We start from the raw sequence: 41850 nt of genomic DNA on the forward strand, positions 1-41850 counted from the left end.
CCAACAGCCACTGCTCGGACGCGAACGTCACGCTCGTGTTCCCCCCGATCGCCTCCTGATCGCGCCGGGACGGAGGGGAATCCAGCTCATGGACACGACCGAAGACATGCCCGCACGCATGCCCGAACACATCGCCACCGCCGTGGATCTGGTCAAGACCTACCAGCAGGGGCAGGCGCAGGTCAGGGCCCTGGACTCGGTGACGGTCGGTTTCGCCCGCGCCCGGTTCACGGCCATCGCGGGCCCCTCGGGCTCGGGCAAGTCGACGCTGCTGCACTGCCTGGCCGGCCTCGACTCGGCGACATCGGGCCAAGTAACCCTGGGAGACACGGAGCTGACCGGGCTGTCCGACCGGGAGCTGACCCGCGTACGGCGGGACAAGGTCGGCTTCGTCTTCCAGTCGTTCAACCTGCTGCCCCAGCTGACGGCCCTGGAGAACATCGTGCTGCCCGTCACCCTGACCGGCCGCCACCTGAACGGGGACCTGCTCGACCATCTCGTCGGTGTGCTCGGCATCGGCGACCGCCTGTCCCACCGGCCCGCCGAACTCTCCGGCGGCCAGCAGCAGCGCGTGGCGCTCGCCCGCGCCCTGCTGGCCCGGCCCGTCGTGGTCTTCGCCGACGAGCCCACCGGCAACCTCGACTCGCAGTCCGGCGCGGAGGTCCTCGACCTGCTGCGCCGCTCCGTGCGCGACCTCGGCCAGAGTGTGGTGATGGTGACGCACGACCCGCGGGCCGCCGCGTACGCCGACCGTGTGGTCGTCCTCGCGGACGGACGCGTCGTCGACGACGTGGACGGGGCGGACGGCGGCGATGTCACGCGCGCCCTGCAACCGGCGGGGAGGGCCCGATGAACACCCCCTGGCGTGCCGGCGTCCTGGGTTCCCAGCTCGCCGAACTCCTGCGCCGGCCCGGCCGGTTGGTGACGACCGGGATGTCGGTCCTGGTGGCCGCCTTCGTGGTCTTCGCCACCGTCATGGCCCAGCAGATCACCACGAACACCACCCTCGACCGCTTCCGCGGCACCCCCGAGGCCGTGAGCCTGGTCGCGACCGCCGGCGACTCCAACATCGGCAGTGCCGCACTCGAGCGGATCCGCGCGCTGCCCGGTGTCGCCGAGGCCGTCGGCCGCGTGAACTCCGGCGCACCGATCGCCGGCCCCTCCGAACACTGGCTGGAGCTGCACTCCGACCCCGGCACCGGCCCGCTGTCCCAGGTCCGGCTCGTCGAGGGCGGCTACCCCGACCGCGCCGGCCAGATCGCCGTCAACCGCCGGGCCGCCGAGGAACTGGCGCTCTCCCCCGGCACCCGCACCACCCTGCGGGTCCCCGACCCCGGGAACCCGGACGACGGGGACAAGACCGTCAAGGTCACCGTCACCGTCACCGGCGTGGTGAAGAGCACCGCGACCGCCGAGCAGCAGTCCGGCGCCTACACCACCGACGCCCTCATCGCTCCCCTCGCGGACCTGCCGGGCTACGAGCACATCGACATCCGCGCCAAGGACGGCGTCCCGCAGGGCGAGTTGAGCGAGCAGGTGCACACCGCGCTCGGCAAGACGTCCGCCGGAGTCTCGGTCGAGTCCGGCAGCGCCGTGCGTGCCCAGGAGGAGCGGGAGGCGGTGGGCGGAGACCTGAAGGAGATCTTCCAGCTGATCTCCGTGTTCCTGGCCGTGGCGGTGGGGGCCGCGGCCCTGGTCGCCACCTCGGCCTTCCGGATCGTCTTCGCCCAGCGGATACGGCAGTTGGCCCTCCTGCGCGCCGTCGGCGCCCCGCAGGGCCGGCTGGTGACCGCGCTCGCCGCCGAGGGCGCCCTGGTGGGCACGGTCGCGGGCTCGCTCGGGGTGCTGCTCGCGCTGGGCGCCGGGCACCTCGCCCCCGTGGTCGCCGCAAGCGCCGCCGAGGAGCTGTCCGCGCCGGGCTTCCCCGTGACGTACGGCGTGCTGGTCGTCGTGGGAACCATGCTGGTGACCGTCGGGGCGGTCCTCGCCCCCGCCCTGTCGGCGGCCCGGGTGTCCCCGCTGCACGCACTGCGCACGGCGGACACCGTGACGGGCGAGCGCGGCGTCCGGGCCGCCCGGCTCGTCACCGGACTCCTGCTCGCCGCCGCGGCCGCGGGCCTCGCCGCCCTGCTGCTCAACCAGAACAAGGGTGACGACCGCGACCTCGGCATGATGGTCGTCGTCGCCTCGGCGGGCCTCGCCTTCCTGGCGCTCATCGCGCTGGGCCCGCTCCTGGTCGGCCCCGTCCTGACGGTCGCCGGATGGCCGCTGCGCCGACTCGGCGCCACCGGCAGGCTGGCCGTCAGCGGTGTCGGCGGCGCCCCGCGCCGTGCCGCGGCCGTCTCCGTCGTCGTGGCGCTCGGCGCCGCGCTGGTCTCCGGCGCCCTGGTCTGCCTCGCCTGTCTCACCGGCTACATGGAACGCAGCGACGCGCTCGACGCCCCCGCCGACTTCCGGATCGCGGCCACCGGCAAGGGTTTCGACTCCGCGGTTGTACGGCAGTTCGCCGCGTCCCCGCAGTTGACTCATGTCACGGCCTACCGAACCCGCGAAGTGAAGCTCGCCGACCGGGAGTTCGAGGTCTCCGACCTGGCCCCGGACGCCCTGCCCACCGGCAAGGACATCGACACCGCCACCGGTTCCCTCGCCGATCTGGTTCCGGGCCACGCGGTGATCGGCTCCGACCTGGCCGCCGCACTGGGCCTGGCCACGGGCGACACCCTCACGCTCCCTCCCCCACTCTCGGCTTCGCTCGAGCGGGGGGACCCCCATCGCGGCGGCCGTGTCGAGCTGACCGTCGCCGCCACGCTGCCCGGCCCGGGCCCGCTCCTCGCGGACGTGCTCGTCGCTCCCGCCGATCTCGACCGGCTGGGCGCCACCGCGAACGCGAGCGGCATCCTCGCCGACGCGGCGGTGGACGGCCTCGCCGCCCGTGGCAAGGCCCAGCGCGCGCTGGAGAGCACCATCCGCGCCCACGTCCCCGACCCCGACGACGTCACGCTCACCGTCCTCGCGGAATCCCGGGACAGCAGCCGGGACACGGTCCGCACGACGGGCATCACCGCGCTCGGGCTGGTCGCCCTGACCGTCCTGGTCGCCGTCGTCGGCGTCACCGCCACCACCAGCCTGACCGCGATCGAACGCACCCGTGAGTTCGGGCTGCTCCGCGCGCTGGGCCTCGGCGGGAACGCACTGCGCCGCATCATCAGCCTCGAAGCCGCTCTGTACGGCGTCCTCGGCGGCATCCTCGGCCTGGCACTCGGCATCCCGTACGCCTGGCTCCTCATCCGCACCGCCGTCACCGCGGCACCCCTGCGCCTGCCGACGGCCCAACTGCTGCTGGTATTCGCCGGCTTGGCGGCCCTCACCGCACTCGCCGGGCTCCTGCCCGCCCGCCGCGCCACCCGCATCACGCCGATGACCGCGCTGGGCGACAGCGAATGAGCAGCCTCCGCGGACCAGATGCCAACGACGCGGCCGTGACATCCCGCATCCTCCTCTGGGACGCGGACCCCGGCACGACGGCCACCGGCCGCTACCGCCTCCCCGAACTCCCCCGCGACGTCGTCCTGACCACCCAGACCCCGTCCTCCCGCCAACTCCGCCACGCGACCCTGGCCCGCGAGCTGGCGACCCGCGCGGATGCCGACCCGGCGAGGCTGGCCCGGCATCTGCGGGCGGCGGGGCCGATGGCTCCGGCGGCGGCCCCCGCCCGGAGCGACCGTTCCGCTCTCGGACGGGGGTGAGCCCCGGTCCTCGCGGGCAGCAGCAGCGGACGTATCAGCGATCTCATGGATCTCGTGGGGGTCATGGGTCTCATACGGCGCAGTGAACATGCGCATCCTCGCCCCGGCCAAGGGGAGTTGGAGAGGTCTTGACCGATTCCGGTCCGTTCACCGACCGAGGGGCAATGCGCCCGTGACGCAGCGATAGCGCTCGCTGGTGGTCCGGAGTTCGTCGTGGGTGCCGGTGGCGACGATCCGGCCGTCGTCCAGGACCAGGACCAGGTCGGCCGCGCGGATCGTCGAGTAGCGGTGGGCGATGACCAGGAGGGCGCATTCGGTGGTGATACGGCGGATCGAGCGGCGCAGGGCGGCCTCGTTGGCCGCGTCCAGGTGGGCCGTCGGCTCGTCGAGGAGGAGCAGCGTCGGGTGGGTGAGCAGGGAGCGGGCCAGGGCGATGCGCTGGCGTTCGCCGCCGGAGAGGGCGGTGCCGTGCTCGCCGGCCGGGGTGTCCAGGCCGTGCGGGGAGCGGGCGACCAGGTCGGTGAGCTGGGCGAGGGCGATCACGCGGTCCAGTTCGGCGGGGAGCGCGTCGGGGGCGGCGTAGAGGAGGTTCTCGCGCAGGGTGCCGTACAGGACGGGTGCGTGTTGCTCCACCAGGCCGATGCGTGCGCGGTGGCGGGCCCGGTCAAGGGTGCGGATGTCGTGGCCCTCGAAGAGGATGCGGCCCGCGTCGGGGTCGTAGAAGCGTTCCGCGAGGGCGAAGACGGTGGACTTGCCGACGCCGGAGTTGCCGATCAGGGCGATGTGGCCGTGGGGCGGGATCTTGAAGGAGACGCCGTGGAGGACGGGGCGGTGCGGGTCGTAGCCGAACCGGACGTCCTGGAACTCCAGCACCGGGGCGGCGAGTTGGGGGCGGGCGCGGGTCGTGTGGTCCGGCTCCGGTTCCGGTGGCAGGTCCAGGACCTCCGTGATGCGGCGCAGTGCGCCCAGGCCCTGGCGGGTGGTGCTCAGTGCCTGGAAGACGGCGGCGACCGGGGACATCAGATAGAGCATGTAGAGGAGGAACGCGGCGAGTTCGGCGACCGAGCCGTCGTGCCCGGCCACCCGTATGCCGCCGATCAGGAGGACGAGCAGGAAGGAGCCGTTGATGGTGAGGGTGACCGCCGGGGCGATCACCGCGTCGAGGGCGCCGACCCGCACGCTCTGGTCGTAGGCGCGGCGGGCCTGCCGTCCGATGCGCAGGGTCTCGCGCTCCTCCGCGCGGGAGGCGCGCACCGTGCGGATGGCGCCGAGCGCGCGCTCCAGTTCGGCGGTCATCGCGCCGGTGGCCTGCTGAGCGTGCAGCGAGGCCCGTTCGATGCCCTTGAGCACCGACGCCACCGCCAGCGAGCCGAGCACGATCACGGCCAGGACCAGCAGGAACAGCACCCAGTCGAGCCACAGCATGAGTACGACGACGCCGACGAGGCCGATGCTGCCCGTGACCGCGTCGGTGAAGCCCTCCGAGACCAGCAGGCGCAGCGCGGTGCTGTCGGCGGCCGTGCGGGAGATCAGGTCGCCGGTGCGGTGGCGGTCGTAGGTGCGCATGGGGAGTCGTAGGAGGTGGGCGATGAGGTCGAGGCGCAGGCCCAGTACGACGCCCTCGCCGGTGCGGGCCATCACGTACCGGGCGACCGCCTGGACGGCGGCCTGGGCGAGGAACAGCGCGACCAGCAGTCCGACCGCGCCGCCCACGGCAGTGCCCGCACCCGCCGCCTCGATGACCCGCTTGACCACCAGGGGCTGGGCGAGAGCGAGCGCGGAGCCGGCCAGGGCGAGCGCCGCGGCCAGGCAGATCCTGCGGCCGTGGCCGCGCAGGACCCGGCGGATCTCCTGCGCCGCGGTGCGCTGTCGGCCGCCGGCCGCCGGGTCCCGCTCGCTCACCCGGCTCGCCCCACGTGTGCGGACCCGAAGCGCTGGAGCACCGTGAAGCCGGTCCTGACCCCGGGGATGTCGGCGAGCACCTCCTCATACAGCTCGGCCCAGGCGTGGAAGGCGAAGCGGCCGCCGATGGACGAGCGCTGCCGGGCGACGACGACCTCGGCGGGCAGGCCGAGCGTGGTGAGGTAGGTGACGAGGGCGTACGAGCGGGGCAGGCACAGCGCGTCGGGGTCGGCGAGGCGGAGTGCGGTGAGGCAGGGCAGCACCTCGCGGCGGGCGAGCGCGATCGCCTCGCACGGGGCCAGCTCGCTTTCGGTCGCGGGCCGGAGGGACCGCAGCCTCTGCCGGGCCTCGGGCCAGCCGCGTCGCCGCAGGAGGCGTGCGGCGCGGACCGTGCGGGCGGCGGCCAACAGCCGTGCCCGCCCGGGCGGTCGAGCCGCGTGCCCGGGGTCCCAGAGCAGGAACTCCCAGTCGGCGGTGGGGTCTTTCATGGCGCCGGCTCGGCCAGGTGGTTCTCGGCGAGGCTGCCGGTGAGCGCGTCGAGGCCCTCGCGCAGGGTGTCCTCGCCTGCGTCGATGCGCTTGCCGAGGTGCCGTACCGCCTCGTCGGCGGTGTCGTACTCGAGGGCGGCCTGCAGCATGAGCGTGGCGACGGGGTTCAGCTCGTAGTAGGCGCCCTCCGCGCCGTCGAGCAGTACACCCGCGCCGTCCGCGGGGTCGAAGACGGTCTGTTCGGTGAGCTTGAGCAGGGGCATCGGACGTCACCTCGGGACGGGTCGGGCAAGGTGGGTCTCCAGGTCGCGCAGATAGAGCTCGACCATGGCGGAGCAGAGCAGGTTCTCTGCGTTGCGGCGCAGCGCCCGGGGGTCGGCGAGCACCTCGTCGAGGCGGTGCGGGTCGACGACCCCGAGCCCGGTGAGCCGGGCGTCGGGGTCGCCGAGGATGCGGGCGAGCGCGTCGGGGTGGCGCAGGCACCAGGTCTCGTCGGGCGAGCCCAGCCAGGTCCGCCCGTAGTGCCGCCAGACGTCGGGCGGCAGCCGGTGGGAGGCGGCCAGCCGCAGCACGGGCTTGTCGATGGTGCGGCCCGCGTGCGGGATCAGCCGGTACGCGTCGGGCAGCCGGGCCGCGAGCCGGCGCAGCGTCCGGCCGCCGAGGGGGTCGGCGAGATGGATGCCGCGCGGCCGCCACAGGGCGAGGTTCAGGGTCTGCTGCTGGGGGAAGAAGTCCAGGTCGTACGTCTCGGGGGCGGCGTCCGGCACGGGTACCAGGAAGTCACTGCCGAGCTCCACCTCGGCCCACGCCTGCGGGTCGCCGTAGAGGGAGTAGGAGGGCCGGATGCTGCGCAGCAGGCGGCTCGACTCCCAGCGGGTGCCCAGCAGTCCGCGCAGCATCCGCCATTTCTCGTACGGTGGCACGTCACCGGCGAGGATGTCGTACACCCCGTAGCGCATCGGCCCGAACATGACGTCGCCCGACAGCCCGGACAGCAGGACTCGCACCCCGTCGGCCGCGATCCGGTCGGCGACCCGTTCCAGGGTGCGTGGCCAGACATGGTTGTAGGGGTGGGGGAAGTCGCAGGTGGTGGAGAGGTAGTCGGCGTCGTCGGCGCGGGGGACGGTCACCAGCGGCACGCGGAGGTGCCGGCACACCTGGCGGGCGTACGCGGACTCGTCGGCGGACGGGTCGTCGGTGCCCATGTGGTACGCCGTGACGTCGGCGCCGTGGTCGGTGAGCGCCGCCAGCACGGTGGCCGAGTCGACGCCGCCGGAGAGCAGGATGCCGATGCGGCCGCCGGTACAGGGCCGCGTCTCCTCCAGCAGCAACTCGTAGGTGAGGCGGGTGAACTCGCGCAGCGTGGTGCGGCGCGGCAGGTCCAGGGGGGTGGCCACCTCGTAGGTCTCGGTGCGGGTGGAGCGGGTCCCCAGGACGGTGAACTGGCCGCGGCGCAACCGCCCGAGGTGCGGATAGAGGAAGACGTCCTCGCCCCGGCAGCTGCGCCAGAGCCGCTCCCGGTCGAACTCCGGGAAGCCGTCGTCGAGCAGGTCCCTCGGGTCGGAGGACCAGCGCACCTCCGATCCGGCCCTGCGGTGGAAGATCTGGTCGGGGCTGGACAGCCCGCGGAAGAAGAGGACCCGCTGCGGTGTGACGACGCAGCCGGAGAGCTCCGCGGGGAGCGCGGTGAGCAATCCGGTAAGTTCGTCGTATTCCTCGGCGGCCACCGCGGAGGAAAGTCGCTGGATGAATTCCAGGGATGGACGGAATGTGAGCGGTCCGACGAAAAGGACGCGCGAGCCGTCTCGCGGTTGCGGCGGCCTCTCGGGAATTCCGGAGCCGGGGTTTGCGGGGCTGAGCCATTGCCGCGAAAAGCAGGCGCCGGGATCGTCCGGCGTATCGGGTGCGGCTCCGAGTACGGCCCGCCCCGAGCACCCGACGCAGTCCACGAACAGGTGCGACGGGCCGGGCCGACGGTGTGTCACAGGATGTTGCCGTGTGAGAGGAGGTCAGGAACGCCGCGCCTGAGCAGGCCGGTCAGTTCCTCGATCCGCCCGAGGCGGACGAGGGTCGGGACTGTGTACTTCAGCATTGTTCTCTCACCTACTTTCCCTCCCTTTTAACGTATTACGGCCCGTCTTGGACTTCTCGGTGGGACGGGAAAGAAAAGACAAAATGAGGTTGACCGCTCAATCTGCCCGGTTGCCGCGGCGCAGGGCACGGGCGCACCAGGTGATGATCGCCGCGTTGACCAGCGCGCCGAGGGCGATGGAGACGACGAGCATCGCGGTGCCGTCCGGGAGGACGAGCAGGACGAGGCTCGCGGGGGCCGTGGCGAGCAGAGGGATGACGCCTGCCATGGACTCGTCCGAGCCTGCGCTCACCACCAGCGCCCAGACGAGCAGGGCGGCGCAGATCGCGACGTAGACGAGAGCGATGGTGCTGCCGACGGAAAGGCGCATGCGGCGAGGGGCTGTTCGGCCGGGATCGGTGCCGGTCACGGATCGGACTCCTGGGTCGGTGGTCGTCAGAGGTGGGCGCCCGGTGGATTGGGGCGGGCGAGGCCGAGGTCGTACGCGAGGATCGTCGCCTGGACGCGGTCGCGCAGGCCGAGTTTCCGCAGCAGCGCGTTGACGTGGGACTTCACCGTGCCGACGGTGATGCCGAGTTGCTCGGCGATCTCGGCGTTGGTGAGCCCGGTGGCGACCAGGGTGAGGACGCCCCGCTGGCTGGCGGTGAGGCTCTCCAGTTCGGCGGGGCCGCTGCCGTCCCGGGTCTCGGGGATCCGTCCGGAGGCGTAGTGGCCGATGAGGCGGCGGGTCGCGGACGGGGCGAGCACGCTCTCGCCGGCGGCCACCACCCGGATGCCGTGCAGCAGTTCGGAGGGGTGCACGTCCTTGAGGAGGAACCCGGAGGCGCCCGCACGCAGCGCGTCCAAGACGTACGCGTCGAGGTCGAAGGTGGTCAGGACGAGCACGCGGGGCGCGTCCTCGCGGCCCGTGATGATGCGGGTGGCGGCGATGCCGTCCAACTCCGGCATGCGTACGTCCATCACGACCACGTCGGGTGCCAACTCCTCGGCGAGACGCACCGCTTCGGCGCCGTCGGCGGCCTCGCCGACCACCGTCATGTCCTCTTCGGCGTCGATCACGGCGGCGAATCCCGCCCGGACGATGCCCTGGTCGTCGACGACCAGCACGCGGAGGCTCATCGTGCCCCTGCCCCTTCCTGATCCTGCTGTTCCTGGCCGAGCGGCAGCCGGAGGCCGACCGTGCCCGGCGGGCCGGTGGTCACAGTGCCGTCGAGTGCGGCGACCCGCGCCGCCAGCCGCTCCCGCACAGCGGCATGGGCGGCGTCCGGCACCCCGGTGACGGTGAGTGTCAACGTACCGTCGACCACGTCGAGTTCGAGCACCACGGGCTCCTCACCGCAGGCCGCGAGCAGCGTCTCGGCGGCGTGGTAGGCGGCCAGGTCGACGGCGGTGGGCAGGCGTTCCGGCACGCGGTCGGTCAACCGGATCTCCAACTCACGCCCGGTCGCGCGCAGTTGCTGGGCAAGCAGGTCGAGGGCCTGGAGGGTGGGCTGCGGCCGCAGTTCGCCCGCTGCCCCGCCCTCTCCGTCCCGCACCGCGTCGAGCAGGGCGCGCATCGCGGCCAGTGCCTCGCGGGCGCGCTCGGCGGTCACGTCGAGCCGGCCCGCCTCCGCCTCCGCGACCATGTCGGCGGCGCGCGCCAGCACGGTGGTCTCGAGCCCGGCGGCGATCCGCCGCCGCTCGGCCCACGCGTCCCGCACAGCCTCCTCGGTCCAGGCGGCAAGCCGCTCGTCCCGTTCGCCCCGGTCGGCCCGCTCACGCCGACCCCACCGGGCCCCGCCCCACCGGGCCGCGTCGGCCGCCACCTCCGCCCCGGCGGCCGCCCATGCGACGACCTCCCAGGTGGGGACGGTCGTGCCCCGGTCGAGGACGGCGAGGATCACGGCGGTCGCGTGCACGACCACAGCCGCCGCCTTGCGCCACGCAGCCCCAGCCTTACGACACGCTCCGTCCGCTGTGCGAGCCGCCTCAACGGCCAGCGCCGCGCACGTGGCGAGCATGCTCAGCACGGGCGGCAGGACCACCGGCCCCGAGTAGTCACCCACCGCCATCGCCGCCGGCCACAGCGGAGCCAGCCCGAGCAGAGCCGCGTATGCCGTGCGGGGCGCCCGGCGCAGCCACAGCAGCGCCACCGCCTGGGCCGCCGCCAGCAGCGCGAAGAGCACGCCCGCCGAGACGTGCGCACCGCTCGACGTCGTGTCCGGGTGGATCACCAGCGCCGGGAGCAGCGGCTGCACGACCAGCCCCACGGCGGCGGTCACCTGAGCCAGGCGGTAGCTGCGCGGGACGGTCCGCTCCACCGGGGCGGCGGTACGGCCGGGCAGGGCCGCCCGTACCTCCCAACCGCCGTCCGCCGTAGGGCCGGTGTGCAGGGTGCCGCCCGCCTCCCGTGCCCGGGAGCGCAGGAAGCCCTGGCCGCGTCCGCCGCCGAGGCCCGCACCGTGCGCCACCGAACCGGCGGGCGGTGCCGCGCTGGTGACGACGACGTCCGTGCGGGTGTCCCCGTAGCGGACCAGCACCGTCGTCTGCGCACCCGGCGCGTAGCGTGCCACGTTGGTCAGCCCCTCGCGCACGATGCCGAAGGCCGCGTCCGCGACGGCGCCGTCCGGCAGCGCGTCGATCTCGCAGTCCACCTGCTGGTCGAGGCGGCGGAAGCCGGCGACCAGGTCCAGCAACCGCTCCTGCGGCGAGGGCAGTTCCTCCCGCGAGGGCGCCGGGGCCCGCACCGCACCGAGTGCCCGGGTGACCTCACGACCGGTCTCGACGGCGAACTCCAGGGCCTCGTCGGCGAGTTCGGGACGCCGCTCGCGAAGACCGAGCGCCGCACCGGCAGTGACGACGACAGCCGTCAGATGGTGGGCGCTGACGTCGTGCAACTCCCTTTCCATACGGCGCCGTTCGACCGCCGGAAGCCGGTGCCGCTCGGCCTCGGCCCGCCTGAGCATCTCCTCGGCGGCCCGCCGGGCGCGCCGGGTCCGCCGCATCAGAAGACCGGCGCCGCACGCGACGACGTACAGCACAGCCGTGAGGACGAGGTCGAGGCCGTTCCTGTCGCTGAGGCCGTGCAGGGTGATGTTCTGCAGCAGCTGCCAGAGCGCGAGGGCCACCACGCTCAACAGGGCGGTGAAGGTGTCGCGTTCGGTCGCCACGGTGAACAGCGCCAGCGCGACACCCGCGGTGCCGAGGACCGCCATCGCTCCCGTCGGCAGCGGTCCGGCGCCCAGCGCACAGGCGGCGGCGACCACCACGAGCGTGACGAGCGGGCGGGCACGGCGCAGAGCGAGTGCGGCCGTCACCACTCCACCGACGAGGACCGCCACGAGCACGGCACCCGCGGCCGGAACGTCCCCGCGCACCAGCGCGGCCCCCGGCCACACCAGGGCCTGGACGCAGAGCAGCAGGACCGGAAGAAGCCGGTCGTCGGTGGCTGTTCGGTTCATGAGCGAAAGGCTAGGTCCGCAGGCGAGCGGCCCGACTCCCGCTGGAGACGGAACCCCTTCTCTTACCTGGGTTAGAGACCCCCCGGATGCTCTGCCTGCGGTTGGACGCGGCAATCGTCCCTCGGCCCGAGGACGACCCCGTGCCCCCGCCCATAGGCTCGATCACATCGAGAACGCGGTCGGCCACCGCTTCTCAGGCGCTCTGTCGAAGTCGCCCATCCAACCAACGAATTCAGGGGGATTCCCATGTCCAAGCGCACTCTCGTCCCGTTCCTCGTCGGCGTCGTCACCCTCGGCGGCATCACCGCCGGCGGCATCGCCGTGGCCTCGGCGAACGGCCGGCCGACCCTGGACAACAGCTCGGCCCACTACGTCGCCCCGTCCGACGGCAAGGCCGGCTCCCTCACGTTCACCGCGGACGTGAGCGACGACTCGGGCATCCTCGGCCTCAAGGTCCTTGCCTGGCCCGCGAGTTCGAATCTCGACCCGACCGCGGCGGAGCTCCGGCACGCGGAGAGCGCACAGTGCGAAAGCCTCTCGGACGAGAAGGCCCGCTGCACCTACACCCTCAAGGTCACCCGGACCCAGGCCGCCGACCTGGCCAAGGGCACCTGGTACATCTCGACCCTGGCGACGGCGGAGGACGGCGACGCGTCGTTCGAGTCCCGCGCGGCGACCTTCGAGATCAGCCGCTGACCCCCGGAGGGAACGGTTCAGCCGTAAATGCGGCCGTGGGCTCAGCCGTAGAGGGCAACCCTCGGCTGGACCGTGCCCTTGGCCTGCGGGTCGACGACGGTGAGGCGGTAGACCTCGGTGAGGGTCTCGCCCGCGTGCAGCGTGCGCTGTGCGGTCGGGAGCTCGGTGAACAGCGTGCCCGTCTGGGTGCCGACCTGTACGGCCTCCCAGCACCCGTCCGCCTTGCGACGCTCCAGCCCGATGTCCGACGGGGCGAGGAACGGGCCCTCGTCCGGCGACGTCACGAGGAGCTGCGGGGCCACCGTCCGGTCGGCCGAGGTGTCGTTGCGGTAAGTGACCGTGATCTCGTGCCGCGCGCTGTCGGACGGGAGGGCACTTGCGGGCAGATCCACGAAACCGGACAGTGTGGCGGGCGCCTGCACCTGCGAAGCGGTGGACACCGCAGCGGCCGGCTGCCGGGTGGCCGCCATGGCGGGGCTCGCCGCGGTCAGACCGGAGAGCGCCACGACGAGGGCCACGGAAGCAAGCCTGACGCGGCTGTTCTTCAACGACACGTTCGCTGTTCCTTCGGGTTCGCTCGGGTGAACCGGCCTGCCACGGAAGGCTGTCGGCCACGAATGCCTCAAGGTTACGCAGCGCAGCCTAGAGGCCGATGAACACCCGGCGGATCGGCCGAATGGCCGAGGCGGGCGGGTCAAGAGCCCGCCCGCCCCCACGCGTTGCCGCGACCTACTTCAGCCCGATGGCAGCGCAGTCCGACGCATACTTCGAGGTGCAGATCTGCTTGACGGTGTAGACGCCGTCCTTGATGACGGTGTCCTTGATGTTGGCCCTGGTGAGGGCGACCACGGGCACGAGCATCGACGGGATGTCCTTCTGCGTCGGACTGTCGACCGAGTCCTCGGTCAGCGCGTCGAACTCGATCGAGTGGCCCTGGACCTTCAGCACCGCCATCTTCGCGGCGTTCGTCGCCTCCAGCAGGAACGACTTGTACACGGTCATCAGCTGCTCGCCCGCGACGATCCGCTGCACCGCGTCCAGGTTGGCGTCCTGCCCGGTGATCGGCGGGAGCTTCGTGGCACCGGCGTCCTTCAGCGCGTCGATGACGGCACCCGCCATGCCGTCGTTCGCCGAGTAGACGGCGGCGATGTTGCTCAACCCGACGGAATCGATGGCGTCCTTCATATGGGCCTTGGCGACCGAGGGCAGCCACTCCTTGGTGTAGTACGACTTGGCGATGACGACCCGGCCCTTCAGCTCGCTGAGGGCGCCCTCCTTGAACCGTGCCGTGTTCGGGTCGGCGACGGATCCGTTGATCATGACGATTTTGCTGCTCGCGGCCTTGCCGCCGAGCGCGTCGGTGATGGCACGGCCCTGCACCTCGCCGACGAGCTCGTTGTCGTGGGAGATGTACGCGTCGATCGGCCCCTCGGCGAGCCGGTCGTAGGCGATGACAGGAATTCCCGCGTCCTTGGCCTTCTTGACGTCCGGCCCGATGGCCTTGGCGTCCACGGCGTCCACGAGGAGTACGTCGACCTTGGCGTCGATCATCTCGTCGAACTGCTTGCTCTGCTTGTCCGCGCTCGCCCCGGCGTTGGCGTAGCGGACCTTGCCCTTGTTGTGGGTGAGGGAGGCGACCGTCTCCTTGATGAGCGGGTAGTCGAACTTCTCGAAGCGCGCCGTGTCCTTGTCGGGCAGCAGCAGCCCCACCGTGATGTCGTCGCCCTTCTTCGGACTCTCGGAGCTACTGCTCCCGCCGACACCGTCGATCACGCCGCAGCCGGCGAGCACGAGGGCCGACGCGGAAACGGCACAAACTATGCCGAAGCGACGGGCGCCGGTTCTACGGGGGGTCTGAACGTTCACTAGCAGGTGCCTTCCGAGCGATCGAGCAGCAGGGTCACCGGGTGATTGAGAAGCCAACGATGCCGTGGAGACCACGTCAAGACATCCGGTTGTCCTTCTCACAGTTCCGTACGGAATCTCCTCATCCGGCGAGGGTCAGGCCCACCACCGACGCCGCAGGCGAGCGGCACCCTCCGGCCACACCACGTCCACAACCAGGCCCGCCGCCTGAGCTTCCAGAACGGTGTCCGCGGTGCCGCCGCCCCTGCCGGTGGGCGGTTCGCCGTTCCATACGGCGACGAGCCGGTCGGCGCGTTCGACGAGTACGGCGTTGGCGGCCTCGTACGCCTGCCGGCCGGCGGTCTCGTGAGAGAGGACGAGCACTTCCTCGGCGGACGCGACGAGGCGATCGAAGAGGGCGGCGTGATCGGGCTCGACGATGTTCTGCCGGTAGTCCCGAGAGGGAATGACGACGATCAGCCGCCCACCGGCGGCGAGGACGGCTTCCGCGAAGACGGTGTCGGCGCCCATGGCGATACAGGAGACGCCCACGAGCTCGCCGTTGCCGGCGTACTGCTTGAGCAGTTCGTCCAGGGCGCCGCGGACCAGGGGGATGCTGTCCTCGGTCAGGTCGATGTGCCCGGTCACCGCGATGGTCGTCACGCTCGCGTGCCCCTTTCAGGTCGACAGTAGGTCTCAATTCAGGGCTTGGCCCCGAGCCCCGGTCTCGAAATGCCAGGTCAGCGGCGTGACGCGGTTGGGCCCTTCCGGATCTGTGCCGACGACCACAGCGAACGGGACACGCGTAGGCTCATACTGAGCCATGACAAAGCCTGCGGCACCGAAGCGTCACTTGCCTACCAGCCCCTTCAAGGCCCCGGTCACACCGGCTCCCAAGCACTTCGCCATGGGCGACCAGGTCACACATGACGTGTACGGCCTCGGCCGGGTGATCGGCATCGAGGATGGAATCGCGGCCCTCGTGGATTTCGGCTCGGCGCAAGAGCGGATCTTGAGCCCGTACGCCAAGATGACCAAGCTGTAGAACCGCTGTGCCCGGTCACGGCACGCCAGGCCCCGTCAGGGGCCTGTAACGAAAGGCAGACCCCTCATCGACCCGACGTCGCTGTTCTCCGCCCTGGAAGGGCAACCCCGCCGTTCCGCTGCAGTATCGCCGCCTCCGACGACAAAACCCTTCCAGGCCCCGGACTTCGGAGAAGAAGACGAGATCTTCCCGTCCGAGGATGCGCAGGAGCCTGCCCCGGGCACGCGTGCGGAGCGGCCCAAGGCCGCCTGACGGTGAGCGTGCAGCGCCGAGTCGGCCGCTGATCTGCTGCTCCCCTCCTGTTTGCCACCGCTCTGCACCGGCGGGCGGTGGCCCGGATGCCGCCCGCCCTCTTTCCCCGTACAACGCACCCTTCGGTCAGGTAACTGTAAAGAACCTTGACAGACAATTGGTCTAGTCCAAAGATGGTCGCTGCTCGCCCCCACCCCCCTCCCCTCCATTCCATGGGAGCGTCAGTGAGAAGACCTCGTTCTCTTCGTGCGTTGCTGTCCTGTATCACCGTGACCGGGCTGTCGGCCGGACTGGTCGCCCTCGGAGGAGGTGGGGCGGAGGCCTCGGGGTACCTGCCCGTGGCTCCCATGCCCGCCCATGTCGCCGCGCCGTACTTCGAGGCGTGGACCGGGGAGAGTCCGGCCGCGCTTGCCGCCGAGTCCGGGAACAAGTACCTGACCATGGCGTTCCTGCAGACGGACGCGGCCGGGTCGTGCACCGCCTACTGGAACGGCGACACCACCCAGCCCGTCTCCAAGGCGACCTTCGGCGCCGACATCGCCGCCATCCAGGCCCGCGGCGGCAACGTCATCCCGTCCTTCGGCGGTTACGGCGCCGACACCACCGGTACCGAGCTGGCCGACAGCTGTAACGACGTCGACGCCATCGCCAAGGTGTACGAGGGCCTGGTGACGACGTACGGAATCTCGCGGATCGATCTCGACATCGAGGCCGACTCCATCAACAACACCGCCGGGATCGACCGGCGCAACAAGGCCATCGCCAAGGTGCAGCGGTGGGCCGAACGGACCGGGCGGCGCGTGCAGTTCTCGTACACCCTGCCCACGACCAACACCGGCCTCGCGGCGAACGGTGTGGCGCTGCTCCAGAACGCCGTCGACAACCACGCGCGCGTGGACGTCGTGAACGTCATGACCTTCGACTACTGGGACGGGGCCACCCATGACATGGCCGCCGACACCGTGACCGCCGCCGACGGACTGGTCGGCCAACTCGCCGCGCTGTACCCGAAGAAGAGCCGTGCGCAGCTCTGGCACATGGTCGGTGTCACCGAGATGCCGGGCATCGACGACTACGGGCCCGAGGAGACGTTCACCACGGACGATGCGGTCAAGGTCGAGAAGTGGGCCGAGGCCAAGGGCATCAACACCCTTTCCTTCTGGGCGCTTCAGCGCGACAACGGCGGGTGCGTGGGTACCGCCGGCGCCAACTCCTGCTCCGGGATCGCCCAGGACACCTGGTACTTCAGCCACACCTTCGCGCCGTTCACCCGTCGCTGAGCCCAGTCCCCTCCCAGAACCCCCCACCTTCAACACCGGCCCCGGCACACCTCTCCCTTTCGCCGCCTCCCCCGCGCGAAGGTGCCGGGGCCGGTCAGCGTCCACGCAGCCCTCTAGTACTTTCGGCCAGGCGTCGGCAGCAGCGCCCGTACCTCCCAGCCGTCCCCTGCCTTCCTGGGACCCGTACACAGGTCGCCGCCCAACGCCGTGACCCGTGAAGGTCCATGTGTCCTGCCCGCGCGCTCTGAAGGCGGTCGCCGGCGCCGGCCTCGTCTGTACGGGGCAGAAGAACGACGGCACGACCGTGGACATCCCGGTCACCGTGATCAACGCCACGGACACCCACATCACCTGGAAGTTCCGGCGCTGAGCTGGGAGTTCGCACGGCAAGCACGCGGTGTGCAGAGAATCCGCGCAGGAGGGCCACACAGCGCCCACACAGTCTTTCGAAACCACCGTTACCGTTGGCGCCCGTTCGGATCCCCCCTGCACACCACCAGTGCGAACCGTCAGGAAGACAGCGGATGGACTACTGCTCCTCGTGCCGCCGGCACCTCAACGGCGCCCTGGTGTGCCCCGGTTGCGGTGCCTACGCCCCGGACATCGCACCGGTGACCGCACACGGCCGCACCACCGCGGCCCCCGCCGCCACGGCGCTCTGGCCGCAGGCGGCCGGGATACCCGACGCCTACGACGGCTTCGACGACTTTCAGGAGCCCGACGGTGACGTCGAGACTCCCGCGTCCGCGGCGCCGGGGGTGGGCCGGGCGGCCCGCCGTCGGCAGCGGGCCCGCTGGAAGAAGAACCAGCGCCGGGCCGTCGTCGCGACCGCCGTCGCCCTCGTCGGCGGCGGACTGACCGTCGCCTCGATGGACCGCGGCTCGGGCCACGGCAACCAGGCGTCGGCGGCCACGGACCTGTCGAGCATGGGTGCCGGGGAGCAGTCGGTGGACACGTCGGCGGATCTCCCGTCGACCACTCCGGGCACGGGCAAGCACCGCAAGCCTCAGGCCGACGAGACGTCCACGACGGGTACGTCCGGCACCTCGCACCGGAGCTCCACCACCGCCACCGCGCCGCACACCGACTCGGCGAAGACCCGGCGGTACACGGTCCCCACCCCGGCGTCGACGCCGACGGCGGCGGAGCAGGCGACCAAGACCGTCGAGGACACCACGTCGACGGCCTCCGACACCGCCACGACGGCGACGCAGTCCCCGTCCTCGACGTCCAACGGCAACTCGGGCTCCGGCTCGTCGAGCACATCGACCTCGTCCGGATCGTCCTCGGGCTCGTCCGGCAGTTCGGACACGTCCCAGTCGGGCTCCGGCTCGGCGTCGACCTCCCCGTCGGGGATCTGCGTGCTCAACCTGCTGTGCGTGAGCTGACCTGACCTACTGGGTCAACTCCCCTCCCCCTCAAGGGAGTTCGCGTTCACAGGCGACCCGCCGTACCGCACGTCCCCGTCCAGGTGACGCTGCTGTACGGCGGTGATCGCGCGGACGACGAGAATGCCGGCCACGGCGGCACCGATGACGGCCGCGTCCGAGGCGAGCAGCATCCACAGGTCCGTGTAGGCGCGTTCGATGATCTTGTCCGAGTCGTCCTCGTACATGAGGCCGACGCCGCTGAGCATCCCGACCAGCCACAGGCCCCACCACACGTTCACGGAGCGCGGCAGCCGCTCGCCCGGGGCGCTGTCCTGATGGGCGTCCGCGACGAGGCGGCGCGGGATCCACAGGTTGGCGAGGGGGATCAGCCAGCCGAAGTAGAGCCAGAAACCGGAGTAGCGCGGCTCGTGCCCGGACAGTGCGCGGGCGTTGTCCCGCACCCTGTCCAGCCACAGCAGGAACAGGGCCGCGCAGACCAGCGCCGTGAACCCGCCCGCCGTGCTGACCAGGTGGTACGCGTCCTCCAGCGAGGTCAGCGGACGGTGCGTGCCGCCGCCCTGGTCCGGCGGCCCGGAGGCGGGCTCCCCCTTCACGGCCAGCCGGATCTCCCAGACGGCCCGAGCGGCCCAGGCGACCCCGGACAGGGCGAGAAGGGCGACGGCGAGCTGGGCGGCGCGGCGCACGGGGCGCAGGGCTGGAGCGGGTGCGGGGGACTGTATGTGATCGTTCACCGGGGCATCTTCGCCGACGGCGGGCCACGGCCGCCAGGCCCGACATGCGCGGACGTCGGCCCTTCACTCGTCTTTCACGCCCCGGACCGGCCCCCTTCTGCGGGGGCCGGCCGAACTGCCGGTACTGCTCGGCTAGTTGGAGAAGTAGATGTACTTCCACCCCGTGTACGTCGACGTGTTGACCGTGTCACCCGACGAACCGTTGATGTACGCCGCCCGCACCCGGGCCTTGATGCCGGACTCGCCCGCGGCGCCCAGGTTCACGGCCGACTTGCCGCTCGTGCCGAGGGCGAAGTACGCGGGGCTGCCGTCGACCTCGTACCACTGGCCGGCGTAGTAGACCTCCAGCTCCAGGCGCTGCTTGCGGCCCGGGTAGTAGGTCATGGTCGTGGTGACGATCGGGTCCGTGTTCTTGTGGAACCAGTAGTACGTGTGCGAGCCGATCTTGGCCGTCTTGTAGTGCTTGGTGATGGCCGTGGAAACCTTCACCTTGGCGTAGGCCGTGGACTTGACCGTCTTCGGCTTGTAGCGGGCGTCGCCCTTGAAGACCGCCGTGACGTCGGTGTCCCGGGTCATGTCCACCCACGCGGAGATGTTGCCGCTCGAGTTGACCGTGCCGCTCTTGATCAGCTTGTTGGGCTTGTCCGAGCCGAAGGGGTTGGCCCAGATCTCGACCTTGCGGTTCTTGTACGTCGTACCGAGGTGGGCCGTGAACTTCACGTCGGCGCTGTACGAGTACACCTTGCCGTTGTTGTTCAGGCTCAGCGTGGTCGCGTTGCGGGAGACCTCGACCGAGTCGGAGCCGGAGGCGGCCGTGTGCGTCGCGTCGCCCGCGAAGGAGACCTTGTAGGTGACCTTGCCGCCGGCCGGCGGGGTGTCCGTGAAGGAGAAGCTGCCGTCCGCCTTCGTCTTGACGGCCGCCAGCGCCTTGCCGTTCGGCGAGTCGAGGTCGGTGCGGGTGACCGTCAGGCTCGTACCCGCCGCCAGGAGCGTCCTCGAGGTCAGCTTGCCGGTGACGGTGAGCTTCTTGGCCCGGTCCGCCGTCGTGGGCGCCGACACCTTGAGGGTGGGCAGCTCCTTGGTCGGGTCGGTCAGCGCGCGCAGCGTGAACACGCCGCCGTTGTTCTCGGAGACGGCGAACACGCGGCTCTCGTCCGGAGCCCAGGCCAGCGCACCGGGCACGAGGGTGTCGGAGCCGCTGCTGGTGCCGGTGTTGGGGAAGTCGTACTCGCGCACCGGCTTCTGGTCACCGGGCTTGTAGACGTGGACGTCCGGGTCGTACCAGGAGTCGCTGCCGCCCGCGACGGTCCCGTCCGGCGCGACCCGCACGGCGTTCGGGTACGCGTCGATCGGGTAGCCCGTCTCCTTGCTCAGGTCGGTGGTCGAGTACTCGCCGATCCCGTAGCCGGTGGCCGGGGCGCCCCACGAGGTGAGGACGTGCTTGCCGTCGGGCGTCAGGTCCAGCTGCTGCACGGAGGTGTCCATGCTGCCCTTGGTCCGCAGCGTGGCCCCGTCGGCCGTGACGTCGTACACGGCGAGGTCGCCGCCGTTGCCGGCCACCAGGACGCCCGGGACGGCCGGGTCGGAGGCCAGGAACGTCCCGTAGGAGCCGGAGAAGTCGACGTCCCCGCGCTGGGCGAGGTGGATGACGGGCTCGGCGCCGGAGATGTCCAGGGAGCCGAAGTCGGTGGCGGTGGAGAACCAGATCCGGCCGTCCACGATCTCCAGGTCGCTCGGAGCGGTCGTGCCCAGCGGGTAGCTCGTGGTCGGCGTGGCCGTCTGCGTGTCGATCGCGACGATCCGCTCGTCGTTCTTGACGGCCGCGTACAGGGTGCTGGAGTCCGCCGAGAGCGCCAGGCCGGTCACCCCGGGCTCGTTCGCGAGGGTCGCCCGGAGGGTGCCCGAGTAGTCGGTGACGAGGATCTTGCCGCTGGTCGGGTCGGAGATGTACACCCGCTGGTGGACGCCGTCGACGACCATGTCGCCGACCGACTTCACGGACAGGATCCTGGCGGAGTCGGCCGCGGCCGGTCCCGCCGTGCCGACGGCGAGCGCCGCCGAGCCGAAGAGGACCGCGAGCGCCGTCGCGGTCGAGATGCTGCGCCTGCGCACAGTACTGATACCCCCACAAGGAAACCCGGTGCGTGACCGGGGAGTTGAGAGCGCCGCGCAACACCCGGACGTGACCGCTGGATCGCGGTGACGCGCGGGGCGCGGCTGCCGTCAGCAGCGTATGTCATGCCTGTGACAGTTGAGGAGGGGGTTTTACGAGTGGGGAGTTTCCGTGACGGCGGGCGGGCGTCAGCTCTCGCCGTCCTCGTGCCGCGGCAGCACCGTCACCCGGTGGTGGTTGCACACCGCCGCCAGGGGACCGTCGGCCCCGGCCGGGGACTGGTGGGCCTTGAGGGCGACGCTGACCAGGCTGAGCAGCAGGTCGACGTCGGCGTCGCAGTCGAGGTGCACGGTGACCCAGCGCGAGCCCGGCACCAGGCGGATGGCGGTCGACTCCGCGAAGTCGTGGTGCAGCCGCTGGAGCGCCCGGGCGGTGAGATGCAGGTCCACGTCGCGCTCGGAGTGGAAGTGCACGATCTCGTCACCCGCGGACCTCAGCGCCCGGCCCGTACCGCAGCCTGCCGCACACGGGGTGAGGTCGGGCCACGCCGCCAGCTGGTCCATGGCTCTCTGGGCCGGTGTCATGAGGCCATGGTGCGGTGCTCACCGCCCGGCCACCAGGGATTGCGGCATCCGTAACCCGTAGGAGATGTACCTCACTTCTCCCATACGGGCACAGAAGGCATCCCCAGTTCGGCGCGGGCGCGGTCGGTGAGCTCCTGGACGAGCGCCGTCTTCGCGCTCGCGTAGTCGCGCGGGTGTGTGCCGGCCGCCACGACGGCCCGCTTGAGCTCCGCGTATCGCGCGGCCTCCGCGGGGTGGGCGCGCAGGTAGTCGCGGAGGATGCGCTGGTTGCGGGTGGGCCAGCTGTCGTACGTCACCACGTGCAGGATGTGGCTGCGGGCGCCGGCGTCGGTGCGGGCGTACAGGAGCCGGTCGGTCATGCCGTTGTCGTGCGGAAGGAAGCCGAGGGCGGCGAGCGCCGGCTCGTGGGGGTACACCTCGGGCAGGGTGTGGACGGCGGCCATGAGGTCGATGACCGGCTTGGCGGCGAGGCCCGGGACGGCCGTGGAACCGATGTGTTCCAGGTCGACGAAGAGGCCGGGGGCCGCCGACCGGAGGGCGGTGATCGCGGATGCGGCCCGGTGGGGCCAGGCGGGGTCGTAGTCGACGATGCGCAGGGGCGGTGGCTCTGAGCTGGGCAAATTCCGAGGACTCCCTAATTCCGTGCTTTCGGCGATAATCGGTACATGAGTACTGCGACGTTTGTGATCGCGGCCACGTCGAGTGAGGTACTCAACGTGATCGCCGCCTTTGTCGGTGGCCTGATCATCGCTGGTGCACTGATCTGGGCCGTGCAGTTCGGCATGAGGGTCCGGGACCGCGAACTGCCGCGGCCCCTCCCTGGCGAACAGCCCCACCTTCCCGAGGGCGGAGCGGTCCGGGAGTCCCGCGAGATGCGGGAACCGGACGAGGTACCGCACGCCGAGGGCAAGGAACGGCTGATGCCCTACGAGCTCCACTCATCGGGATCCAAGACACGGAAGGATCAGCACCGCCGGCGCTGGATGCCCGGCTCGAGCGGCTCCTTCGGCAGCGGCGGCCTCGGTCGCCTCTGACCACGTTCCTGGAGACGTCATGACCGCTCACTCCGTGAGCCGGTGCATGGGTACGGCGCTGGCGTTCGTGCTGTCCGCAGGGCTGAGCGCCGGGCTGACCGGCTGCTCCGGCGACGACAGCCCGTCGACGACGGTCAGCAAGGTCGCGTCGGCGGCCCGGTCGGCGGCCTCGGAGGCCACGGCGGCCACGGCGGCCGCCGGGCGCCAACTGGACGAGATCAAGGGCGGTATCGACGCCAAGGGTGCCGTCGAGCTCGGCACCCCGGCCACCGACAGCGGCGGCCGGGCCGCGGTCGAGGTCACCGTGCACAACACCGCCGGCTCGGCCAAGTCCTTCGCCGTGCAGGTCGACTTCACAGACGCGAGCGGCAACACGCTGGACGCGGTGGTCGTCACCGTCTCCGACGTCGCGGCCGGCAAGTCCGGCACGGGCACCGCCCGCAGCAACCGCAAGCTGTCCGGCGAGGTGAAGGCGGAGGTGGCGCGGGCGGTGCGGTACTGAGCGCCGGAATCAGGCCATCCAGAAGAAGACGGCCGTCATCCGCTTCTCCTCCAGCGTCCTGCCGGAGTAGTTCGTCGCGCTGTGCACCAGGTTGGCGTTGTAGAGGAGCAGGCGGTTGTACTTGTGCGGGACGCGTACGTCCTCCTCGAAGTGGTCCGCCGGGACGAACCGCGTGCCGAGGGCCTCGACGAGGTTGTTGTGCGGGGCCTGGACGATGTTGCCGCCGAGCCGGCCGCCGGGCAGCGACTGGCGGTAGAAGGCGGTGCCGCAGTCCTTGGGCACGTCGGGGTTGAGGTACAGGACGGCGGCGTACCGGCACAGCGCGCGCGAGTCGGTGTGCGGACGCGGCTCGCTCTCGCCCTCGCCGACGACCTGGATGCAGTTGTGGTTGAGGGTGCCGCCGCCGGGGGCCTGCTGCACCCAGAGTTCCTTCGCGCCGGTCGACTGCTTCACCAGCCGTTCCACGCGGGCGAGTTCGGCGGGCTCCAGACCCGGCATGGTGCGCAGGCCCGGCCAGGTCTCCGAGGTGTACGGGTAGCCCTCGACCCAGTCGTCCTTTTCAAGACACCGCTTCCGTACGGCGTCCACGTCGGGCAGGACGTCGTCGATGACCCAGTAGTCACGGCCCTTGGTGGGCTTGCGGTAGGGGAGGACGGGCAGGGCTGCCGGAGCTCTCCCGGGCTGCGGAGGCATGGGCCGTCGGGGCTGTGGGGGCATGGGTCGAACCTAGGTCGGGGGTTCGTCTCGTCTCTCCCGTGAAATGGTCAACACTCCCGAAGGATGGTCAACATTCCGTCAACCGGTCCGGGCTCATGGGCCGTCAGCAGGCGTTGCCTGCCTCACATCCGCGGCTTTTTACCAAATCAAAAGGTTCGGTGCCCGGGCCCGATCCGTACTCCCCTCCGTCCGACCCCCGTCGACCTCTGGCGGGACCCCCGACCGGGCAGGAGGCACGGTGCGTTTTTCGCGGAATGCGACGGGAACTCTCTTTGTGGGCGGTGCCCTCAGTCTGACTCTCGCCGCACTCGCCTATCCCTCGATGCTCGGGATCAACACCGTGTCCAGCTCGGGCGACAGAGTCATCGCGCAGACCCAGTGGGGACCGCTGACGGAGGCGGACCGGGACTTCGTGGTCAAGGTGCGCGCGGCCGGACTGTGGGAGTACCCCGTCGGGCAGATGGGTCTGAAGAAGGGGCAGAGCCAGGCGGTCAAGATCGCGAGCAAGCACCTGATCGACGGTCACGCGGCGCTGGACGCCAGCTGCCGCAAGATCTCGACGATGCTCAACATCACGATCCCGAACGTGGCCAGCCCCCAGCAGGTCGGCTTCGTGAACACGCTCGCCGCGGACCAGGGCAAGCAGTTCGACACGGACTTCGCCAACATCCTGCGCGTGACGCACGGTTCGATCTTCAACACGATCGCGAAGATCCGCTCGACGACCAAGAACACCGTGGTGCGCACCCTGGCCGACCAGGCCAACGCGACGGTCCTCGACCACATCACGGTCATGGAGCAGACCGGGCTGGTCAACTTCGACCAGGTGCTCTTCCAGGAGACGACCCCGCCGAAGCTGCCCGCCAAGGACCTGACCCCGCCGCCGCCGGCCGCGGGCCAGCCCGAGATCGTGCTCACCCCGCCGGTGGACAGCACCACCCGGCCGCCGGTCCTGCCCGGTGAGTCGTCGTCCGGCACGAGCGCGAGCCCGAGCCCGACGGTGGGGTGACGCGGGGCGGCTCCGCGGTTGTGGAGCCGCCTGTTCCTGCTGTGGCGAAATTGTGATGGACGATTGAACTATCCCTGCGTCACCGCAGGTTGACAGCGTTCGATCACGGGCTTCACGATGTGAGCGCACTGAGGCGCATGTGACCAATGAGCCCGGTGTTTCTCAGACCATCACCCCCGGTACGGCCGGGCGCCGCGCCCTGCCCTGCGCCGCCGTCACCGGGTGACGCGCATGCCGAAGTGGGGATCCCGCATGTCCATAGCCAGCCGTGTCACCGCGCGCCGTCTGCTGGGAACGGGCGCCGCGTCGCTCGCCCTGTGCGCCGCCACCCTCGCCTCCGCCTCCGGCGCCTGGGCCCACGGCGGTACGCCGGGCGGCGACGGCTGGAAGTCCGGCGGCAGCTACAAGCCGGGCGCGGGCGCAGGCACCAAGACGGAGACCGACCGCTGCCAGTTCTCCCTCGACGGCAGCAACTTCTACGACTCGGTGAAGGTAGACGACCAGAACCTGAAGCCCACCGACGACGGCAAGGTCCACATCAAGGTCCGCACCGCCGGTGACGCCTCCACCTGCACCGCCTCCCTCGCCTCGTACCTGGCCCACGGCGCGACCTTCGCGACCTCCGGCGAGCAGGTCTTCGTCGACTTCGACACCGTGACTGTGAAGCCCGGTCAGACCGACTCCCTCGACATCGCGGTGCCGGACGCGGGCTGCTTCGGGCAGGTCGACCTGTACCGCGGCGCGGTGAAGTTCGACGGCAAGCTCGACGCGAAGGACGGCTTCGAGCACGGCGATCTGCCCAAGGGCCCGGACCACCCGGTCATCAAGGACAAGCTGATCGCGGCCTGGAACGGCGGCACGAAGGACTGCACGACCACCGAGTCGCAGCCCCCGTCGACCCCGCCCGCCTCCACCCCGCCCTCCGCGACGCCCTCGACGCCGGCCGAGGAGAGCGCCACCCCGACGCCGAGCGCCTCCGAGTCGACGTCGACCGAGTCCCCCACCCCGTCCGCCTCCGAGTCGACCACCGCCCCGGCCACCACGCCGAACGGCGGCGGTGACCTCGCGGAGACCGGCGGCGGCAGCAACTCCGGCGTCATCGTCGGCGGCGCGGCGGCGCTGCTGGCCGCCGGTGCGGCGATCGTGGTGGCGGCGAAGCGCCGTCGTACGGCCCGTTCCTGAGCCACATCCCTGAGGACGAGCGCCCCGGAGATCCCCCGCTCCGGGGCGTTCGTCATGCGGGCTAAGGTGATCGAATGACCCTGCCCGAGCCCCAGGCTGCCCTTTTCCGCTGGCGGCGTGAGGACACCGTCAAGACGGCGGGGCTGATGGCGGTGATAGCCGCCCTGCACGTCGTCGCGTTCGGCATCCTCTTCCTCCTGGTCGTGCCCGGGCACTACGAGGTCGGTTCCAAGGCGTTCGGCATCGGGCTCGGCGTCACCGCGTACACGCTCGGCATGCGGCACGCCTTCGACGCGGACCACATCGCCGCGATCGACAACACCACGCGCAAGCTGATGGCCGACGGCAAGCGGCCGGTGTCTGTGGGGTTCTGGTTCGCGCTCGGGCACTCCAGCGTGGTGGTCGTGCTGGCCGCGCTGATCGCGGGCGGCACGCGGCTCGCCGACCGGGTGATGAACGAGCACTCCCGGACCCACCAGGTGCTCGGTTTCATGGGTACGACGATCTCGGCCACGTTCCTCTATCTCGTCGCCGCGCTCAACCTGGTCGCCCTCGTCGGCATCCTGCGCGTCCTCAGGGCGATGCGTGCGGGGTCGTACGACGAGAAGGAGCTCGAACAGCACCTCGACTCACGTGGCTTCCTGAACCGCGTGCTCGGCCGCCTGACCAGGTCCATCAGTCGCCCCGGCCAGATGTTCCCGCTCGGCTTCCTCTTCGGCCTGGGCTTCGACACGGCCACCGAGGTCACGCTCATGGTGATGGCGGGCTCCGGTGCGGCGGCCGGCCTGCCCTGGTACGCGATCCTCTGCCTTCCCCTCCTCTTCGCGGCCGGCATGAGCCTGTTCGACACGCTCGACGGCACGTTCATGAACTTCGCGTACCAGTGGGCCTTTTCCAACCCGGTGCGCAAGGTCTTCTACAACCTCGCCATCACCGGCCTGTCCATCGCCGTCGCCTTCGTCATCGCCACGATGGAACTCTTCGGCCTCGACCTGGACAACGTCGGCTACATCATCGTCGGCCTGTTCGTGGTCGTGTGGGCGGCGGCGGTGCTGTATTGGCGGCTCGCGAAGGTGGAGCAGCGCTGGGGGGTTCCGGTCGCCGAGGCGGACTAGGGCCTGATCCGCCGGACAGACCTGAGTGGGGGAGTCGGCGAGTGACGACAACGCGGCTGGGGGTCCCCCCACGCCTTTAGGGCAGTGGGGGAGTGCGTGCCAGGGCCCGCGACGCCGGCATGATCCGCCTGCCAGGCCTAGCGCTCGACCGTCTCCAGATACAGCTTCACGAAGCGGTCCACGTCCACGTCCAACGCCACGTCCACCAGCTGCTGTTCGCGGGTGCCCTCGTGGATCTCGGACTCGCCGGGGCGGGGGCGGCGGTCGACGATCGTCTGGCCGCGGGTGGGGCCGGGGGCGAGGGAGACCTCGACCGGGAGGAGGCGGGTGGTGATGCCCGCCGGGTCGACGACCGTGCACACCGCGCCCGCGTCGCCGAGGCCGCCGGCCTCCTCGGCCTCGGGGGCCTCGCCCGGGTGGGCCGGCCGGTGGGCGAGGAGTTCGCCGGCCAGCCGGGTGCCGGGCTCGCTGCTGGTGCGCAGGCGGTGCACATCGGCGCTGGGGACGACGACCTGCGTGAAGACGTCCAGGCCGTACATCGTGATCGGCACCCCGGCGGTGAGCAGCACCGCGGCCGCCTCCGGGTCGTGCCAGACGTTGAACTCGGCGACCGGCGTGGCGTTCCCGGTGGCCACCGCGCCGCCCATGAACACGATCCGCTCGATGTTGCGGGTGACCTCGGGGTGCGTACGCAGCAGCAGGGCGATGTTCGTCAGGGGTGCGGTGGGGATGAGGGTGACCGGGCGCGGGGACGCGAGGATCTCGCGGTGGAGCAGGGTCACCGCGTCGACGTCGGCCGGGGTGCGGGTGGGCGCGGGCAGGCCGAGGTCGCCCATGCCGTCCGAGCCGTGCACGTGCCGTGCCGACCGCGCGGGCTCGATCAACGGCCGCTCGGCGCCCCGGGCGACGGGGATGTCCGGGGCACCGGCCTGCTCCAGCACGGTGAGCGTGTTGCGGACGACACCGTCCACGTCCGTGTTCCCGGCGACACAGGTGACCGCGCGCAGGTCGAGCCCCGGGTGGCGTGCGGCGAACAGCAGGGCCAGGGCGTCGTCGACACCCGTGTCGCAGTCGATGATCACGGGGATGGGCTGACCGGTCGTCATGGCGGGCTCCTCTCAACCGGGGCCCGAACAGGCCCTACGACAGTGACCTTACGACGTCACACCTCCGCCCAGAGCTCGCTGCCGCGGGCCTCGACCCGCTCACCGATCCGCCGCAACAGCTCGGCACCCGAGACCGCTCCCGGCCTCCGCCCGTCCCGCAGCCGCAGCGCCACCAGGTCGCTCTCAGGGCCTGGCCGGGCCTCCCGCTCACCGATCACCGCCTGGTACGGCACCAGCCGTGCGCCCCGGATCCGCGCGCCGAGGCTGCCGTGCTCGGGCCCGACGAGTTCCGCCCGTACCCCTGCCCCGGCCGCCCGCCGCACCAACTCCTCGGCCTGCGGCAGCTGTTCCTCGGCAACCGGCAGCACCGCCAGCTGCACGGGCGCCAGCCACACCGGAAACGCACCCCCGTGCTGTTCGACGAGGTGCGCGACCGCGCGCTCCACGCTGCCGATGACGCTGCGGTGGACCATGACCGGGCGGTGTTTCGCGCCGTCGGCGCCGATGTAGTGCAGGTCGAAGCGTTCGGGCTGGTGGAAGTCGATCTGGACGGTGGAGAGGGTGGACTCGCGGCCGGCCGAGTCGGCGATCTGCACGTCGATCTTCGGGCCGTAGAAGGCGGCTTCGCCCTCCGCGGCCTCGTACGCGATGCAGGCGCCGTCGAGGACTTCGCGCAGAAGGGCGGTGGCCCGTTCCCAAAGGGCGGGATCGGCAACGTACTTGCCGCCCTCGCCGGGCAGGGACAGGCGGTGGCGGGCCGCCTTGATGCCGAGGTCGGCGTAGGCGCGGGCGATCAGCTCCAGGGCGCCCCGGGCCTCGTCGACGGCCTGTTCCAGGGTGCAGAAGATATGGGCGTCGTTGAGCTGGATGGACCTGACTCTGGTCAGCCCGCCCAGCACTCCGGACAGCTCGGAGCGGTACATGCCGCCCAACTCGGCCATCCGGAAGGGAAGTTCGCGGTAACTGTGCGAGCGGGAGCGGTAGATGAGGGCGTGGTGGGGACAGAGGCTGGGCCGCAGCAGAACCTCCTCGCTCCCCAGCTTCATCGGCGGGAACATGTCGTCGCTGTAGTGGGACCAGTGGCCGGAGATCTCGTACAGCTCGCGCTTGCCGAGGACGGGCGAGTACACATGCCGGTAGCCGGCGGCGCGCTCGGCGTCCCGGACGTACTCCTCCAGCACATGCCGTACGACGGCGCCGTCGGGCAGCCAGTACGGCAGGCCCGCGCCCATCAGGGGGCCGGTGTCGAACAGGTCCAGTTCACGGCCGAGGCGTCGGTGGTCGTACATGGTCGTTCTCCTCACTGCGGAAGGCGGGAGGGCGAGCGGCCACGACGAAGCCCCGGGGCACTCGCCCCGGGGCTTCGGACCTGCGGTCCATGGTTCAGCGCGCCGGGACACTCTCCGGCGTCGTCGTGAGATGCAGGCTGGCGCGCTTCATGGGGGCACGGTAGCGCGGGATGTGAGGTGCGCGCGACAGATTTTTCGGTGCGGGCGGAGCGCCGCAGCGGGTAACCCGGACGGACCGGCGCGCTGGTGGGCGGTCCTGCGGGGTGGTCCCTTGGAGATCTTGGACGTCGACCTCGACCAGGAGGCCCCCCGATGACCCGCACCCGTTCCCGCGTCCTCGTCGCCTCCCTGCTCGCCGCCGGGGTTCTGACCGGCGCGGTCGGCTGTACGGCGGGCGAGCCGCCCCTGGAGGCGCAGGCGCCCGCCTCCCCCGCCGCCAAGGCCTCCGCCGGCGCCGTGCCCGCGCCCCGCGCCCTCACCCAGGAGCAGGCCCGGGCCGCCCTGATCACCCCGGGCGACCTGGGCGAGCCCTGGGGGGCGACGCAGGGGGCCGCGACCTGGCGGGACGGGGTGCTCAAGGCGAACACCGACGCGCCCGACTGCCGGCGGCTGCTCGAGGCGCTCTACACGGACGACCTGTTCGGCAAGGAGGCGCGGACCAGTGCCGTCACCGGCCTAGACGACCCCCTGGACCAGGCCCAGCTGCGGTACCAGGTCCTCGCGCTGGACCCGGGGGACGTGGACCGGACGCTGGCCTGGATGAAGACGCTGCCGAAGAAGTGCGGCACCTTCACGGCCGTGACCGAGCACGGTGCCGTCCGCAGCGGCCAGGTCACCGAAACCGCGCTGCCGGCGATCGGGGACGCCCGCCAGGGTCTGCGGGTCACACTGGCTGGCGAGGCCGCCGGCGGCGAGCCGACCGTGCTCACCCTGGACGTCGTCGCGGTCCGCCTCGGCGACGACACGATCACCTTCACGCACGGCGGCCTGGGCGAGATCTCGGCCGACGCCACGAGCGCCGTCGCACAGGTGGGCCTGTCACGGCTGGACGGCATCAAGAAGCAGGGCCGGGTACAGGTCTGAGCAGAGCAGGGCGCAGGTCTAGCCGAGCCGCTCCACCGCCTCCTTGGCCTCCTTCAGGCCCACCCCCGTCGCCTCCCGGTACACCTTGATCGCCTGGATCTTCTTGCCGTCCCGCAGCAGCGCGGCCACCTCGTCCGACCACGGTTCCTGCTCGCGCAGCCCCAAGTGTTCGAGGATCAGGTCGAGTTTGCGCTCGACGCGGGCAACTCGCTTGTCGGCGCGGGAGATTCGGTTCTCGATACTGCCGACACCCACGAGCGCGATCGCGAACACCAGGAAATAACCCATCATGTCCATGATCGCGATCCTAGGGCAGCCCGGTCGAGTCAGCCGGGGTCGAGCCGCTTACGGCGCACGACCACGTCGTGCGCCACCTCGAGGATGGTGCGGTCCTGGGCGAAGGCATGGGCGCGCAGGCGGGCCAGTGCCTCGTCGGCCTCGACGCCGAGCTGCGCCATGACCATCCCGATGGCCTGGTAGACCTCGTCGTGGTCGGCGGCCAGTCCGCTCAGCCAGGGCTCGTCCCCCGCGCCGCCGTTCTCCTCCCGCGGCAGCGCCATGAGGGCCACCGTCATCAGGCCGGCCACGAGCCGTGCCGTGCGCAGCTCCTGCTCGCTGAGCCGGCCCGGGGTGTCCCGGTAGAGGTCGAGGGTGCCCACGGTCACCGCTTCGTCGCCCAGCGGCATCGAGTACACCGCCTGCACCCCGACCGCCGTCGCCTGCTGTGCGAACACCGGCCAGCGGCGCGCGTCCCGGCCGGCGGTCAGGTCGGAGGCGAGCACGGGGACGCCGACCTCGGCGGCGCGCACACACGGGCCGTCGCCGAGGGTGGCCTGGATCTCCGCGACATGCGAGGCCTCCGCGCTGCTCGCGCCCAGCCGGACGGGCACCCCGTTGCTGCGCAGGCACACGCTCGCACCGCTGACCGGCAGCAGCTGCACCGCAGCCCGGCACAGCCGGAACGGGATCTCCCCGGGCCGGGCGTCACGTATTCCCTCGGCGATCACGTCGACGGCCCCTTCCGGATCCGCAGGACGCTCGTTGCGGACGTCGCGACCGGAAAAGCAGGGATCGTCACCGCCCGAACGGGAATCGCCGGGGAAGCCGTAGCGGTCGTGCCGAGGTCGCACGGCCACCGCCTCCTTCGATCGCAGCGGGGCCCTCTTCGTCAGCGCCGTCCGACTACCCCTGACCGGTACACCGAAACGCTGCTAGCGCTTCTCGTAGGGGTCGGCGGGCTGACCGATCCGCTTCGCCGACATGGCGTCGAGAACCGGCGGCCAGGCCGCGTCGCTGCCCAGCCTTCCCTCGGGGTGCCAGGTGCCGGTGACGGTCATCCAGGTGTCGGCGGGCGGCGGCCCGTCGGATGCGGTGCCGCGGATCTCGACCTTGCTGGTGGTCGCGTCGGCGGCACAGCAGGAGACCAGGAGGCGGGTGAGATACCACGTGCCGTCGTCGCCGTGCGTGACGAACCCGGTCAGCCGCACCGTACGGCCCTTCAGCGAGCGCCCGCTGTCGTAGATCGCCCGGGAACTGAACTGCGCGAGGGTCAGATCGACCGGGTCCCCGGCCGCGAGCGCGGGAAAGGTCCCGACCCCTTGCGCCGCCTTCTGCGCCGCCTCGCGCTCGGCACTGTAGGAACCGAGGGCGGGCGGCGGGAAGAGCAGCAGGGCGAGGGCGGGGAGGGCGAGGAGCCAGGCGATACGGAGGCCGTGACCGTGGTGCTCGTGACCGTGGTCCGCACCGTCGTCGTCGTACGACCTTCTCCCTACGACCGCTGCCACCACACCCAGTCCGGCCAGCACCACCCCCGACACGACGAGGTACGGCCGCAGCCCGACCTGCACATACCGCAGGTACAGGTCGCTGAAGAGCGAGATCCGCAGGATCGCGGCGCCGGTGAGCACCAGCAGCAGCGCGGGGCCGTACCGTCTGCGCCTCACAGCAGCCACCACCCCACCAGCACGCTGCTCGTCACGGCGACCGCCCAGGTCACGGACGTGAACCGTACGGCGAAGGCGCGTCCGAACGTGCCCGTCTGCAGCGCGATGAGTTTCAGGTCGACCATCGGGCCCACCACCATGAACGCCAGCCGTGCGGTCGGCGAGAAGCCGCTGAGCGAGGCCGCGACGAACGCGTCCGCCTCGCTGCACACGCACAGGACGACGGCGAGGACCGCGAGCAGCAGCACCGACAGCCAGGCCGAGCCGGTGAAGACGTCCAGCACGGAGCGGGGGACGGCGATGTTGAAGGTCGCCGCGGCCGCCGCGCCGAGCACGAGGAAGCCGCCGGCGTGCAGGAAGTCGTGCTGGAGCCCGGCGCCGAAGGCGCGCAGACCGGAGGAGGCCGGTGTGTGCCGTTTCGGCAGCCGGATCCACTCGTCCCGGCCGAACCTCGCCCACAGCCAGCCCATCACCACCGCCGTCGCGAGCGAGGCGACGAGTCGGCCGAGGACCATTCTCGGCTGGCCGGGGAAGGCGATCGAAGTGGCCACCAGCACCACGGGGTTGATCGCGGGAGCCGACAGCAGGAAGGCGAGGGCGGCGGCAGGCGTGACCCCGCGCCGCATCAGACTCCCTGCCACCGGCACGGACGCGCACTCGCAGCCGGGCAGTACGACACCCGCGGCACCCGCCACCGGCACCGCGAGCGCCGGGTTGCGCGGGAGCAGCCGGGTGAAGACCCGCTCCGGTACGAAGGCGCCGATGGCCGCCGACACGACCGTACCGAGCAGCAGAAAGGGAACCCCCTGCACCGCGATCGCCGTGAAGACGGTCCACCAGGCGGCCACCGGTGGGGTGTACAGGTCGAGCGCGAGCATCGGCCCGAGGACGGAGACGACGGTGGCGATGGCGATCAGCGCGACGCCGCCGAGGACGGCGTACACGAGCGCGCGCACGGCGAGGCGCAGCCCGTCGGCCACCGTCCGTTGGTTCTGCACGTGCCCGTCCCGGTCGTCGGTATGTCCCCGCGAAGGCTAACCGTGCGGGGCTGTGCGCCGGCTCGGACTGCTCACAGAGGAGGCTGTGCGGGTGCGGGTCCGAGGGTGGTGGTGCCGGGGGCCGTACGGTGGCCGAGTCCCGTGCGGTACGCGTCCAACGCCGCCTCCACCCGCCCACCGCGCCGCAGCAGGTCCCCCAGCAGACGGCACAGATCGGCCAGGTCACCCGCCGCCCCCGCCCTCTCCAGCAGGCTCAGCGCCCGTACGTAGTGCTCCTCCGCGGCCTCCGTGTCCCGGGTGTCCTCGGCGATGATGCCGAGCAGGCGGTGGGCGGCGGCGGAGTGCAGGGCGCCGCGTTCGGGGCTGAGGTCGCTGAGCACGTCGTGCAGAAGGGCCGCGGCCTCGTCGGACTTGCCGCGCCGGTGCAGTACGTCGGCGAGCTCCACGGCGACCTGACTGCTGTAGAGGGCGGCGCGCTTGGCGGAGAGCATGGTGAGGGCCTGTCTCAACTCGCCCTCGGCGAGGTCGAGTTCGCCGTTCTGTGCATAGACGTAGCCGCGCATCCAGTGGCAGTTGGCGAGTTCGGTGCGCAGCTGGAGGGTGCGGTAGAGCTCGGCGGCCTTGGCGAGGGAGGCGTCGGCCTCGGCGAGGCGGCCCTCGGCGAGCAGGGTGCGGGCGACCGAGCGGTGCATTCGGGCGACGAGTGCGGGGTCGCCGGACTGCGGGGCGAGGGCGAGCGCGAACTCGGCGGCCTGGGCGGCGCGGGCGTGAGCGCCCATGTCCATGTACGGGCCGATGACGCTGGCGTAGAGCAGGAGCAGGGCGTCGGGGTCGTGCAGTCCGCCGCGGTTCAGCTCGTCGAGGGCGGACTCCAACAGGTAGACGGCGTAACGGAGTTCACCGGCGAGGTAGTGGGAGACGGCGCGGCCGCGGAGGGCGGGGACGCGGGCGGGCAGCGGTACGTCGGCGAGGGCCTGCTCGGTGCGCTCGAAGTACTGGCGGGCGGCCTCCAACTCCCCGGTGTCCAGGGCGCAGTCGCCGAGTCCGAGGAGGGCGACGGCCTGGACGTCGACCAGTTCGTGGTCCTCGGCCTCGGCGAGCAACCCGGCATACTGCTCCGCGGCCTGCTCGGCCTCGCCGCTCGCGAGGGTGCGCTGAGCCTCGGTGAGTCTGAGGCGCAGGTCGGTGGCGAGGTGGGCCGGACGTCCGGTGACCAGTTCCTCGTACGCGATCCCCAGGCGCTCGGCGATGTGCCGTAACGCCTCGTCGGAGGCGCGCACCCGGCCGGCCTCCAGGGTGGAGATGTACGCGGGTGTGTAGGCGGGCTCCGCCAACTGTCTCTGCGTAAGTCCGCGCTCGGCGCGCAGCTGCTGCACCCTGCGCCCGATCGTTACCGGATCATCACGGTCCGACACCGCCAACTCCCCCCGGCCCTCTTGCTGTTGCCCCTCGAGTGCCCCTAGGTTAAGCGGCATCTTAAGCGCGTTTAATACAACGCTGTTGAAACGCTGTTGAGAGGTTGCCGTGCTCCGACACATCTCCGAGCGTTACGCCCGAGGATTCGGCGCAGCCGTCATCGCAGTGGCCGCCCTGGTACTGGCCGCGAACGCCGGTCCGGCGCGGGCGGCGGACGGTGTCGGACAGGTCGGTCAGGTGCAGCAGGCCCACCACGCGGGTCGGTGAACCGGGGTCAGAATCGGTTCGGTGCAACGACGTTCGGTGCAGCGACGAGACGATGGTCGAAGCCGAGGGACCCGATCAATCCCCGCATACCCGCTGATACGGCACCTCCGGCAGATACGTCCCCCACTGTGCCCGCGTCAGTCCGCTCCCGCCCGCCCGTGCACACACCGTCGCGACCGCCCGCGTCGGATCGATCGCGTACCGCTGCAACGGTACGTGCGCGCTGCCCGCGTACACCGTGGTGCCGTCGGCGCTGAAGCCGACCGTGTCGATCTCCTCCCCGGACGTCGTGAGGGGGGAGCCGAGCGGCTGCTGGGTGGCGATGTCCCAGAGCTGGAGGCTGCCCGCCTCGCCGCCGACGGCGAGGGTCCTTCCGTCGGGGCTGATCGCGAGCGCGCTGACCGCCTCGGAGGTGTCGCCGAAGACCGCGTCGCCGATGCCGTTGGGGAGGGCGGCGAAGACGTTGCGCAGGATGCCGGCGCGTTGTTTCAGCTTCCCGTCCCACAGGGCCACCCGGCCGGTCTGGTCGCCGGCCGCGAACAGCGAGCCGTCCGCGGCGAAGGCGAGGGAGCCGATCTCGTCGCCCTGGACCAGGTCCTGGCCGGTGACCCGGCCCGACGGCAGGGCGGCGACGCGGTTGTCGCCGGCCAGGACGCCGCCGTCGGGGGCGGTGGCCAGGTGGGTGCCGGCCAGGGAGGTGAGTACTCCCGTCCTGCGGTCGCGTGCTGGGTTCCAGACCTCGGTGGTCGGTTTGGAGCCGAGGGAGGAGCGGGTGGCGTAGAGGGTGCGGCCGTCGGGGCCGGGGGCGATCGCGACGATCGCTCCGGTCGACGTCCTCGTGGCCAGGTTCGGCGTCGCGCGGACCCGGTTCCCGGCGAGGTCCCAGACCGTGAAGGGCTGCCGGTACGTCTCGCTGCTGGGGGCCGAGATGCCGTAGACGAGTGCCTTGCCGTCGGGGGTGAACGCCAGCAGCGCGGTGGTGTCCTCCGCGTTCACCGGTGAGGAGGGGTCGGTGGAGGCGGGGAGCTGCGGGGCGGGGAGGGTGCGCAGGAGGCGGCCGTCGCCGGTGGCGCGCAGTTCGACGCGGTAGCGGTCGCCGGTACGGCCGACGGTGGCCAGGGTGCGGCCGTCGGGGCTGATGCGCACGGCGTCCATCGGCTGCTCCCGCCAGCTGCGGGTCACGGCCGCCGAGACGTCGAGGGCGTGCACGGTGGAGCCCTCCAGGTAGCGCAGCACGGGGTGTTCGTCGTCCCAGGCGAGACCGCCGTACAGGTGCTGGTTGTTGAGGGAGTGCCGGAACACGGGGGCCGGGACGCCCGGCCGCCAGACGCGGATCTCCTGCGCGTCGGCGGTCGCCAGGAGCTTGCCGTCCGGGCTGAAGGCGATGTACTTCACGCCGGTGTCGGCGAGGTCGGCCACCTGGTCCCCGGAGCGGACGTCCCAGACGTGCACTCCCGTCGGGGTCTGGGCGGCGAGCCGCTGTCCGTCGCCGAGCACCAGCAGGGAGGTCTCCCGGCCGCAGACGTCGGGGTCACGTTCCCAACGGCCGTGCAGGGTGCGCCCGGTGCTCAGGTCCCGCAGCTGTGCCGCGTCGCCGCCCTCGGGGCAGTGGGCGAGCAGCCGGCCGTCCGGGCTCGGCGCGACCTCCGTCGAGCTGCCCGCCCGGACGCTGAGCCGCAGCCCGTGGTCCGCGTCCGAGCGGACCTGCACGTTGCTGTCCTGCACGCTGCTCACGAGGTAGCTGCTGCCGGTGAACTCCACGACGGACGTCGCGGGCATCCGCTCGCCGCGCCACCGCCCGGCGGTCGTGTCCCACAACTGCAGCGCGTTGTTCCTGCGGACCGAGAGCAGCCGCCCGTCGGGGCTCGCGCCGTCCACCTGGCTGCCCGCCGGCAGCCGCCCGGAGGCGATGCGCCGGTGGCGGGCCACGTCCCAGGTCCGCCAGTCGCGGCCGTCGACGCTGAGCAACGTACGGCCGGAGTCCGTCATGTAGCGCGCAGCGTCCTCGCCCGGCGTCGGGTCGCTGAAGGTGTCGAGCTCCGGCTGGGCGAGCGAGCCCAGCAGCGCCCCCCGGGTCTCCGGCAACCGCGCCGTGCGCCAGGCGGCCACACCCAGCAGCTGCGCGGTGCGCGGGTCGGTCGTACGCAGGCCGTCGGCTACGGCGGCGATGCGGCGCGCCGCGTCCTCGGTGGAGCGGCGCCGGTTGTCACGGCTCTGCGTCCAGGCGGCCAGGCCGGCGACCACGGCCACCACGAGGACGGCCGACAGCACGCCGAGCGCGGTCCGGGACCGGCGCGTGTGGCGGGCGGCGGTCCGGCGCTCGGCCTCGCGGGCGTCGAACGCGGCGATCAGGAACTCCCGTTCCGGCGCGGTCAGCTCCGGGTCCCGCACATGGTCCGGGAAGTGCTCCTCGGCATGGTCGAGCCGGGTGCCCCGGTACAGGGTGCCGGGGTCGCGGTCGTGCTCCAGCCAGGTGCGGGCCGCCTCGGTCAGCGCCCGGTGCCGGCGCAGCCGTTCGCGGTCCTGCTCGATCCAGCCCTGCAGCCGGGGCCAGCAGGTGATCAGCGCCTCGTGGGCGAGGTGCACGCCCTCCTCGTCGGCGGTCAGCAGCCGCGCCCGGGCCAGCCGCTCCACCACCACCGGGACGCCGGGGTCGGCCCACTCCCGCAGTTCGGCGCGGGTGAGCGGGCGGCGGGTGTCGGGGGTGCCCCGGCCCGGTTCGATCATGCGCAGCAACAGCCGGCGGGCGGCGCCCTGCTGGGGTGCGGTGAGCTGCCCGTAGACCTCCTCGGCGCTCGCGGCGATCGCGCCGCGCACCCCGCCCGCCGCCTCGTACGCGGCGAGCGTCAGCATCCGGCCCTTGCGGCGGCGCCAGGTCTCCAGCAGGGCGTGCGAGAGCATCGGCAGGCCGCCGGGCTGGTCGAGGACCTCCTCGACGATCTTCGCGGTCAGTTCCCGTTCCACCAGGTGCCCGACCGCCTGCGCCGGCTTGATCACCGCCTCGCGCAGCTCGTCGGCGGTCATCGGGCCGACCAGCAGGCCGGCGCCGTGCAGGGCGTCGGCCAGGCCGCGGTGTTCGGCGCAGCGGGCGTAGAAGTCGGCCCGTACGGCGACCAGGACCTGCAGCCGGCTCTCCGGGTCGCGGGCGGTGAGCAGCAGGTCGATGAAGCGCATGCGCTCGGTGCGGTCCCGGCAGAGGGTGAAGACCTCCTCGAACTGGTCGACCACCACCCAGCTCTCCGGCTCCCCCTCGGCGGGCGCGAGCAGATGGCCGTACGTCTGCGCGGGCCGGTCGCCCGGGGTGAGCACGCGCAGCACCGCGGGCCTGCCGCGGCTCGCCATCTCATGTCGGAGACGGGGGATCAGCCCGGCCCGCAGCAGGGAGGACTTGCCGCTCCCGGACGCGCCGAACAACACCGCGAAACGGTGCTCGGACACCAGCTCGCACAGGTCCCCGGCGAGCCGGTCCCGGCCGAAGAAGAAATTCCGGTCGTCCGGCTCGAACCGCGACAGGCCCCGGTACGGCGGCGACAGGTCCTCGTCCGCCTCGCGCGCCGCACCCGCCGCCTCGGCCTCGGCCTCCTTCCAGCGGGCCTCCCACTCCCCGGGATCCGCGCCGCATGCGCGCGCGTACCCCTGCGCGACGGCCAGGGACGGCAGCCGCTCGCCGGCCGCGGCCTGCGAAAGCGTTGTCGCGGAGAAGCCGGCGGTCCCGGCCATCGCGCGGTACGAGGGGTTGCCCGCCTCCTTGCGCAGCTCGCGCAGTTGATGCGCGAGGCGCTGAACGGGACCGGCCTCGGGGTCCACGGGTCTTTCGGGTCGGCCCACCGCGCGCTCCCTTCCGTACCGCCGGCGGCTTTCGTACGGCTTTCGTATGCGGCTCAGGTGACGACAACCTAACGTCCGGACAAATGCCAGGGAAGCCTGTGTTCCGGATTGACCGGTGTGACAAAAGGGACACACGTATCAACTCCGCGGTTGCGAAGCACGGTCGTGGCATCGGTCACTCCAGCGCCCCCGCCGACAGCTTTCCCACAGCTTGATCAGTTCGGCAAAAAGCCGCTGCGAGTTGGCAGAAAAGCCTTTCTACGAGCCCTGTCGGCCTGCCAGTCTTCGGTCCTGCGCCCGGATGTCATGTCCGGGACGAGTGGACCGTCGACTGGAGCCCCCCATGCCCTACCGCCTCGCCCGAGCCGCCGTCGTCGCCGGCAGCGCCGCCGCCCTCGCCGCCGGCCTGACCGGCAGCGCCTCCGCGGGTGTGCTGCAGAACCTGCCCGAGAACGCGACCGCGTTCCAGAAGAACTTCGAGCCGGTCTACGACTACGACTCGGACAGCTGCTACCCGGCCGCCGCGATCGACCCGAGCGGCAACCTCAACGGCGGCCTCAAGCCGACCGGTTCGGTCACCGGCGAGTGCCGCAGCGGTCACCTCGGCCACGCCAACACCTACTCGCGGGCCAAGTGCAACAACGGCTGGTGCGGGATCATCTACGCCAGCTACTTCGAGAAGGACGAGGCCTCCCCGGGCATCGGCCACCGCCACGACTGGGAGTGCATGGTCGTCTGGGTCAAGGACGGTGACAGCACCCCGTCCTACCTGTCCGCCTCCGCCCACGGCGGCTTCAGCACCCACGCGGTCGCCGACGTGCCGATGAACGGCCAGCGCGTCGAGGCGGTCTACCACAAGGACGGCGCGAGCACCCATGCCTTCCGCTTCGCCAAGTGGGGCGAGACGCCGGAGAACGACACCGGCGCCTGGCACCAGGAGAACCTGCTCAGCTGGGAGAACCTGGCGTCCGGTCTGCGCGACAAGCTGAACGCCTCCGACTGGGGCGACGCCAACTTCCCGCTCCAGGACTCCAAGTTCGCCGACCACCTCAACAAGGCGAAGCCGAGCGGCATCGCGTTCGACCCGTACGCCTGACAACTCGCGGGGTTTGATTGGGCCGATGAAGTGGGGTGCCAATCAACTCCCCGGCTGCGAGTCTCGTTGTCGTAGCGCCGGATTCATTGGGACGAGCGGCCCCGGGACCCGCGCTGCGGCCGTCGGCGGACTCTCCCCCCATCGTCGACGGCCGCCGTCGATCGCCCCCGGCCGGACACTTCCCCCCTAGTCCCGCCGGGGGCCTTCCGCGTTCCTGCCGCCTACGCTTCCTCCATGCCCTCTGCCGCCGCGCGCACCGCACTCGACCTCACCGCCGACCTCCCCGTCGCCGCGCTGGAGGACTTCTACCGGGATCTGCACCGCAACCCCGAGCTGTCCCTCCAGGAGCACAGGACGGCCGGTCGGTTCGCCGAGCGGCTGGCCAAGGCCGGCTACGAGACCGCCGAGGGCGTCGGCGGCACCGGAGTCGCCGGGGTGCTGCGCAACGGCGAGGGGCCGACGGTGCTGCTGCGCGCCGACATGGACGCGCTGCCCGTCCAGGAGGAGACCGGGCTGTCGTACGCCTCCCGGGCACCCGGAGTGATGCACGCCTGCGGGCACGATCTGCACGTGACCTGGCTCGCCGGGGCGGCCGAGGCGCTGGCCGCCGGGCGGGAGACCTGGAACGGCACCCTGCTGGTCGTCGGGCAGCCCGCCGAGGAGACCGGGCAGGGCGCGGCGCGGATGGTCGCGGACGGTCTGTACGAACGGTTCGCGCGGCCGGACGTGCTGCTCGGCCAGCATGCGGCGCCCGGGCCCGTCGGCTTCTACGCCCACTCGCCGGGCCTGATCATGTCGGCCTCGACGGACGTCGACATCGTCGTCCACGGCAGGGGCGGGCACGGTTCGCGGCCCGAGACCACCGTCGACCCCGTCGTCACCGCCGCCTATCTCGTCACCCGGCTGCAGACCGTCGTCTCCCGGGAGATCGCCGCCCGCGAGTCCGCCGTGCTGACCGTCGGCCGGATCGAGGCAGGCACCCGGCACAACATCATCCCGTCCGAGGCACGCATCTCCCTCAATCTGCGCACCCAGTCCGACGAGGTGCGCGAGCGGATGATCGCCGCGATCCGGCGCATCGCGGCCGGCGAGGCCCTTGCAGCCGGATGCCCGCGGGAGCCGGAGGTGAGCGTGGGCGCGACCTTCCCGGTGACCATGAACGACGCCGACACCGACCGCCTGGTCGCCGCCGTGCACGAGGAGGTGCTGGGGGCGGGGACGGTGCTCGACTTCGGCCCGGTGATGGGCAGCGAGGACTTCCCGCATCTCGCGCAGGGCGGGATCCCGTACTCGTACTGGTTCGTCACGACCACCCCGGCCGACGTGTGGGACGCGGCGCCCGGCGCCGACCTGATGGAGAAGTTCCTGGCGGTCCCGAGCAACCACAGCCCGCACTTCGCGCCCGACCTGGCGACGGTCGTGCCGGGCGTACGGACGCTGGTGTCGGGGGCGTTGGCCCACCTCGCGAACCAGGGCTAGTGTCCTGCGCCAGAGATCCGTCGGCAGAAGCGGGCGAGGGAGTCGAGGATCTCTTCGGCTGTCTTGGTCCAGATGAACGGCTTGGGGTCTTCGTTCCAGTCCTTGACCCAGGCACGGATGTCGGCTTCCAGGGCTTGGATGTTCTTGTGTGCGCCGCGGCGGATCATTTGGTGCGCGAGGT

General features: G+C 71.6%; 41 protein-coding genes and 1 pseudogene (1 of these 42 running past the window's edge). 18 read left to right on the forward strand and 24 right to left on the reverse strand.

The features are described from left to right. The 4 genes in view from ACFY1L_RS41470 to ACFY1L_RS41485 are tightly spaced (at most 47 nt apart) and all read left to right on the forward strand, a layout consistent with a single transcriptional unit that may run on beyond the window. Window positions 1-59, forward strand: partial view of a hypothetical protein gene (locus ACFY1L_RS41470; RefSeq protein WP_388836914.1) — the 3' portion only. 358 nt of this gene lie to the left of the window's left edge; the window shows 59 of its 417 coding nt (coding positions 359-417); its start codon lies off the left edge, out of view; the stop codon is at window positions 57-59. A gap of 47 nt (window positions 60-106) precedes the next feature. Next, complete coding sequence (locus ACFY1L_RS41475) at window positions 107-853, forward strand: ABC transporter ATP-binding protein (RefSeq protein WP_388837053.1); 747 nt, start codon at window positions 107-109, stop codon at window positions 851-853. Beyond that, entirely contained in the window at window positions 850-3444 is a 2595-nt protein-coding gene (locus tag ACFY1L_RS41480; RefSeq protein ID WP_388836917.1) for an FtsX-like permease family protein, read from the forward strand. The genes ACFY1L_RS41475 and ACFY1L_RS41480 overlap by 4 nt, the downstream gene beginning before the upstream one ends. Before the next feature lie 35 nt (window positions 3445-3479). Then, window positions 3480-3746: a hypothetical protein gene (locus ACFY1L_RS41485; RefSeq protein WP_388836920.1), complete on the forward strand. Its 267-nt coding sequence runs from the start codon at window positions 3480-3482 to the stop codon at window positions 3744-3746. Between the two features lie 147 nt (window positions 3747-3893). Here ACFY1L_RS41485 and ACFY1L_RS41490 read toward each other — a convergent pair whose 3' ends face one another. The 7 genes from ACFY1L_RS41490 to ACFY1L_RS41520 all read right to left on the reverse strand — a co-directional run bounded on the left by ACFY1L_RS41490 (window position 3894) and on the right by ACFY1L_RS41520 (window position 11668). Continuing rightward, window positions 3894-5648, reverse strand: coding sequence for an ABC transporter ATP-binding protein (locus tag ACFY1L_RS41490; protein WP_388836922.1), 1755 nt, complete (start codon window positions 5646-5648; stop codon window positions 3894-3896). Then, window positions 5645-6136, reverse strand: a complete 492-nt coding sequence (locus tag ACFY1L_RS41495; RefSeq protein ID WP_388836925.1) for a lasso peptide biosynthesis B2 protein — start codon at window positions 6134-6136, stop codon at window positions 5645-5647. Before ACFY1L_RS41495 ends, ACFY1L_RS41490 begins: the two co-directional genes overlap by 4 nt. Continuing rightward, window positions 6133-6399, reverse strand: a complete 267-nt coding sequence (locus tag ACFY1L_RS41500; protein WP_388836928.1) for a PqqD family peptide modification chaperone — start codon at window positions 6397-6399, stop codon at window positions 6133-6135. Before ACFY1L_RS41500 ends, ACFY1L_RS41495 begins: the two co-directional genes overlap by 4 nt. Window positions 6400-6405: 6 nt before the next feature. Beyond that, the gene (locus ACFY1L_RS41505; RefSeq protein ID WP_388836931.1) at window positions 6406-7863 is read right to left on the reverse strand and encodes an asparagine synthase-related protein; all 1458 of its coding nucleotides are present in this window, start codon (window positions 7861-7863) and stop codon (window positions 6406-6408) included. A gap of 462 nt (window positions 7864-8325) precedes the next feature. Then, window positions 8326-8598 (reverse strand): SCO4225 family membrane protein, encoded by a 273-nt coding sequence (locus tag ACFY1L_RS41510; RefSeq protein WP_388836933.1) that lies wholly within the window; start codon window positions 8596-8598, stop codon window positions 8326-8328. 65 nt (window positions 8599-8663) lie between these two features. Continuing rightward, a complete protein-coding gene (locus ACFY1L_RS41515) occupies window positions 8664-9347 on the reverse strand; it encodes a response regulator (RefSeq protein WP_388836936.1) in 684 nt (227 codons plus the stop codon). Continuing rightward, entirely contained in the window at window positions 9344-11668 is a 2325-nt protein-coding gene (locus ACFY1L_RS41520) for a histidine kinase (RefSeq protein WP_388836939.1), read from the reverse strand. Before ACFY1L_RS41520 ends, ACFY1L_RS41515 begins: the two co-directional genes overlap by 4 nt. A gap of 246 nt (window positions 11669-11914) precedes the next feature. Between ACFY1L_RS41520 and ACFY1L_RS41525 the strand changes: the two genes are divergently transcribed. Beyond that, window positions 11915-12364 (forward strand): DUF5707 domain-containing protein, encoded by a 450-nt coding sequence (locus tag ACFY1L_RS41525; RefSeq protein ID WP_388836942.1) that lies wholly within the window; start codon window positions 11915-11917, stop codon window positions 12362-12364. A gap of 41 nt (window positions 12365-12405) precedes the next feature. Here the strand turns inward: ACFY1L_RS41525 and ACFY1L_RS41530 are convergent, their stop codons facing one another. From ACFY1L_RS41530 to ACFY1L_RS41540, 3 genes are all read right to left on the reverse strand, one after another. Continuing rightward, the gene (locus ACFY1L_RS41530) at window positions 12406-12918 is read right to left on the reverse strand and encodes a signal peptide protein (protein ID WP_388836945.1); all 513 of its coding nucleotides are present in this window, start codon (window positions 12916-12918) and stop codon (window positions 12406-12408) included. Window positions 12919-13093: 175 nt separating this feature from the next. Next, entirely contained in the window at window positions 13094-14230 is a 1137-nt protein-coding gene (locus tag ACFY1L_RS41535; RefSeq protein ID WP_388836948.1) for a sugar ABC transporter substrate-binding protein, read from the reverse strand. A 135-nt stretch (window positions 14231-14365) separates the two neighbouring features. Next, on the reverse strand, window positions 14366-14872 hold the full coding sequence (locus tag ACFY1L_RS41540; RefSeq protein ID WP_388836951.1) for a hypothetical protein: 507 nt from the start codon (window positions 14870-14872) through the stop codon (window positions 14366-14368). 160 nt (window positions 14873-15032) lie between these two features. Between ACFY1L_RS41540 and ACFY1L_RS41545 the strand changes: the two genes are divergently transcribed. The 4 genes from ACFY1L_RS41545 (at window position 15033) to ACFY1L_RS41560 (ending at window position 18174) form a co-directional block, all read left to right on the forward strand. Beyond that, window positions 15033-15254, forward strand: coding sequence for a hypothetical protein (locus ACFY1L_RS41545; RefSeq protein WP_388836954.1), 222 nt, complete (start codon window positions 15033-15035; stop codon window positions 15252-15254). Between the two features lie 521 nt (window positions 15255-15775). Then, window positions 15776-16786 carry a chitinase gene (locus tag ACFY1L_RS41550; RefSeq protein WP_388836957.1) on the forward strand — a complete coding sequence of 337 codons (1011 nt, stop codon included), beginning with the start codon at window positions 15776-15778 and terminating at the stop codon, window positions 16784-16786. A 214-nt stretch (window positions 16787-17000) separates the two neighbouring features. Next, complete coding sequence (locus ACFY1L_RS41555) at window positions 17001-17156, forward strand: hypothetical protein (protein WP_388836960.1); 156 nt, start codon at window positions 17001-17003, stop codon at window positions 17154-17156. Window positions 17157-17310: 154 nt separating this feature from the next. Next, on the forward strand, window positions 17311-18174 hold the full coding sequence (locus tag ACFY1L_RS41560) for a hypothetical protein (protein WP_388836963.1): 864 nt from the start codon (window positions 17311-17313) through the stop codon (window positions 18172-18174). A 14-nt stretch (window positions 18175-18188) separates the two neighbouring features. Here the strand turns inward: ACFY1L_RS41560 and ACFY1L_RS41565 are convergent, their stop codons facing one another. The 4 genes from ACFY1L_RS41565 to ACFY1L_RS41580 all read right to left on the reverse strand — a co-directional run bounded on the left by ACFY1L_RS41565 (window position 18189) and on the right by ACFY1L_RS41580 (window position 22225). After that, complete coding sequence (locus tag ACFY1L_RS41565) at window positions 18189-18908, reverse strand: DUF4328 domain-containing protein (RefSeq protein WP_388836966.1); 720 nt, start codon at window positions 18906-18908, stop codon at window positions 18189-18191. Between the two features lie 132 nt (window positions 18909-19040). Then, on the reverse strand, window positions 19041-21020 hold the full coding sequence (locus tag ACFY1L_RS41570) for a YncE family protein (RefSeq protein WP_388836969.1): 1980 nt from the start codon (window positions 21018-21020) through the stop codon (window positions 19041-19043). Window positions 21021-21209: 189 nt separating this feature from the next. Beyond that, the gene (locus ACFY1L_RS41575) at window positions 21210-21605 is read right to left on the reverse strand and encodes a luciferase family protein (protein WP_388836972.1); all 396 of its coding nucleotides are present in this window, start codon (window positions 21603-21605) and stop codon (window positions 21210-21212) included. A gap of 71 nt (window positions 21606-21676) precedes the next feature. Next, window positions 21677-22225, reverse strand: a complete 549-nt coding sequence (locus ACFY1L_RS41580; RefSeq protein WP_388836975.1) for a GrpB family protein — start codon at window positions 22223-22225, stop codon at window positions 21677-21679. Between the two features lie 45 nt (window positions 22226-22270). On the opposite strand from ACFY1L_RS41580, the gene ACFY1L_RS41585 reads away from it, so the two are divergent. After that, on the forward strand, window positions 22271-22639 hold the full coding sequence (locus tag ACFY1L_RS41585; RefSeq protein ID WP_388836978.1) for a DUF6479 family protein: 369 nt from the start codon (window positions 22271-22273) through the stop codon (window positions 22637-22639). Window positions 22640-22658: 19 nt separating this feature from the next. Then, a complete protein-coding gene (locus tag ACFY1L_RS41590) occupies window positions 22659-23141 on the forward strand; it encodes a hypothetical protein (RefSeq protein WP_388836981.1) in 483 nt (160 codons plus the stop codon). Window positions 23142-23150: 9 nt separating this feature from the next. Here ACFY1L_RS41590 and ACFY1L_RS41595 read toward each other — a convergent pair whose 3' ends face one another. Further along, window positions 23151-23834 (reverse strand): DUF6445 family protein, encoded by a 684-nt coding sequence (locus ACFY1L_RS41595; protein ID WP_388837056.1) that lies wholly within the window; start codon window positions 23832-23834, stop codon window positions 23151-23153. Between the two features lie 298 nt (window positions 23835-24132). Here ACFY1L_RS41595 and ACFY1L_RS41600 point away from each other — a divergent pair, with 298 nt between their 5' ends. The 3 genes from ACFY1L_RS41600 to ACFY1L_RS41610 all read left to right on the forward strand — a co-directional run bounded on the left by ACFY1L_RS41600 (window position 24133) and on the right by ACFY1L_RS41610 (window position 27164). Continuing rightward, on the forward strand, window positions 24133-24867 hold the full coding sequence (locus ACFY1L_RS41600) for a DUF4142 domain-containing protein (RefSeq protein ID WP_388836984.1): 735 nt from the start codon (window positions 24133-24135) through the stop codon (window positions 24865-24867). 252 nt (window positions 24868-25119) lie between these two features. Beyond that, window positions 25120-26049 carry an LAETG motif-containing sortase-dependent surface protein gene (locus tag ACFY1L_RS41605; protein ID WP_388836987.1) on the forward strand — a complete coding sequence of 310 codons (930 nt, stop codon included), beginning with the start codon at window positions 25120-25122 and terminating at the stop codon, window positions 26047-26049. A gap of 74 nt (window positions 26050-26123) precedes the next feature. Further along, a complete protein-coding gene (locus ACFY1L_RS41610; protein ID WP_388836990.1) occupies window positions 26124-27164 on the forward strand; it encodes a HoxN/HupN/NixA family nickel/cobalt transporter in 1041 nt (346 codons plus the stop codon). 137 nt (window positions 27165-27301) lie between these two features. On the opposite strand, the gene ACFY1L_RS41615 is transcribed toward ACFY1L_RS41610, so the two are convergent. Continuing rightward, a complete protein-coding gene (locus ACFY1L_RS41615; RefSeq protein WP_388836993.1) occupies window positions 27302-28270 on the reverse strand; it encodes a nucleoside hydrolase in 969 nt (322 codons plus the stop codon). A 56-nt stretch (window positions 28271-28326) separates the two neighbouring features. Then, window positions 28327-29559 (reverse strand): threonine--tRNA ligase, encoded by a 1233-nt coding sequence (gene thrS / locus ACFY1L_RS41620; protein ID WP_388836995.1) that lies wholly within the window; start codon window positions 29557-29559, stop codon window positions 28327-28329. Between the two features lie 312 nt (window positions 29560-29871). On the opposite strand from thrS, the gene ACFY1L_RS41625 reads away from it, so the two are divergent. Continuing rightward, window positions 29872-30642 (forward strand): hypothetical protein, encoded by a 771-nt coding sequence (locus ACFY1L_RS41625; RefSeq protein WP_388836998.1) that lies wholly within the window; start codon window positions 29872-29874, stop codon window positions 30640-30642. Between the two features lie 18 nt (window positions 30643-30660). Here ACFY1L_RS41625 and ACFY1L_RS41630 read toward each other — a convergent pair whose 3' ends face one another. From ACFY1L_RS41630 to ACFY1L_RS41650, 5 genes are all read right to left on the reverse strand, one after another. Beyond that, entirely contained in the window at window positions 30661-30933 is a 273-nt protein-coding gene (locus tag ACFY1L_RS41630) for a ribosomal protein L7/L12 (protein ID WP_388837059.1), read from the reverse strand. 35 nt (window positions 30934-30968) lie between these two features. Then, complete coding sequence (locus tag ACFY1L_RS41635; protein WP_388837001.1) at window positions 30969-31778, reverse strand: GAF and ANTAR domain-containing protein; 810 nt, start codon at window positions 31776-31778, stop codon at window positions 30969-30971. A gap of 75 nt (window positions 31779-31853) precedes the next feature. Beyond that, window positions 31854-32585, reverse strand: coding sequence for a TIGR03943 family putative permease subunit (locus ACFY1L_RS41640; protein WP_388837004.1), 732 nt, complete (start codon window positions 32583-32585; stop codon window positions 31854-31856). Then, window positions 32582-33583, reverse strand: a complete 1002-nt coding sequence (locus ACFY1L_RS41645) for a permease (protein ID WP_388837007.1) — start codon at window positions 33581-33583, stop codon at window positions 32582-32584. The genes ACFY1L_RS41640 and ACFY1L_RS41645 overlap by 4 nt, the downstream gene beginning before the upstream one ends. Before the next feature lie 71 nt (window positions 33584-33654). After that, the gene (locus ACFY1L_RS41650) at window positions 33655-34998 is read right to left on the reverse strand and encodes a tetratricopeptide repeat protein (protein WP_388837010.1); all 1344 of its coding nucleotides are present in this window, start codon (window positions 34996-34998) and stop codon (window positions 33655-33657) included. Window positions 34999-35107: 109 nt separating this feature from the next. On the opposite strand from ACFY1L_RS41650, the gene ACFY1L_RS41655 reads away from it, so the two are divergent. Continuing rightward, the gene (locus ACFY1L_RS41655; RefSeq protein ID WP_388837012.1) at window positions 35108-35266 is read left to right on the forward strand and encodes a hypothetical protein; all 159 of its coding nucleotides are present in this window, start codon (window positions 35108-35110) and stop codon (window positions 35264-35266) included. A 75-nt stretch (window positions 35267-35341) separates the two neighbouring features. On the opposite strand, the gene ACFY1L_RS41660 is transcribed toward ACFY1L_RS41655, so the two are convergent. Then, window positions 35342-39094, reverse strand: a complete 3753-nt coding sequence (locus ACFY1L_RS41660; RefSeq protein ID WP_388837015.1) for a hypothetical protein — start codon at window positions 39092-39094, stop codon at window positions 35342-35344. 343 nt (window positions 39095-39437) lie between these two features. Here ACFY1L_RS41660 and ACFY1L_RS41665 point away from each other — a divergent pair, with 343 nt between their 5' ends. Then, window positions 39438-40190, forward strand: a complete 753-nt coding sequence (locus ACFY1L_RS41665) for an NPP1 family protein (protein WP_388837018.1) — start codon at window positions 39438-39440, stop codon at window positions 40188-40190. A 234-nt stretch (window positions 40191-40424) separates the two neighbouring features. Next, window positions 40425-41669: an amidohydrolase gene (locus ACFY1L_RS41670; protein ID WP_388837021.1), complete on the forward strand. Its 1245-nt coding sequence runs from the start codon at window positions 40425-40427 to the stop codon at window positions 41667-41669. Here ACFY1L_RS41670 and ACFY1L_RS41675 read toward each other — a convergent pair. Continuing rightward, window positions 41666-41850 (reverse strand): annotated as a pseudogene (locus ACFY1L_RS41675) (IS630 family transposase); the annotation flags it as partial. The gene ACFY1L_RS41670 and the pseudogene ACFY1L_RS41675 overlap by 4 nt on opposite strands.

Source organism: Streptomyces sp. NPDC001663 (assembly GCF_042893105.1).
In the GTDB taxonomy this organism is placed as follows: Bacteria; Actinomycetota; Actinomycetes; order Streptomycetales; family Streptomycetaceae; genus Streptomyces.

Excerpts from the sequence above, each read along its gene's own strand:
- ACFY1L_RS41475 (WP_388837053.1), top strand. The coding sequence starts at position 107 with ATGCCCGCACGCATGCCCGAACACATCGCCACCGCCGTGGATCTGGTC.
- ACFY1L_RS41480 (WP_388836917.1), top strand. The coding sequence starts at position 850 with ATGAACACCCCCTGGCGTGCCGGCGTCCTGGGTTCCCAGCTCGCCGAA.
- ACFY1L_RS41495 (WP_388836925.1), bottom strand. The coding sequence starts at position 6,136 with ATGAAAGACCCCACCGCCGACTGGGAGTTCCTGCTCTGGGACCCCGGG.
- ACFY1L_RS41500 (WP_388836928.1), bottom strand. The coding sequence starts at position 6,399 with ATGCCCCTGCTCAAGCTCACCGAACAGACCGTCTTCGACCCCGCGGAC.
- ACFY1L_RS41510 (WP_388836933.1), bottom strand. The coding sequence starts at position 8,598 with ATGCGCCTTTCCGTCGGCAGCACCATCGCTCTCGTCTACGTCGCGATC.
- ACFY1L_RS41515 (WP_388836936.1), bottom strand. The coding sequence starts at position 9,347 with ATGAGCCTCCGCGTGCTGGTCGTCGACGACCAGGGCATCGTCCGGGCG.
- ACFY1L_RS41520 (WP_388836939.1), bottom strand. The coding sequence starts at position 11,668 with ATGAACCGAACAGCCACCGACGACCGGCTTCTTCCGGTCCTGCTGCTC.
- ACFY1L_RS41525 (WP_388836942.1), top strand. The coding sequence starts at position 11,915 with ATGTCCAAGCGCACTCTCGTCCCGTTCCTCGTCGGCGTCGTCACCCTC.
- ACFY1L_RS41545 (WP_388836954.1), top strand. The coding sequence starts at position 15,033 with ATGACAAAGCCTGCGGCACCGAAGCGTCACTTGCCTACCAGCCCCTTC.
- ACFY1L_RS41560 (WP_388836963.1), top strand. The coding sequence starts at position 17,311 with ATGGACTACTGCTCCTCGTGCCGCCGGCACCTCAACGGCGCCCTGGTG.
- ACFY1L_RS41575 (WP_388836972.1), bottom strand. The coding sequence starts at position 21,605 with ATGACACCGGCCCAGAGAGCCATGGACCAGCTGGCGGCGTGGCCCGAC.
- ACFY1L_RS41585 (WP_388836978.1), top strand. The coding sequence starts at position 22,271 with ATGAGTACTGCGACGTTTGTGATCGCGGCCACGTCGAGTGAGGTACTC.
- ACFY1L_RS41590 (WP_388836981.1), top strand. The coding sequence starts at position 22,659 with ATGACCGCTCACTCCGTGAGCCGGTGCATGGGTACGGCGCTGGCGTTC.
- ACFY1L_RS41595 (WP_388837056.1), bottom strand. The coding sequence starts at position 23,834 with ATGCCTCCGCAGCCCGGGAGAGCTCCGGCAGCCCTGCCCGTCCTCCCC.
- ACFY1L_RS41605 (WP_388836987.1), top strand. The coding sequence starts at position 25,120 with ATGTCCATAGCCAGCCGTGTCACCGCGCGCCGTCTGCTGGGAACGGGC.
- ACFY1L_RS41610 (WP_388836990.1), top strand. The coding sequence starts at position 26,124 with ATGACCCTGCCCGAGCCCCAGGCTGCCCTTTTCCGCTGGCGGCGTGAG.
- ACFY1L_RS41615 (WP_388836993.1), bottom strand. The coding sequence starts at position 28,270 with ATGACGACCGGTCAGCCCATCCCCGTGATCATCGACTGCGACACGGGT.
- thrS (WP_388836995.1), bottom strand. The coding sequence starts at position 29,559 with ATGTACGACCACCGACGCCTCGGCCGTGAACTGGACCTGTTCGACACC.
- ACFY1L_RS41625 (WP_388836998.1), top strand. The coding sequence starts at position 29,872 with ATGACCCGCACCCGTTCCCGCGTCCTCGTCGCCTCCCTGCTCGCCGCC.
- ACFY1L_RS41630 (WP_388837059.1), bottom strand. The coding sequence starts at position 30,933 with ATGATGGGTTATTTCCTGGTGTTCGCGATCGCGCTCGTGGGTGTCGGC.
- ACFY1L_RS41665 (WP_388837018.1), top strand. The coding sequence starts at position 39,438 with ATGCCCTACCGCCTCGCCCGAGCCGCCGTCGTCGCCGGCAGCGCCGCC.
- ACFY1L_RS41670 (WP_388837021.1), top strand. The coding sequence starts at position 40,425 with ATGCCCTCTGCCGCCGCGCGCACCGCACTCGACCTCACCGCCGACCTC.